The organism is Actinomyces sp. oral taxon 175 str. F0384, assembly GCF_000223355.1.
Taxonomy (GTDB): Bacteria; Actinomycetota; Actinomycetes; order Actinomycetales; family Actinomycetaceae; genus Actinomyces; species Actinomyces oris.
Genome location: NZ_AFUR01000001.1, coordinates 230687 through 288357, shown reverse-complemented (window position 1 = coordinate 288357; position 57671 = coordinate 230687). Strand labels below are relative to the sequence as shown.

41 protein-coding genes and 3 CRISPR repeat arrays (2 of these 44 running past the window's edge) are annotated in these 57671 nt (G+C 65.0%); of the genes, 16 read left to right on the top strand and 25 right to left on the bottom strand.

Annotated features, from left to right (window positions below):
* Together HMPREF9058_RS01100 and HMPREF9058_RS13700 are read left to right on the top strand one after the other, a co-directional pair.
* Window positions 1–185, top strand: the end of a protein-coding gene (locus tag HMPREF9058_RS01100; RefSeq protein WP_254654022.1) for a sensor histidine kinase. 1012 nt of this gene lie to the left of the window's left edge; 185 of the gene's 1197 nt are visible here — the last part of the coding sequence; the start codon falls outside the window, past its left edge; it ends in the stop codon at window positions 183–185.
* A gap of 730 nt (window positions 186–915) precedes the next feature.
* On the top strand, window positions 916–1647 hold the full coding sequence (locus HMPREF9058_RS13700; protein WP_254654021.1) for a sensor histidine kinase: 732 nt from the start codon (window positions 916–918) through the stop codon (window positions 1645–1647).
* 358 nt (window positions 1648–2005) lie between these two features.
* On the opposite strand, the gene HMPREF9058_RS01090 is transcribed toward HMPREF9058_RS13700, so the two are convergent.
* From HMPREF9058_RS01090 to cas6, 6 genes are all read right to left on the bottom strand, one after another.
* Window positions 2006–2329, bottom strand: coding sequence for a multidrug efflux SMR transporter (locus HMPREF9058_RS01090; RefSeq protein WP_009406282.1), 324 nt, complete (start codon window positions 2327–2329; stop codon window positions 2006–2008).
* Window positions 2326–2679: a multidrug efflux SMR transporter gene (locus tag HMPREF9058_RS01085; RefSeq protein ID WP_009406435.1), complete on the bottom strand. Its 354-nt coding sequence runs from the start codon at window positions 2677–2679 to the stop codon at window positions 2326–2328. The genes HMPREF9058_RS01090 and HMPREF9058_RS01085 overlap by 4 nt, the downstream gene beginning before the upstream one ends.
* A 116-nt stretch (window positions 2680–2795) precedes the next feature.
* Window positions 2796–3206 (bottom strand): YvaD family protein, encoded by a 411-nt coding sequence (locus HMPREF9058_RS01080; protein WP_009405567.1) that lies wholly within the window; start codon window positions 3204–3206, stop codon window positions 2796–2798.
* A 59-nt stretch (window positions 3207–3265) separates the two neighbouring features.
* Window positions 3266–3838 carry a GTP cyclohydrolase I FolE gene (gene folE, locus HMPREF9058_RS01075; RefSeq protein ID WP_009747619.1) on the bottom strand — a complete coding sequence of 191 codons (573 nt, stop codon included), beginning with the start codon at window positions 3836–3838 and terminating at the stop codon, window positions 3266–3268.
* Window positions 3839–3890: 52 nt separating this feature from the next.
* Window positions 3891–5957: an ATP-dependent zinc metalloprotease FtsH gene (ftsH, locus tag HMPREF9058_RS01070; protein ID WP_009406200.1), complete on the bottom strand. Its 2067-nt coding sequence runs from the start codon at window positions 5955–5957 to the stop codon at window positions 3891–3893.
* Window positions 5958–6153: 196 nt separating this feature from the next.
* Window positions 6154–6963: a CRISPR system precrRNA processing endoribonuclease RAMP protein Cas6 gene (gene cas6 / locus HMPREF9058_RS13940; protein WP_009406000.1), complete on the bottom strand. Its 810-nt coding sequence runs from the start codon at window positions 6961–6963 to the stop codon at window positions 6154–6156.
* Between the two features lie 408 nt (window positions 6964–7371).
* Window positions 7372–7844: direct repeats of the CRISPR family, unit length 37 nt; unit sequence GTCAGAAAGCACCCAGCACCAGAAGGTGCATTAAGAC.
* A gap of 1809 nt (window positions 7845–9653) precedes the next feature.
* Here cas6 and HMPREF9058_RS01060 point away from each other — a divergent pair.
* From HMPREF9058_RS01060 to cas2, 3 genes are read left to right on the top strand one after another with little or no spacing between them, the layout of a single operon-like run.
* On the top strand, window positions 9654–10067 hold the full coding sequence (locus HMPREF9058_RS01060) for an RNA-directed DNA polymerase (protein ID WP_009747450.1): 414 nt from the start codon (window positions 9654–9656) through the stop codon (window positions 10065–10067).
* A gap of 9 nt (window positions 10068–10076) precedes the next feature.
* Window positions 10077–11558, top strand: a complete 1482-nt coding sequence (gene cas1 / locus HMPREF9058_RS01055) for a CRISPR-associated endonuclease Cas1 (protein ID WP_302621219.1) — start codon at window positions 10077–10079, stop codon at window positions 11556–11558.
* On the top strand, window positions 11549–11836 hold the full coding sequence (gene cas2 / locus HMPREF9058_RS01050; RefSeq protein WP_009747600.1) for a CRISPR-associated endonuclease Cas2: 288 nt from the start codon (window positions 11549–11551) through the stop codon (window positions 11834–11836). Before cas1 ends, cas2 begins: the two co-directional genes overlap by 10 nt.
* Before the next feature lie 75 nt (window positions 11837–11911).
* Here cas2 and HMPREF9058_RS13300 read toward each other — a convergent pair whose 3' ends face one another.
* From HMPREF9058_RS13300 to HMPREF9058_RS01030, 5 genes are read right to left on the bottom strand one after another with little or no spacing between them, the layout of a single operon-like run.
* The gene (locus HMPREF9058_RS13300) at window positions 11912–14200 is read right to left on the bottom strand and encodes a CRISPR-associated protein (RefSeq protein ID WP_009405717.1); all 2289 of its coding nucleotides are present in this window, start codon (window positions 14198–14200) and stop codon (window positions 11912–11914) included.
* 1 nt (window position 14201) lies between these two features.
* Window positions 14202–14771 carry a hypothetical protein gene (locus HMPREF9058_RS01045; protein WP_009747226.1) on the bottom strand — a complete coding sequence of 190 codons (570 nt, stop codon included), beginning with the start codon at window positions 14769–14771 and terminating at the stop codon, window positions 14202–14204.
* The gene (locus HMPREF9058_RS01040; RefSeq protein WP_009405788.1) at window positions 14764–16497 is read right to left on the bottom strand and encodes an RAMP superfamily CRISPR-associated protein; all 1734 of its coding nucleotides are present in this window, start codon (window positions 16495–16497) and stop codon (window positions 14764–14766) included. Before HMPREF9058_RS01040 ends, HMPREF9058_RS01045 begins: the two co-directional genes overlap by 8 nt.
* Window positions 16494–18416 (bottom strand): RAMP superfamily CRISPR-associated protein, encoded by a 1923-nt coding sequence (locus HMPREF9058_RS01035; RefSeq protein ID WP_009406291.1) that lies wholly within the window; start codon window positions 18414–18416, stop codon window positions 16494–16496. The genes HMPREF9058_RS01040 and HMPREF9058_RS01035 overlap by 4 nt, the downstream gene beginning before the upstream one ends.
* Window positions 18413–20512 carry a hypothetical protein gene (locus tag HMPREF9058_RS01030; RefSeq protein ID WP_254654020.1) on the bottom strand — a complete coding sequence of 700 codons (2100 nt, stop codon included), beginning with the start codon at window positions 20510–20512 and terminating at the stop codon, window positions 18413–18415. Before HMPREF9058_RS01030 ends, HMPREF9058_RS01035 begins: the two co-directional genes overlap by 4 nt.
* A 360-nt stretch (window positions 20513–20872) precedes the next feature.
* Here HMPREF9058_RS01030 and HMPREF9058_RS01025 point away from each other — a divergent pair, with 360 nt between their 5' ends.
* The gene (locus HMPREF9058_RS01025) at window positions 20873–23323 is read left to right on the top strand and encodes a hypothetical protein (RefSeq protein WP_009406007.1); all 2451 of its coding nucleotides are present in this window, start codon (window positions 20873–20875) and stop codon (window positions 23321–23323) included.
* A 451-nt stretch (window positions 23324–23774) separates the two neighbouring features.
* A complete protein-coding gene (locus HMPREF9058_RS01020; protein WP_009405566.1) occupies window positions 23775–25364 on the top strand; it encodes a hypothetical protein in 1590 nt (529 codons plus the stop codon).
* Between the two features lie 260 nt (window positions 25365–25624).
* Window positions 25625–26094: direct repeats of the CRISPR family, unit length 37 nt; unit sequence GTCAGAAAGCACCCAGCACCAGAAGGTGCATTAAGAC.
* Between the two features lie 331 nt (window positions 26095–26425).
* A CRISPR array of direct repeats spans window positions 26426–27410; the repeat unit is 37 nt; unit sequence GTCAGAAAGCACCCAGCACCAGAAGGTGCATTAAGAC.
* Window positions 27411–28181: 771 nt separating this feature from the next.
* On the opposite strand, the gene HMPREF9058_RS01015 is transcribed toward HMPREF9058_RS01020, so the two are convergent.
* From HMPREF9058_RS01015 to dacB, 4 genes are all read right to left on the bottom strand, one after another.
* Window positions 28182–29504 (bottom strand): hypothetical protein, encoded by a 1323-nt coding sequence (locus HMPREF9058_RS01015; RefSeq protein WP_009406113.1) that lies wholly within the window; start codon window positions 29502–29504, stop codon window positions 28182–28184.
* Window positions 29505–29725: 221 nt separating this feature from the next.
* Window positions 29726–30280 carry a hypoxanthine phosphoribosyltransferase gene (gene hpt, locus HMPREF9058_RS01010; RefSeq protein WP_009405595.1) on the bottom strand — a complete coding sequence of 185 codons (555 nt, stop codon included), beginning with the start codon at window positions 30278–30280 and terminating at the stop codon, window positions 29726–29728.
* A gap of 113 nt (window positions 30281–30393) precedes the next feature.
* Window positions 30394–31644, bottom strand: coding sequence for a zinc-dependent metalloprotease (locus HMPREF9058_RS01005; protein WP_009406066.1), 1251 nt, complete (start codon window positions 31642–31644; stop codon window positions 30394–30396).
* Between the two features lie 81 nt (window positions 31645–31725).
* The gene (gene dacB, locus HMPREF9058_RS01000) at window positions 31726–33123 is read right to left on the bottom strand and encodes a D-alanyl-D-alanine carboxypeptidase/D-alanyl-D-alanine-endopeptidase (protein WP_009405423.1); all 1398 of its coding nucleotides are present in this window, start codon (window positions 33121–33123) and stop codon (window positions 31726–31728) included.
* Between the two features lie 235 nt (window positions 33124–33358).
* On the opposite strand from dacB, the gene HMPREF9058_RS00995 reads away from it, so the two are divergent.
* Window positions 33359–33859: an inorganic diphosphatase gene (locus HMPREF9058_RS00995; protein ID WP_003789087.1), complete on the top strand. Its 501-nt coding sequence runs from the start codon at window positions 33359–33361 to the stop codon at window positions 33857–33859.
* Between the two features lie 66 nt (window positions 33860–33925).
* Here the strand turns inward: HMPREF9058_RS00995 and HMPREF9058_RS00990 are convergent, their stop codons facing one another.
* Window positions 33926–35320, bottom strand: coding sequence for an NlpC/P60 family protein (locus HMPREF9058_RS00990; RefSeq protein ID WP_009406233.1), 1395 nt, complete (start codon window positions 35318–35320; stop codon window positions 33926–33928).
* Window positions 35321–36145: 825 nt separating this feature from the next.
* Here HMPREF9058_RS00990 and HMPREF9058_RS00985 point away from each other — a divergent pair.
* The 8 genes from HMPREF9058_RS00985 to HMPREF9058_RS00965 all read left to right on the top strand — a co-directional run bounded on the left by HMPREF9058_RS00985 (window position 36146) and on the right by HMPREF9058_RS00965 (window position 46345).
* Complete coding sequence (locus tag HMPREF9058_RS00985; protein ID WP_009747612.1) at window positions 36146–37567, top strand: O-acetylhomoserine aminocarboxypropyltransferase/cysteine synthase family protein; 1422 nt, start codon at window positions 36146–36148, stop codon at window positions 37565–37567.
* Window positions 37568–37578: 11 nt separating this feature from the next.
* Window positions 37579–38802 carry a homoserine O-acetyltransferase gene (locus HMPREF9058_RS00980; protein WP_009406090.1) on the top strand — a complete coding sequence of 408 codons (1224 nt, stop codon included), beginning with the start codon at window positions 37579–37581 and terminating at the stop codon, window positions 38800–38802.
* A 144-nt stretch (window positions 38803–38946) separates the two neighbouring features.
* Window positions 38947–39231, top strand: a complete 285-nt coding sequence (locus HMPREF9058_RS12890; protein WP_009747397.1) for a hypothetical protein — start codon at window positions 38947–38949, stop codon at window positions 39229–39231.
* Between the two features lie 55 nt (window positions 39232–39286).
* Window positions 39287–41491, top strand: coding sequence for a DUF6571 family protein (locus HMPREF9058_RS13295; protein ID WP_009405871.1), 2205 nt, complete (start codon window positions 39287–39289; stop codon window positions 41489–41491).
* The gene (locus tag HMPREF9058_RS12885) at window positions 41492–42214 is read left to right on the top strand and encodes a hypothetical protein (RefSeq protein WP_254654019.1); all 723 of its coding nucleotides are present in this window, start codon (window positions 41492–41494) and stop codon (window positions 42212–42214) included.
* Window positions 42215–42562: 348 nt separating this feature from the next.
* Window positions 42563–45310: a sialidase family protein gene (locus HMPREF9058_RS00975; protein WP_009405803.1), complete on the top strand. Its 2748-nt coding sequence runs from the start codon at window positions 42563–42565 to the stop codon at window positions 45308–45310.
* 455 nt (window positions 45311–45765) lie between these two features.
* Entirely contained in the window at window positions 45766–46047 is a 282-nt protein-coding gene (locus tag HMPREF9058_RS00970) for a type II toxin-antitoxin system RelE/ParE family toxin (protein WP_009406259.1), read from the top strand.
* Window positions 46022–46345, top strand: coding sequence for a HigA family addiction module antitoxin (locus HMPREF9058_RS00965; RefSeq protein WP_009406314.1), 324 nt, complete (start codon window positions 46022–46024; stop codon window positions 46343–46345). The genes HMPREF9058_RS00970 and HMPREF9058_RS00965 overlap by 26 nt, the downstream gene beginning before the upstream one ends.
* Before the next feature lie 282 nt (window positions 46346–46627).
* Here the strand turns inward: HMPREF9058_RS00965 and HMPREF9058_RS00960 are convergent, their stop codons facing one another.
* The 9 genes from HMPREF9058_RS00960 to ychF form a co-directional block, all read right to left on the bottom strand.
* Window positions 46628–46861 (bottom strand): type II toxin-antitoxin system Phd/YefM family antitoxin, encoded by a 234-nt coding sequence (locus HMPREF9058_RS00960; RefSeq protein WP_009405635.1) that lies wholly within the window; start codon window positions 46859–46861, stop codon window positions 46628–46630.
* A 264-nt stretch (window positions 46862–47125) separates the two neighbouring features.
* Window positions 47126–48730, bottom strand: coding sequence for a Na+/H+ antiporter (locus HMPREF9058_RS00955; RefSeq protein WP_009747423.1), 1605 nt, complete (start codon window positions 48728–48730; stop codon window positions 47126–47128).
* Between the two features lie 146 nt (window positions 48731–48876).
* Entirely contained in the window at window positions 48877–49050 is a 174-nt protein-coding gene (locus HMPREF9058_RS13290; protein ID WP_254654018.1) for a hypothetical protein, read from the bottom strand.
* Complete coding sequence (locus tag HMPREF9058_RS00950; RefSeq protein WP_010614411.1) at window positions 49047–49307, bottom strand: helix-turn-helix domain-containing protein; 261 nt, start codon at window positions 49305–49307, stop codon at window positions 49047–49049. Before HMPREF9058_RS00950 ends, HMPREF9058_RS13290 begins: the two co-directional genes overlap by 4 nt.
* Before the next feature lie 905 nt (window positions 49308–50212).
* Window positions 50213–53398 carry a type I restriction endonuclease subunit R gene (locus HMPREF9058_RS00945; protein WP_009747647.1) on the bottom strand — a complete coding sequence of 1062 codons (3186 nt, stop codon included), beginning with the start codon at window positions 53396–53398 and terminating at the stop codon, window positions 50213–50215.
* Complete coding sequence (locus HMPREF9058_RS00940; protein WP_139018911.1) at window positions 53395–54690, bottom strand: restriction endonuclease subunit S; 1296 nt, start codon at window positions 54688–54690, stop codon at window positions 53395–53397. Before HMPREF9058_RS00940 ends, HMPREF9058_RS00945 begins: the two co-directional genes overlap by 4 nt.
* Window positions 54687–56237 (bottom strand): class I SAM-dependent DNA methyltransferase, encoded by a 1551-nt coding sequence (locus HMPREF9058_RS00935; protein WP_009405768.1) that lies wholly within the window; start codon window positions 56235–56237, stop codon window positions 54687–54689. The genes HMPREF9058_RS00940 and HMPREF9058_RS00935 overlap by 4 nt, the downstream gene beginning before the upstream one ends.
* Window positions 56234–57055 (bottom strand): hypothetical protein, encoded by an 822-nt coding sequence (locus tag HMPREF9058_RS12875; protein ID WP_009747294.1) that lies wholly within the window; start codon window positions 57053–57055, stop codon window positions 56234–56236. The genes HMPREF9058_RS00935 and HMPREF9058_RS12875 overlap by 4 nt, the downstream gene beginning before the upstream one ends.
* 20 nt (window positions 57056–57075) lie before the next feature.
* Window positions 57076–57671 carry the 3' portion of a redox-regulated ATPase YchF gene (gene ychF, locus HMPREF9058_RS00930; RefSeq protein WP_009405440.1) on the bottom strand. Its footprint extends 508 nt past the window's final position, so only the last 596 of its 1104 coding nucleotides appear in the window; its start codon lies beyond the right edge, outside the window — the gene reads right to left on this strand; it ends in the stop codon at window positions 57076–57078.

The window sequence follows — 57671 nt, the reverse complement described above, 5'->3', positions numbered from 1 at the left end:
GCGGCGTCTGGGCGGGCGCCGGCGCGCCGGGCAGTGGCGTACCGGGCTATGACGCCTTCTCCTCGGGCCTGGGCCTGGAGGGGGCACGGCGCCGCGTGGAGGCCCTGGGCGGCAGCCTGAGCGTGAGCCAGGGCGAGGGCCGCTGGACCACGGTCTTCAGTGTCCCCTTCCAGGCGGTCTCCTGACAGTCCCGCCGCCGTGGGCTGACACAAGACCCTTCCTGCGCTACAGCCCGGACACACGACCCACCCGGCGCCGCGGGCCGGGCATAAGGCCCTCAACAGCTCCGTAGCCCGGATATGTCGTATCAGGTTGCGTGACCGGCGCTCGCATCCTGCCACCTGAGATGGCGCCGATTAAGCCCCGCACGACACAGCCAGTCGTCGGCACCGTCAACACCATCGACAGCTGGCCTCCGTCATCCAGTCGTCCTCCGCCTCAGAATCCATCTCCCGATATCCCGGCAACAAGAGAGTGGCCAACATGCCTTTCCCCGCCTTCGACACTCAGGCATCCTTCACGTGGCACCCCACGCGACGCACTCACCTGCTCCACGCAGGAGTTGCCGTCTTCCTCCTCGCCATCTCACCGGTGTCCGCAAACGTTCCCCTCACTGCCCCCGCGCTCCTGGTCACTGCCCTGAGCCTGGCCTGCCTGCCCCTGGCATCCCGGCTTCCCGCCGCGGGAGCAGCCGCAAGCCTGGCCATCGCCTGGTTCACCGCCAGTTCCCCGTACGATTTAGGAACTGTAGCCTTGCTACTGCCCTGGGGGCTTTGCATCATGCTTCTGGGCCGGGGGCTCCGACGCGACATGATCTACGTCCTCGCCTTCGCAACGGCACTGATCCACTTCTCACACGCATCCGCATGGTCTCAAGGGCTACTCCAAACGCTCATCATCGGTGTTCCTTGTGCTGTGATCGGTGAGGTTGTCCGCCATCACCGCCTCCAGGCCAACGTCGCCGAGCAGGAGCGCCGGCGCAAGCTCGACCAGCAACGGCGTCTGGTCGTCTCCGAGCTCCACGACACCGTTGTACGCGACCTCAGCCACGCCGTCATGATCGCCGAGCAAGCCCGCCTGGCCGACCCTCACAACACCCGCCTCAACCAAGAGCTCGGAGCCATCATCACCCCCGTGCGCACCGCCGTCGAACAGCTACGACGCAGCCTCAAAGCCATGAGTGCCGCCGAAGGAGACGACTCCCTCCTTCTGCTGGCCGCCTCACCCCCACCACCCCTGACTGACACCATCCGCACCGCCCGGGAAGCCCTCACACACCGAGACGCCCACCTCACCACCCAGGGCACCGACCTGCTCGACAACCCCTGCATCGGCCCGGGCGTCCGCCAACAGCTCGTACGCATCATCGCCGAGCTCATCAACAACGCCGCCAAGTACACACCCCCGTCCAGCACCGCCACCCTCACCATCGAGGCCGACGACAACACCCTCGAGTGCATGTGCACCAACCCCATCGACCCCGGCCAGGCCACCAGCACCGCCACCTCATCCCAGCTCGGCCTCATCCAAGCCCAACAACGCATCGAGTCCCTCGGCGGCTCCCTCCACATCAGCCGCACCACCAACCGCTGGACCGCCATCTTCACCATCCCCCTCCAACCCATATCCCCAATGCCCACCGACTGAGGCACTGGCGGGGACACTCCGCGCGGCCGGGTGCAAACCACTCCAGCCGGGGACAGTTCACGCGTTCGGGGACAGCCATCCTGTCCCCGAACGCGTGGACTGCACCCGTCGATGTCGAATGTCCCCGGCCGAGAGAGCCTTCTGCCCACGCCACGTCCCTCACGAGGGCCGCTCGGCCGGTCCGCGCGGGACGGGAACGAGCCGATCGTGTCCACATCGGATACAAAGGCTCGGAACGGACCCACGCTGACGAAAGAAAAACGCATGATTCCGCGGTTCACATGGACGTCCAAGGAGCGCTGGCGGTCCTTTGTCACCGATTTGGACATTCTGGCCCGCGATCGCCTCCGGTAAGTTGTCAGTGCGCGCTGCCGAGCTCGACGAGGAGTACCCCGGCCATGATGAGCGCGATGCCGGCCACCATGGTGCGGGTCAGCGGCTCACCGAAGAGGAACCGTGAGGCAATTGCCGTCACGGCCACTCCCCCGGCCGACCAGATCCCGTAGGCAACACCAAGTGCCAGGCCCTCCTTGAGGGCCAGGGTCAACAGGGCGAAGGCCCCCAGGTAGCCGGCCATGACGAGGCCGTACCATCGCAGTCCTCTACCGTCGGAGGCGAGCTTGAGCGAGAGTGTGCCGGTGGTCTCGGAGGCGATGGCTGCCACCAGGTAGAGACCGCTCATGACGCCTCGCCGTCCTTGTCCTGCTTGCCTGCGCGCTGCGCCCCGACCTCCACGAGGAGCACCCCGGCCATGATGAGCGCGATGCCGAGGGCGACGAGCACCGTGATCGGCTCGCCGAAGACGAGCATGGACAGCACGGCGGTCAGCGCCACGCCCAGGGCGCCCCAGAGCCCGTAGGCGACGCCGAGCGGCATGCCGGCTTTGAGCGTCAGCGACAGGAGGATGAAGGCCAGCGCGTACCCGATCCCAACCATGACGTAGAAGCCCGGCTGGTTCAGGGCCTGGCGCAGGGCGAGGGTCGCCGACACCTCGGAGATGATGGCGCCTCCGAGAGCCGGCCAGGCGCACACGCCGTGGCCCGTCGCCCCCGGACGCTCCTCCCGCGCACTGAGCACCGTCCGGCCGGTGGGAGCGCCCGGGCGGCACACGCTCCCCCACGTCGATGGGCAGAGCACGTCCCTGACCGTCACGCCCGGTTCTCCGCGGTCTCGAGCCGCCGGCAGACCATGGAGCCGAAGGCGAGCACCGGGACGATCATGAGCAGAGCGTTGGGCCCCCACCACAACGGGTCGAAGTCGCGGTAGAAGGACCAGAAGGAGATCGCCATGAACCCGGCGCAGAAGGTGAGTATGAGCCCGACCGTCAGCACCAGGTCCCCGATCCTGCTGCCCACGCGCGTCAGGTGGGCGCCGAGGAAGACGGTCAGTGCGGCGGCCACGTCGAGCGGCAAGAAGGACCAGTTCCAGGCCTGGATGACCTGGTTGGAGTAGTCCTTGAAACGCAGGTGCTCGGGAATGAGATTGAGGAAGACGGCCGCCCAGTAGAGCAGCAGCCCGGCATCGACCGCCACCAGCAGCCTCTTGTACGTGGGACTCATCGCCCCACTATTTCACCGGCCGTCTCCGGTGTCGAGATCTCGTGGCCGTCAGCCGGCACTCAGGACCGCTGACCCAGGACCAGACTCATGGCCTCGGAGCGGGTGGCGGCGTTGCGCATGATGCCGCGCACCGCGGAGGTGACCGTGTTGGAGCCGGGCTTGCGCACGCCCCTCATCGACATGCACAGGTGCTCGGCCTCAACGACCACCAGCACCCCCCGGCACTGGAGGCGCTCGACGAGGGCGTCGGCGATCTGCCGGGTGAGCCGCTCCTGGACCTGGGGGCGCCGGGCGTAGCCGTCCACGAGGCGCGCCACCTTGGACAGGCCGGTGACGCGCCCGTCCTCGCTGGGGATGTAGCCCACGTGCGCCGACCCGTGGAAGGGCAGCAGGTGGTGCTCGCACACCGAGTACATGGGGATGTCGCGTACGAGGACCATCTCCTCGTGCCCGACGTCGAAGACCCGCTCGACGTGCTCGGCCGGGTCCTGGTCGAGGCCGGCGAACATCTCCGCGTAGGCGCGCGCCATGCGCTCGGGGGTGTCACGCAGCCCGTCGCGCTCGGGGTCCTCCCCGATGGCGACGAGCAGGTCGTGCACCGCCCGCCGCACGCCCTCGGCGTCATAGCTCATGGTCAGCCTCTGTCTCTCTGTGCCTGCCGGGCCCGCCGGGGCCCGGGCCGGCTCAATGGTTGTAGCCCCAGAAGTCGTCGCTGTTGTGGGAGTCGTCGGACTCACCGCCAGGGGCGGAGGCGGCCTCGACGACGGGCAGCGACTCGTCGCTGCGCCACAGGGGCCGCTCGGGCTGCTTGATGACGCCCTCGAAGATCCTCTCCAGGTCCTTCTCCAGGAGCGTCTCGCGGGTGAGGAGCTCCTCGGCCAGCTGGTCGAGCACGGCGCGGTTGCGGGTGAGGATCTCCCAGGCCTCCCGGTGGGCGGTGTCCAGCAGGTTGCGGACCTCGGTGTCGACGGTGGCGGCGACCTGCTCGGAGAAGTCGCGGCTGGTGGCGTTGAGCCCCAGGACCGTCTCGCTCTCGGTGGTGCCGAGCTTGACGGCGCCCACCGCGCTGGTCATGCCGTAGTCGGTGACCATCTTGCGGGCCGTGGCGGTGGCCTTCTCGATGTCGTTGGAGGCGCCGGTGGTGGGGTCGCGGAAGATGATCTCCTCGGCGGCCCGCCCGCCCATGGCGTAGACGAGCTGGTCGAGCAGCTCGTTGCGGGTGGTGGAGTACTTGTCGTCCTGGGGCATGACCTGCGTGTAGCCCAGGGCGCGCCCGCGCGGCAGGATCGTCACCTTGGTGACCGGGTCGGAGTAGGCGCCGGCGGCGGCGCACAGGGCGTGACCGGCCTCGTGGTAGGCGGTGACGCGCTTCTCGTGGTCACGCATGACGCGGGTGCGCTTCTGCGGGCCGGCGATGACGCGGTCGATGGCCTCGTCCAGGGCCCGGTTGTCGATGAGGTGGGCGTTGGAGCGGGCGGTGAGCAGGGCGGCCTCGTTGAGGACGTTGGCCAGGTCCGCGCCCGTGAAGCCGGGGGTCCGCTTGGCCACGAGCTCGAGGTCGACGTCGTCGTTGAGGGGCTTGCCCTGGGCGTGGACCTTGAGGATGGCGGCGCGCCCGGCCATGTCGGGGGCCTCGACGCTGACCTGCCGGTCGAAGCGGCCCGGGCGCAGGAGGGCCGGGTCCAGGACGTCGGGGCGGTTGGTGGCGGCGATGAGGATGACGTTGGTGTTGGCGTCGAAGCCGTCCATCTCGACGAGGAGCTGGTTGAGGGTCTGCTCGCGCTCGTCGTGCCCGCCACCGGTTCCGGAGCCGCGGTGGCGGCCGACGGCGTCGATCTCGTCGACGAAAATGATGGCGGGGGCGTTCTCCTTGGCTTGGTCGAACAGGTCGCGCACGCGCGAGGCGCCCACGCCGACGAACATCTCGACGAACTCGGAGGCGGCCATGGAGAAGAAGGGCACACCGGCCTCGCCGGCGACGGCCTTGGCCAGGAGGGTCTTACCGGTTCCGGGCGGGCCGTAGAGGAGGACGCCCTTGGGGATCTTGGCGCCGACGGCGCGGAACTTCTCAGGCTCGGAGAGGAACTCGCGGATCTCCTCGAGCTCCTCGACGGCCTCGTCCTCGCCGGCGACGTCGGCGAAGGTGACGTCGGGCATCTCCTTGGAACCGACTTTCGCCTTGGAGCGGCCGAAGCCCATGGCGCCGCCGCGCCCGCCGCCCATGCGGCTCAGCATCCACCACATGAAGCCGCCCAGCAGCAGGGCCGGCACGAGCAGCTGGATGAGGGAGGACCACCAGCTGGTGGTGGGCACCACGGAGTTGAAGCCCTCCTTGGGGGCGGCGGCCTGCACGAGGCGGTCGACCTGCTCGGCCTGGGCGTCGGTGTAGGAGAACTCGACCTTCTTGCCCACCGGGCGCGACTCGATGCCCTTCTTCTTGGGCTGGACGTAGGTGGTGGTGAGGTCCAGCTCGACGCGCTGATTGCCGTCGACGACGGTGATCGACTTGATCGTGTCCGGCTTGTCCCGCAGGAGCGTCAGGCCGTCGGAGGTGTCGATGGTGCGGTAGCCGAACATCGAGGAGAAGACGGCCCAGCCGAGGATGACAACCAGGAGGAAGGGCACCAACCACAGGAACGGGTTGCCCAGGGTGTCGCGGAGCTTGCGGTCGCGCTTGCTGCGGTCGTTCTTACCGGCCTTGCCCGGCTTCCCCGAGTCCTTGCGGCCGGGCTCGCGCCCAGAATCTTTCATCGTGCGGTAGGTCCCTTCAACATACTGATTCCTCAGACGTTAGCGGATAGCACGGCAAAGGTCCCATTGCGCTTGCTCACGTTCGCGCCGGGCGTGGCCGGGAAGATCCGGCCGAGTGGGCCGATTGGAGGCTGCCTGGCCGCGAGGACGCACCATAGGGCCCGAGGACTGCGGCCCAGGGGTGAGTCCGCGGCCCTTATGGTGTGTCCGCGACGACGTCGATGACGCCCATCCCGTAGGCGCTGTGGGAGCCGACGCTCGTGTAGCGGGCCAGGGCCATGAGCTGGGAGAAGACGGCGGTGATGGGGCCGGCGGCGGGGGCGCTGATGCGCAGGGTGCCGACGCTGGCGGGGATACGGCGGCTGGAGAGGCGTCCGCGGCGGTCGGCACGCGGCATGCCCAGGCCGATGACGGTGCGGCGGGTGCGGTCCTGGGTGATGAGGACGGAGGTGAGGCGCTCGCGCTCAGGGAGCTCGGGGGCCAGGGGGCGGCACCAGTGGCGCCAGCGCGCGTGGAGGCTGGTGGCCAGGGAGGCGGCGGTGACCTCGGGGACGTGGTGGCCGCGGGAGGTGAAGACGGTGGGGGTGAGCAGGCGGATGTCCCAGGCGGTGGACGCGGTCTGGGCGGCGAGGTCCTCCCAGTCGGCCTGTTCGAGGACCTGGGCCTCGACGGCGGCGAGCATAGTGGTGGCCTGGCCGCCGTCGCCGATGGGCAGGACGCCACCCCAGGCGAGCCAGGCGTCGAGCGTGTCCAGGAGGCGGTCGTCGAGGAATCGCAGCTCGACGCCGAGGCCGTCCGGGGTCTGAGTCATGTCGCCCAGGCAGTAGGGCTTGGGGCCGGGCTGATCGTGGGGTGGGCGGTGGGCGAGGGCGGGCAGGCGGGCGGCGCGCTCGGGGCTGACTCCTTCGGGGAGATCGAGGACTCTGCCCCAGGCGGCGTGAAGGCGGCGGGGTGTGGCCTCGACCGGGCCGGGCGCATCGAAGCGGACGAATACGGTGGCGGGCACTCGACGGGGCTCCTTTGCGGCGTGATGAGTGGCGGACATGGCCGTCTACCCCTTACTTCTGGCGACACTACCGGAGGGGAGGCGGCCTGTATGGGGAGTTCGAGAGGTCGACGTTCTTCAGCATCGAGGGCCAGGAGGAGGCGGAGAGGGCGAGAGCCGGCGGCGCGCCGGACGGGCCACGGAAGCACAATGTGTCGACAGTCACGGCTAGGAACGTCGACCTTCTGGCTTGACGTCGTTGGAAGTTGGTGGCTGGAATGGCCTGAGGGGGTGTCGGTGGCGCTTGGCGTCAGGACGCCGAAAGGTGGTTAAATGGGGGCAGTGCTGGCCGGTCCCGCGGGGTGCTTGCGGAGCCGGTGGCGCTCCAGCCCCGGAAGTGGCGCAACGACGCCCCTCCCAGAGGCAGGGGTCAGAAAGCACCCAGCACCACAAGGTGCATTAAGACCCGTTTGGTCGGCCGCAGGCACAGACATAACCTGGTCAGAAAGCACCCAGCACCACAAGGTGCATTAAGACCGGCATCTCCAGGACGCCTATACGCAACATGGTGGGTCAGAAAGCACCCAGCACCAGAAGGTGCATTAAGACACTTTCGTACAGCACTAGACCACAGAGCAAGAATCTCGTCAGAAAGCACCCAGCACCAGAAGGTGCATTAGGACTCGTCGGCGAGTTGGTTGCAGGGCATCACGAAGCGTCAGAAAGCACCCAGCATCAGAAGGTGCATTAAGACCGAGCCAAGGCAGCTCGTGAGTGCCAAATGCTGTCCCCGTCAGAAAGCACCCAGCACCAGAAGGTGCATTAAGACTTCACACTCTCCAGCCAATGCTCCACACTGCCGGAGGCCAGAAGGCACCCAGCACCAGGAGGCCTATTGACGGGACTTACAGTCCACCCTCATCTCGTTTACGAGCTGAGCGGCCAGACGGCTCGGCGGAGGAAGCGCTCCCGATGTCGCACGGGCTCGACTCCTCCACCACCACACCAGGATGTGCCCGCAGTCACAGGCGGGAACGTCGATCTTTTGGCTTGACGTCGTCGGAAGCTGGTGGCTGAAGGTGCCTGAGGTGGCGTCGGTGGCGCTTGGCGTCAGGACGCCGAAAAGTGGTTAAATAGGGGCGCTGCCGTCCGGCCCCGCGGGGTGTCTGCGGAGCCGGTGGCGCTCCAGCCCCCGGAAGTGGCGCAACGACACCCCTCCCAGAGGCAGGGGGCAGAAGGCACCCAGCACCAGAAGGTGCATTAAGACAGAGGCCGCTCTCAGCCCCGTCAATGGCCTCGTAGGCAGAAGGCCCCCAGCACCAGAAGGCGCATTAAGACCAGCTGGCACGTTGTCGCCGCTCCGTTGTTGTGATATCAGAAAGTACCCAGCACCAGAAGGTGCATTAAGACTTCATGTCCTCGATGCAGAAAGAGAACATCTCGAGCGTCAGAAAGCACCCAGCACCACAAGGTGCATTAAGACGCTAGCCCATGTCGCTTCGATAACATGGGATCTCCTGTCAGAAAGCACCCAGCACCAGAAGGTGCATTAAGACATGAGATCAAGTTCTGCAATGCCTTCGTCTATTACTAGGCAGACAGCCCCAGCACCAGAAGGTGCATTAAGACGTTGACATATATACCTCTCCTGGTGAGTACACAACCGCCAGAAAGCACCCAGCACCACAAGGTGCATTAAGACGTCCTTCATGGACATCCTCCACCAGGCGTGTCCTTCGAGTCAGAAAGCACCCAGCACCACAAGGTGCATTAAGACCTATCACCTTCACAGTGCCCGTCCTCAAGGGACAGGTCAGAAAGCACCCAGCACCAGAAGGTGCATTAAGACCCACGTTCTGCTGCTGCTTGCAAAAAAGAAGCAGCAAGTCAGAAAGCACCCAGCACCACAACGTGCATTAAGACCACTCGCTGCAGTCGATGAACATCGCTCTCCTCCTCTGTCAGAAAGCACCCACCACCACAAGGTGAATTAAGACACCTCCCCCACCTCCTCGGCGAGCGCATAGAACCTGGCCAGAAAGCACTCAGCATCCGAAGGTGCATTAAGACGTGCCGACGATCAGCGGGCTGATCTTGACAGTTCCCTGTCAGAAAGCACTCAGCACCACAAGGCGCATTAAGACGTTTCGGCGGCCGAGCAGCCGGCCAGGGTGAGGGCCGACCAGAAAGCACCCAGCACCAGAAGGTGCATTAAGACGGCTTGGGGTAGTGTCTTGCTTTCTTGAAGGCCATGAGTCAGAAAGCACCCAGCACCAGAAGGTGCATTAAGACGGGACCCAGCCCGGGGCCATGGACAGCCCAGCGCAGGTCAGAAAGCACTCAGCACCAGAAGGTGCATTAAGACACTTCTAGAGCACTTGTAGACCAAGTGCCTTCTCTCGCCAGAAAGCACTCAGCACCACAAGGTGCATTAAAATTTGCACATGGCTATATGTCCGGGCCACCACAGATCACCAACCTCCATACTTCACCACCACATATTTCGATATCCTGTCCTCAGAGCCTCTTCACGTTCCCGCCCTTGAAAGGCCGCAATGATGCGTCCAGACCCGCCATTACCACCACCATCGTCAACGACACCGCCACCCCCATCCCGCCCGCACCGTCGTCGTCGCCGTTCCGATTGCGCGAAACCGGGCCAGTACCTCGGGGAGGACATTCACCCGCTCCAGCACGCAGCCGGGTTTACGTTGTCCGAGTCGGGCACCGGCACCCCGTTCGAGCGCATCAGCTCCCGCGAGGGCCTGGAGGACGGCTGGCGCATGGTCCTCGCCAAGGACGCCTCCGACGGCATTCTGCAAAAGAAGACCAAGGAGTTCGCCGAGCATCTCGATGAGTTCCTCACCGAGCTCTCCGAGTTCCTGCGATCAGGAACCTACGAGCCCGACCCGCTCCTGAGCTTCGGCATCCCTAAGGGCACCTCTGGGGAGGTCCGCATCCTGCACATCCCCTCGATCCGGGACCGGGTCGTCGAGCGCGCGGTCGTCAACACGATCACCCACAGGGCCGATCTCGCCATGTCCCCATGCTCCTTCGCCTACCGGACGGGTGTCGGCACCGACGACGCCGTCGACCACCTCGCCAGGCTGCGGGACGCAGGCTAATGCTACGTCCTGCGCACCGACATCGAGGACTACTTCTCCAACCTCAACATCGAGGACGCCCTGGCCGCCCTCTCCCCCATTGCCTGCTGCCCGCGCACCATCGACCTCATCCGGCTCATTGCCCGGCCTCGGCGCGCCAGGGGCGAGCGGCGTACCCGCAACCGAGGCATCGCCCAGGGCTCCTGCCTGTCCCCGCTCCTGGCCAACCTGGCCCTGACCGACGTCGACCGGGCCATGGGCGACGCGGGCTACGGCTATGCCCGCTTCGCCGATGACATCGTCATCGGCAGCCCCCATGAACCCGACCTGCTGGAGGCCCTCGAGCTCCTCGACTCCCTTCTGACGCCCAGAGGACTCCGACTCAACCAGAAGAAAACCGCCATGACCAGCTTCGATGAGGGCTTCTGCTACCTGGGGACGGACTTCTCCCGCAGCTTCCCGCCCGTCGACCCCCGCCACGACATCAAGGGCCGCCCCGACCCGGACCAGGTGGTCTACGTCGGCCGCGACAGCGCCCGCGTCCACGTCAGCCAGAACCGTCTCATCGTCGACGGCGCCGACGGCCTGCCGCAGGTCTCCATCCCCCGCCGGGCCGTCAGCCGGATAGTCCTCACCGGCGCCGTCGGGCTCTCATCCGGAGCCCGGTCCTGGGCGCTGTACAACGACATCGACGTCATCTTCCTCTCCCGCCACAGTGGCTACCTGGGCCAGCTCGCCGGCCCCCGCTCGACGGCCAGCGTCCGCCGGCTCCTGACCCAGGCGTCCTTCGCCACCGACGACGATGCCCGCCTCCCACTGGCGCGCGCCATCGTGCGGGCCAAGATGCGCCACCAGGTCTCCGTGCTGCACCGCACCGGCCGGCGCAGCCGGGGAAGCGGCGTCGAGACGCCTTGCACCACCATTCGGCAGCTGGCCGACGACGCCAAGCAGGCCGCGGACGTCGACGAGCTCATGGGGCTGGAGGGCGCCGCCTCAACGGCATACTTCGGCTGCCTGTCCGGGCTGGTCCCACCGGACGTCGCCTTCGACGGCCGCAGCCGCCGTCCGCCCAAGGACCTGGCCAACGCCGCCCTCTCCTACGCCTACGCGATCCTGCTGGCCGAGTGCACGGGAGCCCTGCTGGCTGTCGGGCTCGAGCCCTCGCTCGGGGTGCTGCACGCCTCCACCGACAAGCGCCCCAGCCTCTCCCTGGACCTCATGGAGGAGTTCCGGCCGCTCCTGGTGGACCGCACCGTCCTGTCCCTGCTGCGCTCGAAGCGACTCCGCCCGGAGCACGCCACCACCTCTCCCGACGGCGAGGGCGTGTGGCTGAACAGCAAGAACAAGAAGACGCTCGTCGACGGGTACGAGGCGACGCTCCAGCGGCAGGTCAAGGGCGCCATGCCCGGCTTCTCGGGCACCTGGCGCCGCCACATCCACCATGGTGCCCAGCTCCTCGGGAGGGCCATCACCGAACCCGGCTACGAGTGGACCGGCGCGTCATGGCGATGATCGTCATCCTCGCCTACGACATCGCCTCCGATACGCGGCGGGCCCGCCTGGCGGCCGCGCTGGAGGGCTGGGGCTACCGGCTCCAGGAATCCGTCTTCCAGCTGCGGCTGGAGCCCGCCGAGCTCGACGAGGTGCGCCGGCAAGTCACCGAGATCATCAACCAGGCCGACGACGTCATCCACCTCTACCCGCTGTGCGACTCCTGCCTGGCGCGCAGCGAGGTCCACGGGACCGCGCCCGCGCTCGACGACGCCGGGCTGTACCGAGGGGTGTGGTGAGCCGGCGGCACGCCGAGTACGCGCAGCTCACCAACGCACCCCGCCCGGCGACAACGCCCGTATCTTGTGCGACGATCAGTGCCGCCGGCCGTGGTGATGAGTGTTGCCGTGATGGCCGCCTTGGCGCCCTCCACGATGCTGCCGTCCCCCGTTGCGGTTGTTCTTTTTGTCATTTCTATCCGGGTCTTGAATGGTCAAAGGCACTCCCGCATCTTCCCCAAACAGCTCTCTTGGCGAAATCCCCCTCCCTCGCTTTGGCTCACTAGTCCGAGCATCAGTCAAGTTATTCGCCCTGTTTTCATCTAGAGTCATGTAACGAACTTCACGCCTACCCGCATAACCGTAGGCGGAACGTTGCATAGCACGAACCCAAGGTTCCTTCATCAGGAGGTCTTCCTTCGGGAGCGAGAAGTCAACCGGAGAAGTATCCTGACGATCAAGTCCGTCACAACTCTCTAGTAACACATAATCATTCGCCAGATCTGCACCAGATCTAGCCTTCAGGGAGTGTCCCACAATGCGAACCTCAACAACGCCCAGACCGTAAGGTTTGCCGAGGCCCATGCGCAAGTATCCAACTTTACTGCTACTGGAATCTCGCTCTTCCTCAGGAACGAGGTTCTCAGGGGTAAGCACCCACAGCAATGCGGCGAGCTCATCTCGGGAAAGATTCTGGTAGCGAAGAGTGCACTTGAAATCACTTCCCGCCTTAATCCAGGACTTCACCGCCAGCCGAACCGCATCGTTACTAGACTCCCCGTCTTTCGCACCCAGTTCCTCTTGATTACCTTTAGGAAATTCGTTCTTACCCAACTGGTTCCGATGAACCGGATAGCAGGCAGAACCCAAGTACTGCCCTTCTCTAAAGTAATCACCGCGCCTCAGAGGGCCACCGGAGGAGGTAAGCGGAGTCTTCCCCGAACTGTCCGTAAGGAAACGACGAGCTGACGATACCTTAGGAGAAAGCAGAGGAGGAAGATCTCTCCTGTCCCTGCTGACGACGGCATTGGACGAATCTACCGCACTTATACTGATGCGCCCACGCGACGCAACATCCCCTCCGACGGCGCCCAACTCAGGGCTGGGAACAACATATCCAAACACCCTGTCTGCCGCAGATGCACGATCCTTGCTGCCAACAGGAAGCACACCTTGTTGCGCTGCCAGTTCAGTGGGCGAGCATTCATATGCGCGCCTACCCACCATCGTAGGCAGTATGGCTTTCACCTCAACATTGCGAGCAACCTCTCCGTTCGTGCTTTCCAGTTCTTTTCGATCGAGGACCGCAAACACTAGGTCGTTCTCTGACAGTTCACCAACTTTGTCGCGATCAACGCAGGATGCGGCACGATTCAGTAGATGGCGACCCTTTTCCTGCCCGCCCATCTCGATATACGAACGAATCACATTCACATACTTTTCGATGACATCGGAGGGTAACTCCAGTGCGGTACCCCGGACTATCAAATCATCTTTAGTTCTCTGTGCCTTGAAGAAGAATCGCTCATACTTTTTGTCTTGATACAGGTCTCTAGCATATTTTCCGGGAGGGGCGGTCCTGCACGGGAAACCATACACCTCTATTTTATTGGCAGACCCTACACCTTTTGGCGGTTCAAAGAAACGCTCAAATTGCTTTCGCCTCTCATTCCAGAGGTGAGTCACCAGGGTAACCGGCCCCGATTTACCCCTCCATTTCGTCACAATGGCGCGAGTCCACTGGCCATGCGGAGTCCTCCTTCTGAACTCCGATAAGACCTGATCTTCATCGGGGTACTTTCCTCCATTTCTCGGCTTAATCTCAAAATGCTCTTCAAGATAGACTCTTCCAACTCCCTCCCGCGCCGAATCTCTCAGCAAGGCACTCTCGTTCTTGGTTCCAGTTCCATTCAGAATTTCGACCGCCCACCCCTGGATCTCATCATCATAATATACGACGCCCGGGAAGAGGCCGTTGGCCTGTGCGAGATCGACGCGGTACGTAAGGGGCTCATCATGTCCGGCAAACACCCTGAAGCGGGAGCAGGTTAGCGTCTCAAATGCGCGAGATATCATCCCTTTGATCATTGTTGGCGGAACTATCACTTTTCCGTTTACGTCAACAGGAAGAGAGACGCATGGCCTACCTTGCTTATTGACCTCACGGCTCGATGAGGGCTCAGCACTCTGTTCACCAAACACAAGAGGTGTCTTAACGGTGATTTTCAGATCAACTGATCCTGTCCATCTCTCAGCGGCAAGATGATCATGGGCAGGCGCGACATCATCCTCGAAGAGGTCGGAGGAGTAACCTTTTTTCTGAGCTTGTTCTCTCGGCACCGGAATCCGGTTGACAGCGGAGTGGAACGGTTGGAACGCGGTCATATCAGCCCCACCTTCCGGTCATGAGCTCGTCGGAGAATACGGTGTTTCCGTACGTCTCCTCCACGGTGAAGACCTCGATGCTGTCCATGACGTCGCCTTTCTCTCCGTGCTGGAGGTAGCTGTTGTCCCGAACCCAGCAGTCGCTGCCGCCCGGGAGACCCTCGCGGGACGCGCCGACCACGATCTCTGCGGCCCCACTGCCGTTGAGCCACCGCAGCTCATGGGCCAGGACGCCATCCTCGCCGGCGACACTGCCGCCGTCGTCGGTCTTCTTGCCCATCACCCGCCACAGGCGCAGCTCGAAGACCGTGTCCAGGTCGATCTCCTGCTCCCGGGAACCGGTCTGGCCATCCTTCTCGATCAGGGTGGTGAGGCCGGAAGCCCCCGCCCTTCTCACCGAGTAGGCGCCGCTGGTCGTGTAGGCCACGCCGTTCATCTCGCCTCCCAGGTCCTCGGCGCGTTCAAGAACCCGTTGAAGCCCAGCGCCCCCGGGCTGCTCCGCTCCCGCGCCGGGCATGTCCTTCCAGACCGCCTCTCGCAACGGCTCCGGCTCCCACGTCTTCTCAGGCATCCCGCTCCTCCTTATCCTCAAGCGGCCTCTCGCTGCTGCTCACCAGGTAGGAGGACCATCCCTCCCAGCCGGCTCCGGCTCTCGGATTCCTCTCGATCCCGGAGCTCACGTCTCTGAGCCCCTTCAGAATCAGCCGAGGAAGCGACTCGCCAGCACCGTCCTCCGCCTTGAGTGCCCAGTCCTCGATCCCCAGGCCCTTACCGCCGGTCACGGCCATGGCCTTGACCTCGACCTGCCCCATGCCCCGGGTGCCGCGGCTCCCCAGCGGGAGCGTCCCGGCGGCCAGCTCGGCGAGCACCAGCCCCAGGAGGCAGAAGGCGGCGCGGCTGCGGTCCTCGCCCCGGCTGCCCTCCTGCCCATCCGGTTCCTCCAGGCCCGCCTTCGCGTTGGTCAGAAGCCGGTCGAGGTCGAGCTCCAGGACGACGCTGTTCCAGGTGGAGTCATAGACCTCCTCGCTGTAGAGCAACCCATCCGCGACGCCGCCGGTCCACCGGTCGCCGGCATTGTGCGTGACCTTGCGGCTTGGACCATCCTCGGCTGTGAGCGTGTCGAGGACCGTCAGCGCACCGCGGTGCGTCGTCGACCCGAACAGGTCCCGCACCAGGCTCGGATCCTGCGCCAGCTGCTCGTGGACGCCGGCGCCCGACCAGTCGGCCCCCGTGCTCGGGTCCTTCTTCGCCAGCAGGATGGTGCGGGCGATCCGCGTCGCCCGGGTCCGCAGCGCGCCGCGGACGGAGCTTCCGGGCAGCACGATCGGGTCGGTCTCCTCCGGGCCGGCGCGCAGGGGACGCGCCGGCTTCGTCTCCTCAGAGTCCGCGCCCTCCAGCGATCCGTCTGCGGCCCCGGCGTCGGCTCCCTCCCCGGGACCGTCTTTCTGGGGCTCGGCCACGAGGATCCCGGTGGGGCTATCCCAGGTGATCTCGATCCGCATCCGACCGCCGCCCCCGCAGTCCACGGGGGCGACGTCGACCGAGCGCCCGCCGGCCCCGGAGAGCCACTCCTCCAGTCCTGCCCGGCTGCCCGGTTCGGCCTTGGTGAGGGTCCAGGCCTTCTCCGAGTCGCTGAGCGCGACTCTCCCCCACCCGGCGTTCTGCCGGCCGCCGAAGGCGACCCTGCCGTCCTTGATGAGCCCGATGATGAGCGCGAAGAGCTTCTCGACCTGCTCCGGCCCGGGCGGGGCGACATCGCCCTGAGGCACCTCGACGCCGTCGGGCAGCCCGGCCTCCGCGGTGATGGTCAGGGCGAGTTCCTTGCCGCGGGGCAGGTACTCGTGCTCGAACAGCGCGGTATCGCCGGCTGAGCCCCAGTACCGGTCGATGGCGTTGCCCATCCGGGTCGGGAGCATGACCTTGTGCTCCTCATCCCCTTCATAGCCCTCGGTGGGCAGCTCGACCGTGTGCACGGTGATCGCCGAGGCCCGCAGCGGCGCCGCTGAACCGGCCCCGCGCGTTCCGTCATCCCCCCAGAGCTGCCGCAGCTCGCGTTCGGTCGGTCCGACGGCGCCGCCGTGCTCCTCAAGGAATCGCTGGCAGGCCGCTCTCAGGGCGCCCTTGACGGAGCGCCCGGTGAGGACCGGCCGGCCGCGACCGTCGCGCGCGAATCGCCGGGCGACGGTGGTCCTATCCTCTGGGTCACGGCTGCGGTCGACCACCTCGTCGACGCCTCCCGAGTGGAGGGGCGCGTCCGTCACCAGGTGGACGGTGAGCTCATAGCGGGTCACTCTCATCGCTGAGCCTCCTCCGATGCCGCAGCACCATCAGCGGTTGGTGCGAGGTCCTCCCCGTGAAGGCTCCTCAGTGTGAACGTCTCCTTCTCCAGCAGGGGATGCCCGACAACGAACCGCCCGAAGCCCTGCGCCCGCAGTTCCCCGATGCCGACGGCCGCCAGGGCGGCCAGCTTCTCCGGGACGGTGGTTCTCACCTTGAGGACCGAGCCGGCCTGGATGGCCATGCGGGTGGCCCGGGGCTGGTGGCTCGCCGCGGACCAGGAGTCCACGCGCCGGTGCCTGACCCCGGCGTTGAAGCGAGTCCCGTCCGCCTCGGCGAGCTCGATGGGGGCACCGGCCCGCTCGAAGGCGGCGAGCAGGTCGGTCAGACTCCCGCCCGGGCCAAGCCGGGCTGAGCGGGCCAGCACGTCGGAGGTGAACCAGATCGTCGTGTCCTCGGCGTCGACCACCTGGGGCGCCGGGCTCGGTGCGAAGGCCGAGAGCGTGCACTCGGTCTCCCCGAAGGTGCCGCTGAGGCGACGCGCCCCGAGGCGGGCCCGGTGCCCGGTGCCGGCGAGGGCCTCCAGCTGCTCACCGATCCGCTGGTACAGGCGGGTCGAGACCGTCACCGTCGCCTGGAGGCTCAGGCCCGCAGGGAGCGCCCGCACCAGGTAGAGCTGACCGTCCCTGGCCGCCCCGGTGGCGGCGTCGTGCGCCGTGGACTGCCGCCCGATGAGCGCCGGGGCGCCCTTCGCGCCGACGGTCGGGAAGACGTATCCGTTGCGCAGCGGCTTGTGGACCTCGTGCTCGGGCTCCTCGGCTCGCATCCGGTTGCAGACGCACGTCTCCTCGTCGCCCTCGCCCTCAGCCGTCTTGAGCTCCTGGCTTGTGGCTCCTTGGCCGACCTTGGGGCTGGAGAACACCAGGGGCATCGCCAGCCCGCGCTCCCCCTGGTAGGAGACGACGCCGTCGGAGACGAGCAGCTCCCCGTTGACGACGGCGTCGCGGACCTCCCGGACGAGGGCCTCCGATGCGCCGGGGGCTTGGGCGACGGTGCGCGTGATAAGCCGGTGCACCCAGGGCAGCAGCACGGTGCCACGCAGGAAGTCCAGGGAGCGGATCTCGTTGGACATGGGGACCTCGTAGGAGACCACCGGGGTTCGCAGGTCGATCGTCAGGGTCGCCTCGTGGAAGGCGCCGGCGGCGGTGGATGCACGGCTCGCCTGAAGGACCGGGGGCGCCGCAGCGGCAGCGTCCGCCGCGGGGACCTGCGGGGCGCCGCGTCCCTTCCACCTGCCCAGCTGTGTGCGGCACCAGTCCTTGACGGCCCGGGTGTCGCCGGGCTCGTGGTCGGCGTGGATGAGGACGTCGCAGACGCCGTCGCCGGCCGCCCGGTTCGAGCCGATTGCGCGCACCAGCAAGCCCGAGAGGGCCAGGAGGAGCTCGGCGGCGTCGCGCTGCTCGTCGCTCCAGGTCAGGGGGCGTCCGTCCCTGTCGACGTCGGACAAGGTGACCTCGCCGCGCAGCCGGCAGGCGCCGGTGCGTTCGAAGATCCTCAGGAAGTCCTCGCGCGCTGTGCCGGTCTTCTCGTCGATGGACAGGGAGACGACCTCGTGGATGAGGTCGGTGGGGTCGTCCGGTGGGTCGATGAGCCTGGCGTCGGAGAAGGTGACGAGTCGCGGCGCCAGGTCGGAGCCGAACAGGGCGGAGGCGAAGGCGCGCCAGGAGCGGCCGGAGCCGTCGTCAAGTGCCTGGGCCGCGAGGAGCGACTGCTCCCGCACGACGCCGGCGAGCACGGTCGCGCGCACGATCGGCAGGCCGCGCTCGTCCTTCTCGACGACGGAGTCCACGCCGCCGGCGACACCGGTTCCGGTGGTGACGCCCCAGTCGGAGTGGAAGGTGACCGACAGGGGGAAGGAGGTCGGGGATGAAGGGCTCATTCGGTGGCCTCCGATGCTGTGTTGGGGGGCTCCGCCAGGCTGGAGAGGGGGAGCTCGAAGAAGGAGGGCGGGAGGAGGTCGGAGAGTTCCAGGAGGTCGAACACGGCGCCCAGGCCGCCCAGCTCGGTGTCGATCCAGGTGCCGACCTCCTTGCGCGCCGCCTCCCATTCGTTCCAGGCACTGACGAGCGACGGCGGAACCCAGGCCTCCTTGTTGTCAGACGCCTCGGAGCCCGGAGTCTCGCGGTCCGCGCCCTCAGCGGTCGGGACGTCCGTCGCGTCGTCGCCACGATGAGCGGCTCGTTCCCGCACCGCGGCGGACAGCAGCCCGCGGATGCGCGCCGCCCGGGTACGTGGGAACGGTTCGAGGTCGGTCTCGTTCCGGCTCTCGTCGGTGCTGCCGAGGGGCACGCCTTTGAACCGGGCGACGCGCTGGCAGGTCGCTTCCCAGGGCTCGTGGCGAAGGTCGTTCGGCGAGGAGTCGGCGGATGTGCTGTGCTCGCCGTCGCCGGAGTCGGCGGTTCTGGAGCCGGCGTTGCAGGTACACGGGGTCGATGGCGTGTCGTCGTTGAGCAGGCGGAAGGGACGGGTGGTGAAGCGCTCGTAGCCGCGTATGGCCTCATCGGGGTCGAGTACCGTGGTGTCGAACAGGACGTGGTAGTCGAGTGTTGAGCACGGCGGGCACGCCGTCTTGCCGACTTTCTTGGCGCGATCGACCAGTTTCTCGGCCAGCTCGTAGGCGATGTGGAAGGGGAAGTTGCGTTTGACGATGGCGACGCCGGCAGCGGCGGTCATGGGGCCGGTGTCCTGCCCCTCGGGCGGGGTGAGGTAGCGCAGGATCGGGTCGTTGCCGGTGGCCTCCTCGTAGTAGCGGAGGTAGGCGGCGGCGAAGGGGAGAGCGTAGTCGCCGCTGGTGATGACGGTGACGTCGTCGCCACCGAGAATCACCGGGACGACCGGGATGACAGTGTGCCCCCGCCCGGCCCGGTCGTCATCATGTTCGGACAGCTCGTCGATTCGCGTCCATGCTGCGGCGAAGGCGTGCTCGACTGCGTTTTGCAGGCGCTCGTTAACCGCCCGAAGGAAGCGCCGCAACGCGTCGGGGTCGTCGCGGTCGCAGCCGACCTCGGCTTTGAACACGCCTGGGGCGACACGGTCCATCGAGGACTCGAGATCCTTCATGATGCCGCCGACGCCGTTGCCGTCGATGTGGATGACGGCGACCTTGGACAGGAAGGTGTAGTCGCCGGAGTCGGTGTCCGGGCTGGCGGTGCTGCTGGCATCCGGGTTGGACTGGATGGCGTGCTCAAGCGGACGGAGCTCCTCTGCTCCCCGCGAGATACTCTCCTCAGGCTCAGGCCTGCCCTCATCACCCACCGGCTCGATGCCCTCAACGAAAACTTGATGGAGCTTCTTGGCCAGCATCGTCGGGTCTCGGGTGAGCAGTGCTTGTTTGTCTGAGAGGTCGGAACTGCGCTTGACCCCCGTGTCCAGGAGATCAAGCCGTGCCCGGTACGCCTGGTAGCGCCGGACACGCGAGGCCAGCGACAGCGCATCCTGGCGATCGTCCTTGGCCTCGTCCCGGGTGGCCAGCGGCGGGGAGGCGGGCAGGGAGGAGTCCTTGGCGCGGGCGAGGAAGGGCAGCTGGGAGAAGCGCGCCTCAGCGGGCGGGCGTTGGAGGGCGTAGCGGGCTGCTTCCGCGTGGATCTCCTTGAGTGCGCTCTCGGTGACGTAGGCGGTGTCAGACTCTTGCGGGTTCGACGGCGCTGGCAGAGGGATGAAGACGCCGGAGACGTCCATGCCCGGCGCCTCAGCGAGGGCCTTGCGCGTCACGGCGCCGATGACGTCCTTGGCCTGTTGGGCCGAATCCACCAGGAACATGACTTTGCCGGAGGACGTGGAGACCCACTGGGACTCGTGCGGTTCCCGGCCGTAGGGCAGTCCGCGAGCCGCGCACCAAGCTGCGGCCGCGCCCGTAGCGAGAAGCTCCTGCGCAGTCCATTGCTCAAGCTTGGTCAGCAGGGAGGACGCTCCGACGCTGTCCCGCAGCCGCGGCGAGGAGAAGATGAAGCGCTGATTCCCGTTGGTTTCAAGCATGACAAGGTGCATCGTCAACTCCGTTCGGACGGTGGCGCGGCTCTGCGTCCCGGAACAGTATTACCAGACACCCGGTTGGCATGGCGAGCGTTCGAGCAGAACAATGACGCCCTTGACAAAGAGAGTCATACAGGTCTACATTTAACAGTTTTCCTCGCCATCTCGGCAATGCGACCCAAACTCTATACCCGTAGAAACTCTGCGGACCCACCGCCGGTGTGGCACTGTTACGAGACGGGCACCCACCCCGCTACCAGCCCGCCGAGTAAGCAGTCAGGCTGCAGCAGAGCATGCTGATGCGAGCCTCATTGCCAGCACCTCAAGGGTGCGCCCGCACCATTCAAAGGAGAAGAGTCAATCATGCTGCTTGTTCACATCGCAGGCCATGCCGATATCGGCGCACCATCTCCCTTTGAAGACCCAGACAAGATTGGCCCATTAAGAGCAGAAGAACTCCAAAACTGCATGACGCCCCATGAGGCCGCACGGCGTCTCTTCGACCTCTCTTTCACTCGGACTCCGAGTCACGAAAACACGGACGCCGCGCATTCACCCCACTCGGGAAGCGCCTTGCGAAAAGAGCTCAAAGCAGTCTCTCAGCTCTCGGCGGCTACGGGCACCGACGAAACCACCGAGGTACTCGTCATCGGGGTGGAAGGCGGAGACACGCCGACCGACGGGCTCGCACGCACGCTCGTCCATGCGTTGAGAATCGCATCCTTCGATGCGGCCGATCTCGCTGGGACAAGCGAGATCATCATCCACGACGCCTGCATCCTGCCGAGTCTGGCGGTGAGCCGCGAGAGCATCGAGCTGTTGGAGCGGAGGATCGGCGCGCACGACGGGCACGTCCTGCTAGCCGTGGCGGGAGGGGCTACCGCAGTTCTCGCCGAGGCGGCCGGAGTTGCCGCAGCCACTCATCAGGATGAGTGGTCACTCGTGCTCGTCGACCGCGTCGAGGAAGGATCGGGCGGTCAGGATCTCCCCCTGATCCCGATGTCGGTCGACGCCGATCCGTTGCGGGGCTGGCTCATGGGCCTCGGGCTGCCGACGGTTCTGGATGATATCTACGAACGATCCGATCGCATCGACGCGGAGGTGAGGAAGGCCGCCGACGCGGTTCGTCGGGTCATGGGCGAGCTGGATTCGGAGCCATCGGTCGAGGACTTCGCTCAGGTTCTTCAAGCAGATGTCGCCCGCGGCGACCTTGCCGCCGCGATGACGCTACGATCCTGGGTGGTTGCAAATTATAAACATCTTCGAGACAAACACCAGTATCGCAACGGCTCCCAGAAACTCAAGGACTCCAACCTTAAAGGCGAGCTGGGAAAGATTATCGGAAAACTCAAACGAAAGGAAAACGATCACCCCCTGGAGGAGCCGGAATCCTGGCTGGCAGCTCAAGGCGATCTGAACGACTTGGGAAAGTATGCAACGCACAACCTTAAGTCACCATTGAGGAGCCTCACCTCCAACAACCTCCAGAAGAGGATAGAGCAGGCGGTCGGGGAGCCTCCGGAATGGTTGTCAGTGCCGTCCGGTGACGTATGCCTGCTGACCGCACAGGGAAGAGTAGCCCACGACACCCCCCTCACCTCCGGCGCGGACACATCTGACAGAAAAAGGCGAAAGCCTGTTATCGCCTCCCTTCTCACATCGGAACCGAGTGATTCCGTACGGCAAGCATGTGCCGTTCACGGGCCCCTGACGCTGAGCGCCTTCATTGCGTGCTCCAGCTCGAGTCTCAGCGAGGGGGAACGAGTGCTGAAGGAGGTAAAGCGCGGAGGGTACCCGACCTCATACTCACCTTGGACTCTGGACGAGGCCTCCAGCAAAGTCCACAACTACGGAGAGTCGGTCACTCAACCCGGAGTCTCTTCGGAGACCATATCTTCAACGATGGAGGAGCTGAGCAGGGCCGCGGAGCACTGGCTTGAGGAACGCACAGCCCAGCCTCGCGCCGTTGCCGTGACAGTCCTGGGAGAGAAGGCGGCCGCCATCAGTTTGCTCCATGCGGCTCAGGCCTTCGGAGCGAAGCACGGAGTTCCCGTATTCCTCTTGTCAATGGTCAACAGCAAGGACGCCGGGTCAGGCGAGTCGAAGGAATCCGTTCAGTTTCACCAGCTGGGCCTTGACCGCGACGTTCGCCAGGCACTCCTGGAAGCAACCACATACTGCCTCAACCGTTTCGACCTGCTATCCGCCAGCCGGCTACTCTCCTTGGGCGACCCAGCGATGCAGGTACTTTCCAACGAAGCCACCACGCTAGCGGACCGACTCATTGAGGCGGTGAACACAAACGATCTTGACGGCGCCTCCAGCACCGTCTTGGGCGCCATGAACGCAGTGGCGGACTTGGTGGACACAGTTCCTTCGGACGCGCAGGCGCGGCTCATCACCATCGTGGGTGAGTTGCTGAGGACGCCTGACGAAAGGCATCGGGGCCCCCAGTTCAAGGCCCCTGTTGCACTCGCCTGCGCATCTCCAGGGTTCGATCAGGGAAGCGATTACAGGAAGAAGTTGAAGCAGTTCGAGTCCGAGCCCCCAGAAAGCCTTCTTCGCCTGCTTATTCGGGTACGCAACAAGATTCCCATCAATCATGGCAGGAACACTCTTGAGGTTGCGACTGAACTCTCTCTTCAAAACTTTTCGGACGGAAACCGGTACACCTACCCAGTTCTTCTACGGCGGGCGATTGCCGCAGTGGGGAGTAAGCACGGGGCAAGGGCTGGGGACTGGGGCCATCGTTTTCATTCACTTCGAAACCAGGTGGAGGAGCTGGGGAAGACCGGCTACGGGGAGAAGCCGTGACCGGCACCGACCCACAGTGCTCCTGCGATCATCCGCAGCGCCTCGTCAATCTCACGCCGCATGACGTCGTCCTCGACCTCGGTGCGGGGAAACAACTGCGCATCCCCGCATCCGGGATGGTGCCGCGTCTTGTCCTGTCCGAGGGTCGGTTGGAGACGCTTCACGTCGTCGATCCCTCACGCCCCAAGGATTCACCGACGGCAGCTCATGCCGTGCCCCTCGTTGTGGGCGCGGTGCTTCACGGCGTCGATCCTCCTCTGCCCGCTCCCCGGCCGGGCACGGTGTACATCACGAGCCGTACACTTGCCGAGCACTTCGCTGAGCGGGCTGATCTTGTCTGGCCCGACGACCTCGTCCGCGACGCGCAGGGGCGTGTCATCGCGGCACGTCGGCTCGCCTCCTACCGAGGAGGCTCTTCACAACCCTTAGAGTCGAGTCGGAGGCAGGCCCGATGAGTCAGATTGATGAGCGCACGCCGACGGACCTCATAGAGATCGATGCCGAGGATGACAACACCTTGCGCCTCATCGTCGTCGTACCGTGGGAGCTGCCCGGACAGTGGGAGCAGTGGCAACCTCTCTTCGCCCCGGGCCCGGTACCGATCACGGGAGGAGTGGGCCGGACCGTTTTCGACGGGGCATCTCGCCGGTTGCGCGAGCCGGTGAGAAAACGGATGCTCTCCGCTGAGCACCGCGGTCACTACGTCTACGAGGAGCTCTCGCCCGTATTCGTCAGCGAGAAGAACCGGACCAGCCACGGCACCGCGCCTTTCCGGGCCTTCGCGTGGGACGTTCTCAGAGTCGAGACCGTGAGCACCCCCTCCGGCTCCTCCGCAGGCTCCTGCGACAGCCTCCCAGCCCGGGAGACGGTAACGAAGGCGCTTATCGCCGTGCACCTGGTTCTGCGTGACCCGTCGAGCCCTCAGGCGTTCTCCTGGGTCCGTAACCTCACTCAGGAACCGAAGGGGAGGAAGGAACTCGTCTACGAGGTGAGTCGAGTCCTCTCTCTCCTGTCCGGACACGGCCTGGACGAGGTCGGCCACGGCTTCGGCGCCACTGACGTGAACGGTCATGAGGATGTCGACCCCTACACGATCACCTACGTACCGTACGACGTCGTCGCCTCGGAGCGGGGAGAGGGCTTCGAGCTGGACGACTCTGACGTGCGCACTGAGCAGGAGAGGGCCGCGGACAGGCAGTTCCGGGGGCTCAGGCAGTCCGTCACCGATCCCGGATCGGGCATGACGAGGGAACGCATCATCGTCAGTTCGTGGCGGTGGGGGCATCTTCCTCGACGCACCGACGAGACCTTCCAGGATGGGCTCTTCGAGCAGCGTGCTCAGCAGCTCCACCGGCTGTCGCAGACTTGGGTGGCCTACGCAGGGTCCCATGGGTGCTCCTTCTGTCAGGTTCAGCAGGGAGGGTTCTTCCCGTTGGCCCAGGTTGAGGGGCGTTTCATTGAGGCGATTCTGCTCATGCTGCTTCAGCGTTACCGGGCGTCCTCGCTCATGGCTCGTCTGGCAGACGTTCAGCCGCGTGCCGCGGATGAGGTGGATCGTGTCATCGAGCTCGACTCGGAGGCGGTCGGGTTCGTCGTCTCCGAGCAGTGGACCATGATGACCGACGCCGACAGGCAGCTCGACGCCTTCCTGACCTACCTGCTGGACACCTACCGGATTCCTCTACTGGTTGAGGAAGCCAGGGATCAGGCGCACAGGCTCCGCGAGAACGTGCTGATGCGTATCGGCCGCGCCGACCAGAAGGCCGAGGAGGAGCGCGCCCGCTCCACACGGGTCATGGAGATCGCCTTGGCGGTTCTGACCTTCATCGGCCTGCCGCTGAGCGTGTTCCTAGAGATCTGGTCCAACTGGGAGGCCGCCAAGGGTATCGCGGTCCGCCACCAGCATATCGGTGGCTGGGACGCAGGATGGGGCTGGATTCTTGGCTTCGGCCTTTTCGGGTCACTCCTCATCGGCGGTGGGATCTGGCTGCTCGTTGACAAGGTCGGCGGCCGGGTGGCTCGGCGTGGGAAACGCTCCTGACGCCAAGTCCAGGGCCCGGCTCCATCTCCACCACAGTAGGTTGTGGCCGCAGTCACAGGTCGGAAGGTCGACCTTTTGGCTTGACGTCGCCGGAAGTTGGTGGCTGGAGGCGCCCGAGGGGGCGTCGGTGGCGCTTGGCGTCAGGACGCCGAAAAGTGGTTAAATAGGGGCGGTGCTAGCCGATTCCGCGGAGTGCTTGCGGAGCCGGTGGCGCTCCAGCCCCTGGAAACGGCGCAACGACGCCACTCCGAGAGGCAGGGGTCAGAAAGCACCCAGCACCAGAAGGTGCATTAAGACATGAACTCCTGAGTGTCACTCATTGTTCTCTCCTTGTCAGAAAGCACCCAGCACCAGAAGGTGCATTAAGACCTGAAGGTGCTGGCAGACACTCGCGTGGGAACACCGTCAGAAAGCACCCAGCACCAGAAGGTGCATTAAGACCATTGTGGTCGCCTCCGGCTCGGCGTTTGTGGGAGGTCAGAAAGCACCCAGCACCAGAAGGTGCATTAAGACTTGATTTCTTTGGGTGCGGGGGCTCCATGTCCCCACGTCAGAAAGCACCCAGCACCAGAAGGTGCATTAAGACGGTTGCCAGGCTTCCCTCGCCAACACTGAGATAGTGTCAGAAAGCACCCAGCATCAGAAGGTGCATTAAGACCTTAGCCAGTAGCTGTGTTGCTACTTGACTCTTCCGTCAGAAAGCACCCAGCACCAGAAAGCCTATTGACGGAACTTACAGTCCATCTTCATCTCCTTAACGAGCTGGACGGACAGGCGGCTCGACGTGGGAAACGCTCCTGACGTCGAGTCCAGAGCCCGGCTCCATCTCCACCGCAGTAGGTTGTGTCCACAGCCACAGTCCGGAACGTCGACCTTTTGGCTTGACGTCGTCGGAAGTTGGTGGCTGGAGGCGCCTGAGGGGGTGTCGGTGGCGCTTGGCGTCAGGACGCCGAAAGGTGGTTAAATAGGGGCTGTGCTGGCCGGTCCCGCGGGGTGCTTGCGGAGCCGGTGGCGCTCCAGCCCTTGGAAGTGGCGCAACGACGCCACTCCCAGAAGCAGGGGTCAGAAAGCACCCAGCACCAGACGGTGCATTAAGACATTTGCTCCTGGGTATACACATGGAGTCTATGGAACCGTCAGAAAGCACCCAGCACCAGACGGTGCATTAAGACGTTCTCTGTGTACGTCATCCACCTGAATGACTCGACGAGTCAGAAAGCACCCAGCACCAGAAGGTACATTAAGACAATCAGGCGTGGTGATTGGCGGGCTGTGTGGTGGGTCAGAAAGCACCCAGCACCAGAAGGTGCATTAAGACTCTCCGGTCCGGCTCGCGCCCCAGCATCCTGGTCAGTCAGAAAGCACCCAGCACCAGAAGGTGCATTAAGACTCTCTGCTAGGCTGCCAAACCCATACCCTGTATAGATGTCAGAAAGCACCCAGCACCAGAAGGTGCATTAAGACGCATTGCGCCCACCTCCTTCATTGAAGATCGTGAGGTGTCAGAAAGCACCCAGCACCAGAAGGTGCATTAGGGCAGGGTTGATGCGAGCGGCCTCGACGTAGCTCTCGGTCAGAAAGCACCTAGCACCAGAAGGTGCATTAAGACGCGAACAGTGCGACGGTCCCGATGTCCTCCGACAGGTCAGAAAGCACCCCGCACCGCAAGGTGCATTAGGACTTGTTGGGCCGAATAGTAAAGATCAGCGACGCTGTAGCGTCAGAAAGCACCCAGCACCAGAAGGTGCATTAAGACTTCAGTTCTCAGCCTCATCACAACCAAAGAAGTGTTTGTCAGAAAGCCCCCAGCACCAGAAGGTGCATTAAGACGCTCTTTGAGACGAGCCTCTGAGCTAAAAAGCTGTCAGAAAGCACCCAGCACCAGAAGGTGCATTAAGACTACTCGATAACGTCGTTGGTCTGCATGGCCATCCCTCATCAGAAAGCACCTCACAACAGAAGGTGCATTAAGACGTCTCTAGCAGATAGTGGTATTGGTTAAAGAAAACGTCAGAAAGCACCCAGAAGGTACATCAAGACATTTTCTGCCGGCTACTTTGTGCGCCCCAGTCGAAGAATACTGAAGCCCGTCTGCCCAACGACAGAGGCAGAACGTGTCGACAGCTACATTCAGGAAGGTCGTTTTTTGGCTTGACGTCGTTGGAAGTTGGTGGCTGAAGGTGTCTGAGGGGGTGTCGGTGGCGCTTGGCGTCAGGACGCCGAAAGGTGGTTAAATAGGGGCGGTGCTGGCCGGTCCCGCGGGGTGCTTGCGGAGCCGGTGGCGCTCCAGCCCCTGGGAGTGGCGCAACGACGCCGTTCCCAGAGGCAGGGGTCAGAAAGCACCCAGCACCAGAAGGTGCATTAAGACTTACTTTCTTCCAAATACTCTGGGTGGAAACGTACCGTCAGAAAGCACCCAGCACCAGAAGCGCCTATTTACGGGGCTTGCCGTGCAGTGGCTGCCAACAGCGCCGAAAAACGGCCGGTCCGACCGCCAGTCCCTTGAACAGGCCCTCCGAGCCGACCCGAACCACCCCGCCACCACGGGCGCCGTCCTCCTCGACGGCAACCAAGGCCTCCACCCCAGGTGGATTCATGCCAGGTGAGCTCCCAGGACTCCAGCGAACGTCACGCAGCCGAAACACCTCTACCGCAGGAACCGACCAAGCAGACGCAAACAAAAGCGAGCGGCCCCGAGAAACTCGGAAGCCGCCCACTCACGCCCACTCGTCACCCGCCCACGAGCGGGCAGACAGTCATGCGACCAGGCCGCCGGGCCGGCAGCCCAGCCAAGCCGCCCCACGCACCGCCCCCGCTTCAGGCGCGGCGCAGGCGCAGGACGATGAGGCCGGCAGACAGCAGGATCGCGGCCACGGACAGCACGCCGATCGCCACACCCGTCACCGGCAGCCACCGCTCCCGAACGCTCTGGGCCGAAGGCCGCTCAGCGGCGCTCGTGCGCCCCTTCGAGTCCTGGCTGCTACCAGCACCCACCACGACCTCGTTGTGGTCGCTGCTCCCGGCCCCGCTCGAGGACTGCGAGCCGGCGCTCGCGCCGTCCGGCACGGAGCCGCCATTGGAGGACGGGGCCCCCGCGGCCGGGCCCTGCTGAGGCTTCGCCTGGGACGAGGCCGACGCCGAGGCCTCCGGGGCCGGCGTCGCAGCGCCACTCCCGGCACCCGCACTGCCGCCGCCGGCGCCGGCGCGCTGCTGATCCGCCGGGGCGGGCGCGCCACCAGCGGGGGCGGACCACTGCGGGCGCGCCACGAGAGCCACCTCGGCCATAGTCTGCGCGTCCAGGGTCTGCGCCTGGGCCGTCCCCATCGAGGCCCGCACCACCTGGTTGTTACCGACGTAGATGCCGACGTCGTAGACGTTCCCGAACACCGTGGACTGGGCGGGAGCCGAGCCGGACTCGCCCTGCCCCCCGGGCAAGGGGTTGGAGAAGAAGACAATGTCCCCGGGGCTGATCGAGCCGTCCGTGTTCAGCCACAGGCGCCCCTGGGAGTGGAACCAGCCGGCCAGGTCGTCCGGCTTCCAGCCCCCGGAGAGGTCCTGCCCGACCTCGGCCCGGTAGCCGACCTGAGTGTTCTGGTCCGCCGCATACGTGGTGTGCGAGTAGTCCCAGCCGGAGAGGACCATGCCCACCAGCGCTGAGGAGGTGATCGCGTACGGGGCGGAGCCGCCGGCGTGCACGTTCGCGCCCGACAGCGGCGTGGGCCGCGACGCATCCGACACCAGGGACCCGCCGGCGTTGACGAAGGACTGGGTCCGGGCCACGACGTCGTTGGCGGCGGTACCGTCCGCGCCAACGGCCGGGCCGGCCGGGAGCCCCTGCGGCACGGCCCACTGACCATCGGCCAGCATGACCGAGACGGCACCCAGCGCGCCCTCGGGACTCGTGCTCTGCACGTCGTAGGTCAGGCCACCGCCGTCACCGGGCGCCTCGTCACCGAGGGTGGTCAGGGTGCCGGAAGCCCCGCTGGCCTGCGCCATCTCAGCGACCGTATTAAATGTGCCGCCGGAGGTCGGCTCGGCCGCCACCGGAGCCATCACGGGGAAGCTCAGCGAGGACGACAGCACCACCGCGCCGGCGAGGCCGACCAGCCTCGGGGCGCGTCGACGCACAGTCTTCTTCACTGTTACCAACAGTCCTTCCACGTCACCCGCCGGGAGAGAGCATCCACCAGCGACCTACACTTGTTATCTTAACGTAACGTACGCGACTCCGACCACCTTGAAAAGGGGGAAGATCGCAGTTCCGGGACCCCTTGACCACCGTCCGACGACGGCGCCCAGGCGCCACATCCCGTTATTTTTCCGCCTGGCCCCCAGGTTGCGTCAAGGTTGACCTGGGTCAGTCAGCCCCCGTAGACCTCAGGGCGCAGCGTACCGATGAACGGCAGGTTGCGGTACCGCTCGGCGTAGTCCAGCCCGTAGCCGACGACGAACTCCGTAGGAATATCGAAGCCGACGTACTTGACGTCCACCTCGACCTTGGCGGCGTCGGGCTTGCGCAGCAGCGTGGCGATCTCCACTGAGGCCGCACCGCGCGAGGACAGGTTGCCCACCAGCCAGGACAGGGTCAGCCCGGAGTCGATGACGTCCTCAACGATGAGGATGTGACGGTCAGTGACGTCGGTGTCCAGGTCCTTGAGGATGCGCACGACGCCGGAGGACTTGGTGCCCGAGCCGTAGGAGGACACCGCCATCCAGTCCATCGGGGCGCTCATGTGCAGCCGGCGAGACAGGTCCGCCATGACGTAGACGGCCCCCTTGAGCACACCGACGAGCAGAGGGTCACGGCCCACGTAGTCCGCGTCGATCTGCGCGGCCATCTCATCGAGGCGCTGCCCGATCTGCTCCTCGGTGATGAGAACCTGCTGAAGGTCCGATCCCATGTCCGTGGCGTCCATACGCCCTGCCTTCCTCATGTGTCGTCATGGCTGCGCGGGCCCACCGGGGCCGGGGAGGCCACCGGTCCGCGCCGACGCCATAAGCCTGCCACAACGGGCCCCGGCCTGACACGTCAGCTGACGCGACGTACCCACACGTCGGGGCGGGCGAGCTCAGCCGGCGTGGGCAGCAGCTCGGGATCGGCCCACACCGCGTTGAGCCCCTCGTGCCCGATGCGGGTCACGACGCTGCGCACGAAGGCGGCGCCGTCGGCGTACTGGGCCTCCTTGGCCTCCAGCCCCATGAGCCGGTGCAGCAGGAGCGAGCCCAGTCCGGGACCGGGGCCGATGCCGCCGTCGGCCGCGCGGCTGCGCGAGAGCACGGCCCGCAGCCGGTGGACCGAGGGCATCCGGTTGGGGTGCACGTCATCGAGGACCACCTCGGCGTGTCCCTCCAGGAAGGTCAGCGCGGCCGCCAGGGAGGCGACCTCGGCGCGATCCGTGACGTTCATCAGACCTTCGAGCACCCGCCCGCGGCCGGCGCGCGCCGCAGGGCGCACCGCCCGGCCTCGCCGCGGCCGACTCCTCCGCTCCTGCCGGCTCCCGCCGCCGGCGCTTCGGGCACCGTCGGCACCGCCGTATGCGGCCTCGACGACGGCGCCGATCACCATGCGCATGGAGTCCGACAGGTAGGGGCCGAGCCAGGGCGCGGCGGCCAGCTGGACGGCGTGGGTCATCTCGTGCAGGCAGACCCAGGCGGGCAGGTCGAGCATGTCCAGGTCCATCTGGCGGCGCACCGCCAGCACGTTGGGGGCCACGAGCAGGAGGTGCGGCGACGCCGCCCCATCCCAGCCTGCGCCTGTTATCACGTCACAGGCCGGTGGGGCCGCGGGCACCACGACGTCGTTCCTCTCGCCGTCGCCCTCACCGTCCCCCTCGCCGGAGGGGCGAGCCGAGCCGGAGGCACCGCCCCCGTGACCGCCGGTCCCGCTCGGAGCAGCGGGCACCACCTGTCCCAGGAGCCGGGTGGCCAGCAGGCTCATCGCCCCGGCAACCTCGGCGGCCCCGACGAGCTGGATCGCCTCTGAGGCCGGCGGGGCGGGCACCTGCTCCATGAGGCCGCGCAGTGCCCGACTCGAGGCGCGCACGAGCCCTGCCCGGTCGACGACGCTCACGCGGGTGGTCTCGGCGACCTGCTGGGCCGCCCGGTTCAGGCCGGTGATCCTGGCGACCCAGGCCGGTGCCTCTTGGGCGGAGCGGCGCAGGACCGCCACCGAGCTGGCGCGCGCCGAGCGCGAGGCGCTGGGGCCCGCCGGGATGAGCGCGGTCAGGCGCTCCACCGTCCGCCAGTCGACGAGTCCCGCCGCTGTGCCCTGGGTCGTCACCGTGACACCTTTCTCGCCGAGTTCACCGGACTGTCTGAGCCCATACCCTTCGCCGCTGCGCTGAACACGCCGCCGCACCCCTTACGAGCATCCGCACGAGGCCAGGGGCGCCACGAAGTGGTTGTCGATCGCGGCTGCGGCTGCGGGTGCCCCACCGCCGTTGGTGGGGAAGCCGTTGGTCATGACCGCGAAGGCCAGCTGGCGCCCGTCGGCGGTGGTGACGACCCCAGCCAGGGAGGCGGTCTGCTCCAGCGAGCCGGTCTTGGCGCGCACCGTCCCGGCCGCGGCGGTGTCGTGCAGACGCTTGCCCAGGGTGCCGTCCAGGGCGGCGACGGGCAGGTCGGCGATGAGGGTGCGTCCGGCCGAGCCGCCCTCGCCTCCGGCGGCCTTGGTCATGATCTGGGTCAGGAGCCTGGCGGGGACCTTGTTGCCCTTGGCCAGCCCGGAGGAGTCCAGGAGCGTCACCCCGGAGGTGTCGAAGCCGTCCTTGCTCAGCTGGGCGAGCACGGCCTTGGAGGCCCCGGCGAAGTCGGTGGTCTCCTTGGCATGCGCGGCCACGAGCCGCCCCTCGACCTCGGTCATCGTGTTGTCAGAGGTCTTAAGCGACACGGCGAGGATGTCGGACAGCGGGGCGGAGGAGACCGAGGCCACCTCCCGGGCGCTGCCGGAGGCTGCGGCACGCGTCGGCTCGCCGTCGACCGTGATGCCGGCCTCACTCAGGTGCTTGGCGAAGGCCTGGGCGGCCTCCATGGCCGGGTCCTCCGGATAGCCCTGGTTCTGGGTGGCCGAGACATCCACCATGATCGGCTGGATCTTGGCCACGTACTGCTCGTTGCCGGCCTCCCACTTCTCGTTCCACTGAGGGCCGGTGAACAGGGTGTCGTCCAGTCTCAGGGAGACCGACGTCACCCCCTGGGACTTGAGCTTCTCGGCGGTGGCGCGGGCGAGGTCGCCCAGGCCCGCGTGACCGGCCGTGGCGCTCGGGTTGCCCTCGTTCTCGGCCAGCAGCACGTCGCCGCCGCCCACGAGGGTGAGGGTCTGTCCCTCCAGGACGGCCTTGGTCTGGAGGGTGTGGCCCGGGCCCATGGAGGACAGGGCGGCCCAGGCGGTGAGCACCTTGTTGGTGGAGGCCGGCGTCACCCCGGAGGCGGCCGAGCGGTCCAGCAGCTCCTCGCCGGTGGCGATGTCGACGACGGAGGCCGTCACGTTCCCTCCGGTCAGGGCGGCGTCGGAGACCACTCCCTGGATGTAGCCGTTCAGGGCGGTCTTGGAGGGCATGGGAGCCCCCTGGTCCAGGCCGGAGGGGGCGGCGGTCTTGGCGCTGGGGGCGGCCGGCGTCGGGAAGGGCCGGGGGGCGACGTCGGCATAGGCGACCGTCACCGGGCCGGGCAGCAGGTCGAGAGCATCGCCCAGGCTGTAGTAGCCGCTGAAAACCAGCAGGCTCGCCGCCGTCAGGGCAGCGGTCTGGACCTTGCGCATACGTCCTCCGGACTGGGTTGTGGACAGGCTGGGATGGCCTGTATATCAAGTAGGTGGGGCGCCCAGGAGGTTACTGCCACCCGTGCACCGACGTGCAGAGTACGCGTTTACCGACCTCAGGCGCTGTCGTGCGCCACACTAGTGCCATCAATACCCGCCCCGCCGGATCGACGCCGACCACCAGGCGCCGCTCCAGCGCCCAACGAGCTGAAGACACGAGCGAAGGAGGCTCCCCGTGGAGTTCGACGTCACGATTGAGATCCCCAAGGGCAACCGCAACAAGTACGAGATCGATCACGAGACCGGTCGAATCCGCCTGGACCGCATGCTCTTCACCTCGACGCGCTACCCCGACGACTACGGCTACATCGACGGGACCCTCGGCGAGGACGGCGACCCCCTGGACGCGCTGGTCCTGCTGGAGGAGCCGACCTTCCCCGGCTGCGTCATCCGCTGCCGTGCGCTGGGCATGTTCCGCATGCGCGACGAGAAGGGCGGCGACGACAAGGTCCTGTGCGTGCCCAGCGCCGACCAGCGCGCCTCCTGGCGTACCGACATCGAGGACGTCTCGGAGTTCCACCGCCTGGAGATTCAGCACTTCTTCGAGGTCTACAAGGACCTCGAGCCCGGCAAGTCCGTCGAGGGCGCCCACTGGGTGGGCCGCGAGGAGGCCGAGGAGGAGATCCGTCAGTCCTTCCGGCGCGAGGCCGACCGCGTCGCCCGCGAGGGCCACTGACACGCACCAACCGCACGGGGCGGGGCGGGGCGTCATATGCGCTCCGCCCCGCCCCGCTTAAGAGGTTTAGAGGCGCACCGCGTAGGGCATGATGCCGGAGTAGCGCATGGAGGTGACGCGCACGGTCATGCCGAAGGTCGGCGCCTCGATCATCGTGTCGTCGCCCAGGTAGATGGCGACGTGGTAGATGCCGGACTGGCTGCCGTCGGAGGACCAGAAGACCAGGTCCCCGGGCTGGGCGGCGTCGAGCGGAACCAGGGAGCCCTCCCCGTACTGCACGCGTGAGGAGTGCGTGAGCTCCACGCCGGCGGCCGCGTAGGAGACCATCGTCAGCCCGGAGCAGTCCAGGCCCGCGGCCGACTCCCCGGCCCACACGTAGGGGGTGCCGAGGTAGCCCATGGCCGCGTTGATGGCAGTGGAGGCGGCGCTCCCGGAACGCGACGGCGCGGGCGCAGGCTCCGGGGCCGGTGCGGGTGCAGGTGCAGGTGCGGTCTCCTCTTCGGCTGCCTCGGGCTCCGGCTGGGAGGTGGTGGCGGCTTCCTGGGCCGAGGGCTGCTGGCCCGGGCTGGGCCGGCTCGCCTGCTCCTGGGGAGCGGGGGCCGACTCCTGAGGCTGGGCGGCGGCCTGCTCGGCCTGCTTCTGGGCGAGGTCGGCGGCGGCCTTCTCCGAGGCCGCCTTGGCTGCGGCCTGGGCGGCGGCCTCCTCGCGGGCCTTGCGCTCGGCCTCGACCTGGTTCTGGTACTTCGTCTCGAGCTCGACGGTGGTGTTGCGCTGCGCGGCCAGCTGAGTGATGAGGCTCTGGCGGTTGGTGCGGGTGGTGGTGACGGCGCTCTGGGCCTCGTTGGCGGCGGTCTCGGCGTCGGTCTTGGCGGTCTCGGCGGAGGTCTTGGCGGCCTCCTTGGCCTTGACCTTCTGGTCGGCGATGGTCTGCATACTCGTGGCCACCGCCTCGAGGGCCTCGACGTTCTGGACCTTGGCGTTGTTCTTCTCCCCGGCTCGGGTCAGGGCGACGTCGGCGTCGGCCAGGTCCGCCAGCGACTCGCTGGTCAGGTACGGGGTGAGCGGGTCGAGCGGGTTGCCGCTCTCCTGGTAGGTCTGCACGACGATCGAGCCGAGGTCGGAGCGGGCCGACGTAGTGCTGGAGGCGGCGGAGTCGGCGTTGGCCTGGGCGGTCTGGGCGTCCTTGGTGGCCTTGTTGAGCTCGTCGACGGCGGCCAGGTAGTCCTCATTGGCGGCCTGGGCCTTGATCTGTGCCTCCTCCAGGTTGCTGCTCTCCTGGGCGAGCCGGGCCTCCAGGGAGGCGATGGAGGTGGAGGTCGAGCGCTCGGAGGCCTTGGAGCGATCGATATCGCTCTGGTCCACGGGGTCGGCCAGCACCGACGGCGCCAGGGTGCATGCCAGGGCCACGACTGCGGTGGCGACGACACCGTGTCCGTGCCGTCTTGAGGGGATCGGGCTCACAGGGGTTCTCCGTCGTGATGGGGCTGAACGTGAGGATGACGCCTCACCCGGGGACCGACGTCGGCCCGCCGTCGGGATCCGTTCCGCGGAATCAGGGGGCGCGGAGCGGATCAGGGGACCAAGACGGCAGGCAGCGTCAGCCCGGATGCGACAAAGCCACACTAGTCGCTTTGGTCCCACCTGAAAACAGATTTCACACTATTCACAATCGTAACTTACGCCCCTGTAGTTAGGGGGTTGTGCCTGCATTGGCGGGGCTCCCAGCCGTCGTCATATTTCTGTGATCGATATGGCATCCAGCACAAACGACCGTTTGTGCAGGTCGTCGCGGGTTTAAACGGCCGGATCGTCGCTTAGGCAAGGCGGTCGACCGCGCCGGCACCACCCCGCGTCAAGGGGGCGCCGCGAGGGCACCGCACCGACGCCGCACCCGCACCGAGCTCTCACCGCGGCCGCGTGGCGGACGCCCGTTTGGACCACCCGCGGAGGAAACCGCTAAAGTCGGAGCATGTTCCGTCGTCCTGAGGCCCTTCGGCCGGACACCCCCACCACGGGGCGAATGCGCAGCTGACGCGCACGCCGCCGTCGGCCCACGTGCGCGTCCCCGCCCTCACCCGCACCATCACAGAAGTTGCAGCAACGGTGACGGCGGACGACTCAGCAGCACGACGCCTCGCCCCCTCCTGCAGCCGGACCGGCTCCGACGCCGGCCCCAGCGGGCCCCGGGCAGCCGCCCACCAGCGCGCCGCAACCGCCGGCGCGAGGCAGGCACCGCTCGTGACGCTGACATCGCCGCCGGTCACCGGGAATCACCAAGGAGCCCTCATGACCGACCAGCACCCCACCGCCCCCGAGGCCACCCCCCAGAGCGCGGAGCCGATCCCCTCCCCCACCAGCCCGGCGGGCTGGCGCTTCGAGACCAAGCAGGTCCAGGCCGGGCACGACCCCCTGGCCGAGCCCGCCCACGCCCGGGCCATCCCGATCTACCAGACCTCCTCCTACGTCTTCGAGTCGGCCGAGCAGGCGGCCGCCCGCTTCGCCCTGAGTGACCTCGGCCCGATCTACACGCGCCTGAACAACCCCACCAACGACATCGTCGAGCAGCGGATCGCGGCCCTGGAGGGCGGCGTCGGGGCGCTGCTGACGTCGTCGGGACAGGCGGCCACGACCCTGGCCCTCGTGACGCTGGGCGGGGCCGGGAACAACATCGTGGCCTCGCCCTCCCTGTACGGCGGCACCACGAACCTACTCACCCACACCCTGCCGCGCCTGGGCATCGAGACCCGCTTCGTGGACGACCCGGGCGACCCGGCGGCCTGGGCGACGCTGGCCGATGAGCGCACCGTCGCCTTCTTCGGGGAGACGATCCCCAACCCGCGCGGCGACATCCTCGACATCGAGGCGATCTCGGCGGCCGCGCACGAGCTGGGCATCCCGCTGGTCGTGGACAACACGGTGGCCTCACCCTTCCTGACCCGCCCCTTCGAGTGGGGCGCTGACATCGTGGTGGCCTCGGCGACGAAGTTCCTGGGCGGGCACGGCTCCTCCGTGGCGGGCGTGATCGTGGACTCCGGCAGCTTCGACTTCGCGGCCCAGCCCGAGCGTTTCCCGGGCTTCAACACGCCCGACGAGTCCTACCACGGCCTGGTCTACGCCCGGGACCTGGGGGTGGGCAGCCCGCTGGGTGCGAACCTGGCCTTCATCCTCAAGGCGCGCGCAGAGGGGCAGCGCGACCTCGGCTTCGCGCTGGCGCCGCACTCGGCCTTCCTCATCGCCCAGGGCATTGAGACGCTCTCGCTGCGCATGGAGCGGCACGTGGACAACGCTCTGGCGGTGGCCACCTGGCTGGAGGGGCGCGACGACGTCGCCTCGGTGCGCTACTCGGGGCTGGCCTCCAGCCCCTACTACGAGCGGCACCGCAAGTACTGTCCGCGCGGGGCGGGCTCGATCCTCGCCTTCGACCTGGCCGGTGGGCGCGAGGCGGGGGCGGCCTTCATTGACGCCCTGAGCCTGTTCTCCAACCTGGCCAACATCGGGGACGTGCGCTCGCTGGCGATCCACCCGGCCACCACGACGCACTCCCAGCTCGACGACGCCGGCCTGGCCGCGGCCGGGATCAGCGCCGGGACCGTGCGCCTGAGCGTGGGGATCGAGCACATCGACGACATCCTGGCCGACCTCGAGCGCGGTCTGGCGGCGGCCCGGGCCGTCGGGGCGGGCGAGCCGAGCGCGGCGGCCGGGGCCTGAGGCGGTCTGTCATGAGTGCGACCACGTCCTCCTCCTACCCCGTCTCCAGCGGCAGCACCGAGACCGAGCCGGCCGCCTACGGCGTGGGGACGGCCTCCTCCAAGCTGGTGGACCGCAAGGCCGGCTCCCCCACGGGCGCCTGGCGGCCAGGCGACGAGCCGGGGCACCGCCGGTTCCTGGAGATCGGGGACCTGCCCCTGGAGTCCGGGGAGGTCCTGCCCAACACGGTCCTGGCCTTCGAGACCTGGGGGGAGCTGAGCCCGCAGCGCGACAACGCGGTCCTCGTGCTGCATGCGCTCACCGGCGACTCCCACGTCACCGGTGAGGCGGGGCCCGGGCACCCGACGCCGGGCTGGTGGTCGGACCTGGTGGGGCCGGGGCGGGCCATCGACACCGAGCGCTACTTCGTGGTGGCCGCCAACATCCTGGGCGGCTGCCAGGGCTCGACGGGGCCGTCGTCGACGGCGCCGGACGGGCGCCCCTGGGGGTCGCGCTTCCCGTGGCTGACCACGCGCGACGCCGTCGAGGCCGAGGCGCGCCTGGCCGACGCCCTGGGGATCGAGGTCTTCCACCTGGTCATCGGGGCCTCACTGGGCGGGCACCGGGCGATCGAGTGGGGGGTCACCCACCCGCAGCGGGTGCGCAACCTGGCGCTAGTGGCCACCGGCGCCTCGACGACCGCCGACCAGCTGGCCTGGTGCCACCTGCAGGAGCTGGCGATCGTGGCCGACCCCTTCTTCTTCGACGGCGACTACTACTCCCACTCGGTGGGACCGGTGCGAGGGCTGGGGCTGGCGCGGGCGCTGGCGCACACGACCTACCGCAGCGCCGCCGAGCTCGACGAGCGCTTCGGGCGGCGCCACCAGGGAGAGGAGGACCCGGCGGTGGGCGGGCGTTACCAGGTGGAGTCCTACCTGGACTACCACGCCGGCAAGCTGCTGGCGCGCTTCGACGCCAACACCTACCTCATCGTCACCCACTCGATGATGGTGCACGACGTCGGTACCGGGCGCGGCGGCATCGAGGCGGCGCTGGCCAGGGTGCAGGCGCGCACGCTCGTGGTGGACGTGGACTCCGACCGACTCTTCCTGCCCGCCCAGGCCGAGGAGCTGGCCGGCGGCATCCCCGGCGCGAGGCGCGAGACCATCACCTCCCTGCACGGGCACGACGGCTTCCTCATCGAGGCCGAGCAGATGGACGCGATCCTGCGCGACTTCCTGGCCGGGGCACCCTGAGAGCCCAGAAGGACCGGCCACCCAGCGGGCCTCCGAAGCGCCCGATGGCGAGGACTTGACCTTGAAGCCGCTTGAACGTTCTCGCCGCCGCGCATATAGTGGACGACATCTAATCAACCGGTCACTAGTTTGATGGAGACATGTATGTCTGATAACGCCAAGAAGCGCGAGAATCTTCAGAAGCTTGCCGACTTTGTAGGTACCAAGACCAGGTCCCTGGGTTTCGAAGACGGACCAAACGGCGAAGCAGCCAACCCTGGGAGCACGTACGCCCAGGGCATCAATGCAGGGGACACATGGACATCCACTCTCGCAGATCAGGAGGCAGCCTCGGTCAAGGAGCCTCTGAACAAACTAGCAGGCGACTTTGCCGATCTTTACGGCTTACTCAATCAAGAAATAAACTCTGACGCCCTAAAAGACGACTAATTCGACCAACACCTTAGTACTTCAATCACAACCAGCACCGAAGAAAGATTCGCAAATGGGCACCATCAAGCTTAATCCCGACAAGCTGAAAAAGAAGATCAAGGGGCTTCGTGACAAGTCCGACGAGGCGGGACGTGCCCGAGCGAGCATCGACACGGAGAGTGAGAGGCTGGGAGACCCTTCACCCTCAAAAGCTGTTGATACGTTCTGCAATAACTCTGCCACCCATATCAATGATGTTCGCGCTTGCGCTAATCGAATCGAGAGCGACATGAACCGCATCATCGAACTCAATCAAAATGGCATAGCCACCATGAACGGCGGAACGATAACCGTGGAGAACGTTCCCGACACGGTGCTTAAAGGAGGAAAGAACGAGTTCGACGCCTGGAGCCAAGGCGCCCTGGACGGAAAAGACGCGCAGACTCTCGCCAACGGAGGAACACCAAAAAGCGGTCGCACACCCAGTGAAGTTCAAGCCTCAATGGAGGCGAACAAAGATAAGTCTTCCTACGCGACAGCCTTCATCGACGGAGTTGGACCGGAGAATATCACAAAACTCCCAATTACATTCGCCTCAGAACAACAGAAAGAAGAGAGCGGATTCAATACACAACTTGCTTCAACTCTCGGAAATATACTAGCAGCCGCAACAAGTTCATGGAGCAGCGAAAAGAATAAGGAAGTGTCGGATAAGATACTTCAAACCGTTGATTGCGAGAATAGCGAGAAGGATCCAACCACCTATCGCGCCGAACAAATAAATGAGGCGAAGCAACTAGTTGCACTAAACTACATACTCGGAAGCCACGATAATGACGGCAACTACGTCAACGACCTACGCTTCGGCACCGACTTTCTCGTCAGAATGGCGGAAGGGTTAGAAAAAATTGATCCCGGAAAAATCGAGACTCTACGTCTCAACGCTAAGTTTTCCAATGAGGACAAAGCATTTTACGCAATGTACGAGAAGGGGCTCTCCTTCAACCCAATGAGCGGAGTCCTAGACGCAATGGGAGGCAATGCGGATGCCGCATTGAAATACCTGGCACCTTCCGGGAAAAATGGCCAGGTTGACACAAGTCGAGTAGATAAATTGACCAAGTACGACTGGAGCTGGGATCCGACCGGATTCGGGGGGCTCACTTCAGCTATCGCCGCAGCATCCAGCAAACGATCATCAACTGCAACCAACCCGTCTGGCGGTCCCTCCGAAAGCGAAAGAGCTCGCCAACTAGCCGGTGTTGCCGTTCACGAAATTGCAGCAAATGTACCCCAAGCCAATCCACACGACTGGGCGTGGGATCGCGCAAAATATCCGAAGGGAACCACCAGCTACGACAATGCGGCAAAGGTTCACATCGCACAGTTACTGGCGAACTGTGCACCTGAACTAACTGAAGCATGGGACAACGGTTCGGCTGTCAATCCATCAACTGGGGAGAAACTCCCAAGGACCACCGAAGATGACTTCAATAAATTAACTTATCGTGTTGCAGATAACGAGAATGCAACTGCAACAATTGCTGCCGGCATTGCCAAGCATGCAACCGAAAGATCGGCAGAACTGATAGCGGAGAATGCCGGAAACAAGGAAGCGCAACTCCAACACATTAACCAAGCATACTCCCAGGGGTCGAGCGCACTTAACCACCTTACTGCCATCGCTGACGTAAGAGCAGACGATAATACCAAGGCTAGCGAGAATGATGCCAGCGTTAAGACGGCTGCTTCCTCTGCTGCTTTAACAGCATTTACGGCAGTGGCTACGGGCGGACTTAGCGCTCCGTTCCAAATAGGAGCATCCGTCGCCACAACAACCCTGACATCTCCCATCATCACCGACAAGGTGTTCGGTGCCGATAAGGTTAAGTCAACCATGAACACTAATCCCGATGAGCAAATGTGGGCCTACGCTGTACGCGATGCAGCAAACGCAGAACTACTCAACGAGAATGACTTCTCTGCGCCAGGTTCCGAAAATTACTCTTGGATCGTCGAGAATAGCGACGGAAAACACCGAATTGATTTATCAAAAGCATCACAAGAGGACCTGAAAGATGTGAAATCTTGGACCGACACCGTTCATGAAAAATTAAAGTCTGAGAAACCTGACGCGAATTCATCTAGCGGGAAAACTGTAGTTCCGGGAGATCCTGCATTTGAGACATTAGCCAAGAATTTTAATGGAAAATCTTCCGATGGCCACAAAGACGGTCACAACGACGCGGCAAGTCGAGAAAAGCCAGGGGTGAGTTAAATGAAGGAAAGCTCCACGACACTACGAACACTGTGCTACATTTTGACGACATTTCTCCTTTTGAGTAGTTGCTCCACAATTAAGTCCATCAAAAATGCGAGAGTCTCCGCCTCAAGCACGGCCGCCGTTGCTGCTAATATTCCAGTATGCGAAGTCACGACCACAGGGGCCGTCGAGCGGAGGCTGGGCCAGCAGGTAGAAATGTTCTTCTACGAGCACAACAATGACTCCTCCTTGGGATCCTCCTACGGATGTTATATATATAGCTTCGTTGGACAGAAAGGCGAAGCAGAAGGATTCCAGGTTAAATACCAACAGAAGACAGCGCTCGATGAAGTGGATGTTCCGGCACTGTACGACGCTCACACCTACGCAGAAGCGGCAGCCTTGGAGCGTGCAACCCGATTCACCCTGAACGGCATCCCAGGTGAAGGAGTGACAATCCCTTTGGAAACCGGTAACTGGGCGGCAGTATGGAGATACCCGGACACCACTATCCTCACTGTCCTCATTAAACGAAAATCGGATGTCGAGAAGATAGCCAGCGGCGGTTCCATCGCTAAGTCCATCACTGAACTCTTCGCCCCACATGTCCCCCAGGTGGCTGCGGGCCCCACGCAGAAGCTGACCTTCTACCCACCAAACGAAGATACCGCTCGAGTGCTAGGAATTCACGACGGCGGCGCCACACCCCTGAAACCATGGCCGTCACCATCACCGTGACAGCATCCCCAACTGAGGCCGAGCAGATGGACGCGATCCTGCGCGACTTCCTGGCCGGCGCATAGACTTCGACAAACCGACAAAAACTTCAGAAACGACGCGGCTCCGGGTCGTTTCTGAAGTTTTTGTCGAAGTGTGTGGCGTGCGCCGCGCCGTCAGAGGCCGAGCGGCCGCGGCGACAGGGGTCGAGCGGTCGGGCCATCAGGGACCGAGCGGTCGGCATCCGGCGACTCGCCCGACTTTGCAGAATCGAGATGTTCCGTTACCTTATCGTGAGACGTCTGACATCTACCGTCTACGTCTCCTGTTGAAGGCAAGGCCGCCTCGGCACCCTAGAACGGAACACCTATGACATCGCACAGTCCTTTTTCCCGGAGGCGCCTGCCGGCCCTCCTGGGCTCCCTGCCACTGGCCGCCACCGGCCTGATCGCCGCCGCACCCCCGGCGCACGCCGTTCCCACCTCTGACGGCCTGGCCGACGTCACCATCACGCAGGTGAACGCACCCGCGGACGGCCTCTACTCCGTCGGCGACGTCATGACCTTCAACATCACCCTCACCAACACCAGCGGCGAGGCCCACTCCTACGCCCCGGCCTCGACGAACCTGTCCGGGAACGTCTCCAAGTGCCGGTGGCGCAACGTCCCGGCCGGGACGACTAAGACCGACTGCACCGGCCTGGCCACGCATACGGTGACCGCCGAGGACCTCAAGGCCGGCGGCTTCACCCCGCAGATCGCCTACGAGGTCAAGGCCGTGGAGTACGCCGGGAAGGCCCTGAGCACCCCGGAGACGATCAAGGGCGCGACGAGCCCGGTCAAGGCCAACTCGCTGCGGGTCGAGTCGATCACGCCGTCGTCGAGCCAGGAGAACTACAAGCTGGGCGACACCGTCACCTACACGGTGCGCGTGCGCTCGGTGTCGGACAAGACGATCAACGTCGCCGCCACCGAGTCCTCCTTCGACGACCTGGGCCGCCAGTGCCACTGGGGCGGCCTCAAGCCGGGCAAGGGCGCCGTCTACAACTGCAAGCCGCTCACCCACACGATCACGCAGGCCGACATCGACGCCGGCCGCTGGACGCCGTCGATCGCCCTGACGGCCACCGGCACCGACGGCGCCGCCCTCCAGACGCTCACCGCCACCGGCAACCCGATCAACGTCGTCGGCGACCACCCGCAGGCCACGCCCGCACCGGCGCCCGACGCGAGCACGGAGCTGCCGGCCTCAATGAGCCAGGCTCAGCACGTGGCCCCCAACACGGCCACCGACAACTACCGCATCCCGGCGATCACCACCGCCCCCAACGGGGACCTGCTCATCTCCTACGACGAGCGCCCGAAGGACAACGGCAACGGCAACGGCGGCAGCGACGCCCCCAACCCGAACCACATCGTCCAGCGCCGCTCCACCGACGGCGGCAAGACCTGGTCGGCGCCCACCTACATCCACCAGGGCACGGAGACCGGCAAGAAGGTCGGCTACTCCGACCCGAGCTACGTCGTCGACCACCAGACGGGCACGATCTTCAACTTCCACGTCAAGTCCTACGACCAGGGCTGGGGCGGCTCGCAGGCCGGCACCGACCCGGACAACCGGGGCATCATCCAGGCCGAGGTGTCGACCTCCACGGACAACGGCTGGACCTGGACGCACCGCACGATCACCGCGGACATCACGAAGGACAACCCGTGGACCGCGCGCTTCGCGGCCTCAGGCCAGGGCATCCAGATTCAGCACGGCCCTCACGCCGGGCGCCTGGTGCAGCAGTACACGATCAGGACCGCCGGCGGCGCGGTGCAAGCCGTCTCGGTCTACTCCGACGACCACGGGAAGACCTGGCAGGCCGGCACGCCGATCGGGACCGGCATGGATGAGAACAAGGTCGTCGAGCTCTCCGACGGCTCCCTCATGCTCAACTCGCGCGCCTCGGACGGCTCCGGCTTCCGCAAGGTGGCCCACTCCACCGACGGCGGGCAGACCTGGAGCGAGCCGGTGTCCGACCAGAACCTGCCCGACTCGGTGGACAACGCCCAGATCATTCGGGCCTTCCCCAACGCCGCGCCGGACGACCCGCGCGCCAAGGTGCTGCTGCTGAGCCACTCGCCGAACCCGAAGCCGTGGTCGCGCGACCGCGGCACCATCTCGATGTCCTGCGACGACGGCGCCTCCTGGACGACCAGCAAGATCTTCCACGAGCCCTTCGTCGGATACACGACGATCGCGGTGCAGTCCGATGGCAGCATCGGCCTGCTCAGCGAGGATGCCCATGACGGCGCGAACTACGGCGGCATCTGGTACCGCAACTTCACGATGAACTGGCTCGGCGAGCAGTGCGGCCAGAAGCCGGCCGAGCCGAGCCCGGCACCGTCGCCGACGGCAGCGCCCTCGGCGGCACCGACGGAGAAGCCGGCCCCGTCGGCCGCGCCGAGCGCCGAGCCCACTCAGGCCCCGGCACCGTCCTCCGCGCCTGAGCCGAGTGCTGCCCCTGAGCCGAGCAGCGCCCCGGCTCCGGAGCCCACGACCGCCCCGAGCACTGAGCCCACGCAGGCTCCCGCACCGAGCTCCGCGCCTGAGCCGAGCACTGCACCGACCGCTGCGCCCGCACCGGAGACGTCCTCTGCTCCGGCCGCTGAGCCGACGCAGGCCCCGACGGTGGCGCCTTCTGCTGAGTCCACGCAGGCGCCGGGTGCGCAGCCGAGCGCCGCGCCGTCGGAGAAGCCGGGAGCACAGCCGAGCTCGGCCCCCAAGCCGGGTGCGACGAGTCAAGCGCCGTCGGTGGCGAACCCGAAGGCAACCGCCGCGGCGACGCAGTCGGGGAAGCCGTCGTCGAGCGCGAGCCCGGCGCCGAGCCGGAGCGCGACGGCAACGTCGAAGCCGGGCATGGAGCCCGATGAGATTGATCGGCCGTCTGACGGCGCCATGGCGCAGCCGACCGGTGGTGCCAGCGCGCCGAGCGCTGCGCCGACGCAGGCGGCGAAGGCCGGCAGCAGGCTGTCTCGCACGGGGACCAACGCGCTGCTGGTCTTGGGCCTTGCGGGTGTCGCGGTTGTCGGTGGGTACCTGCTGCTGCGGGCTCGTCGCTCGAAGAACTGAACACGCGACGAGCCGACCAGCCGGCTCTGAGCACTGACTGAGGGGTGGGACGCCGACGCGTCCCACCCCTCAGTGCTGTTCCGCGCGGCGACGCTGACCGCCTCAGCAGCGCGGCCCGACCTTCCTCAGGCGCAGAACGCCCAGCGATGTCCAAATCGGACACAAAGGCCTAGAACGGGACAGAACCGGCGAGAAGAAACCGCACGATTCCAACGTTCTGTTTCCCGGGTTGGCAACGCCGGGCCTCCTTTGTATCCGATTTGGACACCGAACCACCTGCGCAACACCAAGAGGATCAACCTGTGAGCCCACGGATGAGCCATCGGCCGCCACCGCAGACAATCGATGGCATCAAGGCCCGCCAGACGCACTCACACGCCCGGATCAACATCGCCACCCTGCTATCCCCTCTTAACTACTAGCGTTATTAACGGCCTCCGTTATACCCTGTCGTTGTGATCAGGTCCTTCGCGGACAAGGCGACCCAGCGAATGTGGCGCGAGGAGTACATTCGTGCCCTCGACAGGTCGCTCCAGCGCGCCGTGCTACGCAAGCTGGAGCTTCTGCACGCAGCAGCCGATGTCGAAGACCTGCGCATCCCACCGGGCAACCGGCTCGAGCGGCTGACTGGCGATCGACGTGGCCAGTACAGCATTCGGGTCAACGCCCAGTGGCGACTCTGCTTCACCTGGCATGAAGGAGGTGCGGATGATGTCGAGCTCGTCGACTACCACTGATGCTGACCGGATCGACCCGATTCACCCGGGCGAGGTCCTCATGGAGGACTTCATCGAGGGGTTCGGGATCACCCAGAACAAGCTCGCCACGGCCATCGGCGTGCCCCCGCGCCGCATCAACGAGATCGTGCACGGCAAGCGCGGCATCACTGCGGACACCGCGGTACGCCTGGCCAAGTACTTCGGCACCTCTGCCGAACTCTGGATGAACCTGCAGAGCCACTTCGAGCTCAGGCTCGAGCGCCAGGCCCTGCGCGAGCAACTCGACCACATCGTGCCGCTGCAGCCGGTGGCGTAGACAACGCAGACGGCATACATGACCGACGCTCGCCTCCGGAGAAGTGAGCCGGTAAGAATCGAGCCCAGGTGGACCCGGAGTTGCTGAAGGGCCCCAGCGGCCCTCCGTCCTCACCAACGAGGCGTCCGACAGTGTCCAAATCGGACACAAAGGCCCAGAACGGGACAGAACTGGCGAGAAGAAACCGCATGATTCCAACGTTCTGTTTCACGGTCTGGCAACACCGGGGCTCCTTTGTATCCAATTTGGACACCGACACCCTCCTGCGCCCCTGCAATGCGGTCAGGTTCGAGCGCGAGAGCCCGTGAGAGCCCGTTCGTATGCGTAGAGCAGACGACGGGCATTCTTGGTCGACCGGAAGAGGTAGGCGGTCTCCTGCCAGCTCGCGTACTCGTCAGCAGGCATGAGAACCGCTCGACCGTTGCTCGAGACGATCTCGACGGCATGGTGACTGGTGGCGATGCGGTCAATGAGCGCTGGCAGCATCCGACTCGCTTCGTCGGCACTGACGCTCACCGTCGCTCCCCTGGCTTCACACGGCATTGGAGTATCGTATCGGTCCCTTCGCCTCGGATGGTGGCAAGGTGGCAAGAGTTGCCGAAGCCGCCAGCAAGAGAGTCCAACAACTTCACCGTGCATGCGTGACCGACGTTCACCTCCGGTGAGGTGCGCCGGTGCGGTTCGGGCGGGGGTGACAGGACCGCAGATACTCGCCGAACACGCTTCGACGAGGCGAACGCTACGGAGGCGATCGATATCACCGACCGGCGGGTCGCCGGTTTACTCGACGTCGATGGGGCCGTTGATGTGGAGGGTCTCGACGTCAAGGCGTCGGTTGACTCGCGAGGCGGTGGAGTCGTCGATGCGGCCAGAGAAGCGCAGGCCGTGTACGCGCTCGCGCAGGTGCTCGATGACGGCGAGCCGCAGGGCGCTTTCCGGGCCGCAGTACACATCCGCCTCGCTCTCTGTGGCCGAGTTGAGCACGGACTGGTGACGACGTGCATAGTCGGCGCGCACCGCCTCGATGGCTGCGTCGTCGTCGACGCCCGCGCGTTCGGCGATGGCATCGAGCTGACTGATGGCGTCGGCGAGGATCTCGGCGAGGGCCTCGGTCTCCTGCGACTCGACGGACTCGGCGGTCTGCGTGCCGGCCGAGGGCCTGGCGTTGGCCCAGCGGACCACGTAGGGCAGGGCGAGGCCCTGGATGAGGAGGGACAGGAGGGTCGCGCCGGCGACGACGAGGATGATGAGGTTGCGCTCGGCGTAGGCGGCGCCGTCGAAGGAGACGGGGATGGACAACGCCATCGCAAGTGAGATCGCGCCGCGGAAGCCGGCGACCGTGGAGACGACGCGGCCGCGGAAATTGGTGCGGCGCAGGCGCTGCTCGGGGCGGCGGTCGAGGGCGCGGATGGAGTAGATGATGAGGTGCTGGCCTGCGAATCTTCCCGCGACCATGGCGATGTAGATGATGGGGATGAGGATGAGGCCGCGCACGAGGTCGGCGTGAGGGAGCTCGGCGACGATGCCGGGGAGTGCCACTCCCACCATGACGAAGAGGATGGTGTTGAGGATGTGGGTGAGGATCGTCCAGAAGGGGATGCCGAGGACTCGCGAGCCCAGGGACATGTGCGGCGCGGCGAAGCGGGAGATGACGATTCCGCAGGTGACGACGGCGAGCACGCCCGAGCCGCCGATCTCCTCAGCGAGGAAGAAGGTAACGAAAGGGGTTGCCAGGGCGGTGATCGTCGCCAGCATGGGGTCGTCGGTGATGGTGCGGACCCGGATGCCGATCTTCGTGACTGCCGCGCCGACGAGGACTCCTGCACCGATTCCTCCCCCGAAGGATAGAAGGAGCTGATGTGCGACGAGGCCGGCGGTGACGCCGGAGGAGTCCTGCGCGGCTTGGAGGGCGATGGCGAAGATGACCAGGGCGGTGCCGTCGTTGAGGAGTGACTCGGCCTGAAGAATGGTGCGGCCGTTGGGGTTGATGCCTCGTCCCAGGCTGGAGACGGCGGTGGCGTCGGTGGGGCCGAGGCAGGCGCCGATGAGGAGGGCGGCTCCCACGCTCAGCCCCGTGAGGACGCCGATGAGGGTGATGAGGGCGGCTGTGATGGCGACGAGGACCGTGGCGCTGAGGATGATGCCGCGCAGGCTTCGCCGCATGCGGTTGAGGGAGACTGACAGCGATTCCCAGTACAGGAGGATCGGCAGGAAGATCGTGAGCACCACGGCGCTGGGCAGGGACATCTCCTCCCCCACCGGGAGCAGGGCGATGCCCACACCGGAGGCGATGAGAAGTACCGGGGCGATGAGGCGGAATCTGTTGGCGATCGCGTAGGCGACAACCGAGGCGCCGATGAGGGCGACGATCATCTCGATGGTCATGAGGCTGCCGGGTTCCCTTCCTGGGATGAGTGTGGCGGGCGGACTGCGGTCGGCCCGGGAGAGGGGCGCAGTCAAGTCCGGCTTGGGGCCAGGTCTGTGTCAGGCCCAGGCCAGGCTAGGCCGGGCGCAGCCTACAGACGCTTCCTTCAGCGCCCCTGGGGATACTCGATTCGCGTGCGTGACCGATGCTCACGCTCGGCGAGGTAGGTGGGGTCGTAGAGAAAGGTTGTGGAGACCTGGCCGCGCGATCGGGTGACGTGCGCTTGGCCGACCAGCCGGTGGGAGCCATTGGCATCGGAGACAATCTCGATAGTGATCATCGGGCGCGCTTTCTGGTGAGGCGGCCGGCGCGGAGGCGGCCGATGTCGCTGGCCAGGGGATCGGCCGCGTCGACAAGCTGGTCGAGGATGCCCAGAGCGCGCAGCACCTGGGTGACGCTGTTGAAGCTGACGTTGGGGTTGCCCGATTCGATCTTGCGCAGGGTGTCACGGGTGATACCAGCCCGCTCGGAGACCTGCTGTGCGGTCAGGCCGAGCACCATGCGCCACCCGCGCACATGCTCTCCGAACTCCGTCACCTGACGGTGGATCCTGTAGCCCGACATGTTCCCCCCGTTCGCTATGGCGACTATCGTGGCCAGAACCGACAGTTGTGGCGATGTTGCTCGTCGTATGGTTCAGCGAACGTGGGGTGGACAACGGTTGCGGCAACTGATGATCGTTCCCCAGTCGCTTGGACCGCTCGCCGGCGGGCTGTCCACCTCGTGGTTCAGGGACAGGGCGTGATGACCTTGTCCGACGACGGTCCGCCGTTGTTTCTGGACTGCTCGCGGCAGCCGACTTTCGTTGACCCACAGGCGGCGATCTGCCAGCCGACGAACCTGCAGCCTCGGCTCATGAGCGGCTTCGAGGCGCCCCTCTCATTGGCCGCAACTCGGGCGAGTCCTTTCAGCAGGCCTTCCACGGCCCGAGCTCCGTGACGGTCCAGCCCAGAGAAGTCCAGCCGGTGTTGGTATCGTGCTGAGCGAGACGTAACGACAGCGGGCGCGGCTACCAGCAACTATGCGGTCATAGTCGGGCCTCGCCTTGGTTCGGTCGATGGAGTTCCTCTACTGGGCCGCCTTGATCTCAACGAGCACCCAGCACCGGACCGGGCCGTAGTTCTCACAATCCTCACACTGGCGGTCGATAGCGAGCCCGTCCGTCTCGCGATCCTGGCTGATGCGTAGGTAACCGCAGCCCTACGCAGTGATGGAAATGGCATGGGGCACACGATAGACGCTCAGACGTTGGCACTGCCCGAAACAACACACGTCGCGCCACCCACAAATAGGCGTCACGTTGTTCTACTGGACAGCCTCACCGAAGCCCTCGATGCCAGCACCGAATTTTCGCGTATAGCCCGTACATCGCGATAGATCATGCCGGCTAGATCTAGCGACCCGTCCACGACGATAGGAGTCTTCGGCCAGACAACATCAGTTCAGGCAGTGTAAGCACTCTCTCCGTTGTCACCGTATGCCGTAAGCACGTGCTCCAACACCAGCTCAACCTTCTCGTTGAAGATTTCGGTAGTATACGGATCATCGGGAAGATTCTGGTCGAGTACTCGGCGGATAGTACTATCAACGTCGTTAAGTACGTCGATCTTACGGCGCCAGTCCTGGATAAGTTTCTCGTGCAGGTGCTCCAGCAACTTCCTAGCGCTAACCTTCACCCGCTCGCGCTCCTCGTCGGTGAGCTCCGGCTCGGGCTGGGTCAGCAGGTCGAAGATCGCGAGCTCTTCCTCGTTGAGGCCTTCGCGGACGCTGCGCTCCTCCTCGGCCGACAGAGTCTGCGATAGGTTGATGAGACGTTTGAGGTACTCGTCGATGTTCACACTGCCTGCATTATAAGCCGCGATGAGTTTCTCGATTCGCTCTACCAACTCGTACCGGGTCGGATTACGCATGACGGATGAGATCACCTGTTGCCGCAGTAGCTGGGCGAGGCGGTTGGTCTCAGCACGCTTTCGCTTGCCGAACTTGGCCGCCAATCCATCGAAATCAATCTGGCCGAGATCGATGAGCAGGTCAGGAGTGTCGCCTTCTGCCACGGCGCAAATAAGGTACTCCTCGGCCCCTAGGGAGCGATCGAGCAGGGCGTCCACCTCGTCGCTGAGGCCTCCGAGGTTCGGCGACGGCGGACGGGTTACCTCGGCGATCCGTTCAGAGAGAACTCGCACGGCAGCGACGGTACTTTGCTGCTTCACCGCCGCCGGATTCGGAAGCAGTGCCTTGAATAGCTTTCGTACCTGCCGCGCCTGCTGCTGAAACTCGGTGCGCGTCTCCTCGTCCACCAGCAGTGCTTCAACGGCGAGGTCGCGCTGAACGATGTGCTCGAAACCCCTGGCGTCCCGCATGGCCGCGAGGTCAACCCCGACACTCGAGCAGAAACCGGACAGTTTGCTGACGGCTGCGTCGAGTTCTCCGGCCAGGGCATCGATGATCTCGATCGGCGCGTCGCCGCCATCCCCCGCTCCATACACAGCGAGGGCCTTCTCTAGGTTCCGGAAGACGCCGACGTAGTCGACGATCAGACCGTTCTCCTTATCGGGAAAGACGCGATTCGCACGGGCAAGCGTCTGCATGAGCGTGTGGTTGCGCATGGGTCGGTCGAGGTAGACCGTTGAGACACTGGGCGCGTCGAACCCGGTAATCCACATCGCGCAGACGAACACAATGCGAAGCGGGTCCTTCGAGTCTTTGAACCTCTCCGCGAGGTCCTCACGGTTCATCCGTTCGCGGTGCGGCCGGATGTCGAGGCCGCGGTCGTCGAGCGTCTTCAATTCGTTCTGACTGGGTGAGACCACCACAGCCATATCCGTCGACTCCATGAGGTCGATCCGGGACGCCAACCACGCCCGCTCCAGTTCAGGCAGCGCGTCATGCTGCGCCTTAAGCTCGGTTAGATGCTCCACCCACGCCGTCTGGACGAGGTCGTACATCCGCACGGCCGCCGCCTTTTCCAGTCCGACGTACATCGCCTTCCCGGCGAATCCGCGGCCGACGAAGTGCTGCACCAGGTCCTTCGCGATGGCCTTGAGTCGCTCGGGGCGGGTCAACAGCGCGTATTGGGTGGCGAACTGGCGCGCCAGCTGTCCCTCGGCCTCGTCGTCGATCTCGGCCTCTTCGAGCAGCTCGTTGAGCTCCTCGGAGAAGTTCTCGTTGACCAGCTGCAGCTCGGGAATGCGATTCTCGTAGTACAGCGGCACGGTCGCGCCGTCGGCGATAGCGTCGCGGAAGTTATAGATGCTGACGTAGTCGCCGAACTGCTCCCGAGTGGCCTGCTCCTCCCCCGCGATGAGCGGGGTACCGGTGAATCCCATCATGGATGCGTTCGGCAGGGCGGTGCGCATGTTGAGCGCGAGAGTGTCGTACTGGCTGCGGTGCGCCTCGTCGGTGATAACGATGATGTCCGAGCGATCCGACAGCACCGGAATCTGTTGCTCACCCTTGGCCTTCGACACCTGGAACTTGTGGATCAGCGTGAAAACGTACCGGTGGTCGGCGGCGAGCAGCTCGCGCAGGTGCGCCACGGACTCGGCGTGTACGCGCGCCTCAGGCGAGATCGCACCAGCGTCAGCGAATTCGCCGTGCAGCTGCGTGTCGAGCTCGGTACGGTCGGTGACCATAACGAAGGTCCACTTGCCTGGCAGCTGACGCAGCACCTTCTGCGTGAACCACAGCATCGACAACGATTTGCCCGATCCTTGGGTATGCCAGAAGACCCCCAGACGCTTCTCGTGGTCGGCGCGCGCCCGTTGCAGGTTGTCGATCGCGGCGTTGACGCCGAGGTACTGATGCGATCGCGCGACCACCTTGATGAGCCCGCCCGGCCGTTCTAAGTAGGCAACAAAGTTCTCCAGTAGGTCGAGCAGCACCCGCGGGTCACACGTACCACGCAACGCTGTGGCCAGCGCTACCTCGCTCTGGTTGGACTTCGCGCGGGTGCCCTTGGCGTCGAGCACCAACCAGTCGTTGAAGAAGTTGTACGGCGAGTACGTTGATCCAACCTTAGCCTCCGCACCGTTGGACAGCAGCACGAACAGGTTCGGCACGAACAGCTGCGGAATTGTGTCACGGTAGTCGGTGATGTTCTCCTCGTACGCGGCTTTCACCGCCTCGTTCGGCTTCTTGAACTCCATGAGCACGAGCGGAATACCGTTGACGAAGAGCACGAGATCGAGCCTGCGGCTGTGCAGGTTGCCCTTGACCCACACCTGTTCTGCAGCCAGCAGGTCATTCACCGTGGGCCGGGCGAGGTCGATGAAGCGAAGCGTTTCGATCTGTTTCTCCCCGAGTTTGTCCACCCACTCGGCATGGTAACCGTCGCAGACAAGGTCTCGGACCTCCTGGTTGGCACGCACCGGGTCCATTGCCGAGCGGTCCTTGGTGAGTGTCTCGATCGCTTCCTCGATCGCAGAGAGCGGCACGTACGCTGGGTTGAGGTCACGCATTGCCGACCGCAGCCGGTAGGTGAGCACAACGTCTCGGTGTGAGTCACGTCCGAGTGTTCCCGCCCGACCCAACTCCTCAGCGTACGCATCGACAGTGGACCACCCCAGCTGCACCAACAGGTCTACACTGGGTTTCTCCACGTACCAGTACTCCGGACCGGTAGGTGTCATCCGACTACCTCCTTTGCAACCACCGCGTCCAGGTCTAGCCCGGACACATCGATCTGACCCGTCACGAGTTTGGGGAGCAGGAGGTCGCGGGCCGCCGACAACGCTGAGATCTGCCCCGCAAGTATGTTGCCCGTCTTATGCATCGGGTCGATCAACTCTGCAAACGCCTGGGCGACCGGGCGACTCGGCTGGGCGAGACTCAATTGCTCGACGTCGGAACGCCGAAGTTCGGTCTGTCCTGTTGCTCCAGTCCCCAACCGTTCAAGCGTGGGCTGCTCTGACATCAACGACATACCATACCAACAGACATATGCTTCGTCAGTGGCGCGACAGATCGTTACGTGAGAATCGACGGTGACACCTTCCCGAGGCCCCCGGTAGACGCCGACACGGCCAAGGGTACCCACACCGGTAGAGTTGATAAGAACGTCACCCGGACGAACTTGCTTCGCTCCCGCAACGCCCCGACCATGCCGCCGCGCGAGATCGAGCGTCACCCGCCCATCTCGAATACACCTTTGGTTGATGACTCGCCACTCGCCGTCCTCCGAGTACTTCGGTGCGATCCCGCGTGCCAGAACGGAGGATATGTCACCCAGCTGGCAAACCTGCCAACCCTCTGGAACTGGGCCGAGCGGTGAGTCGACGATGGGGACGTCCTGGTGGCCCGGGAAGCGGAGCTTCACGAACCACTCGCGGTAGATGGCCCGCGCCATCTCCTCCAGCACCTCGATCCGCCTCCAGTTCTTCTCGATCAGGTCATCCATCGAGGTCAGAACTTCGGCTACGCGGCGCTGGATGCCGACCGGCGGGAGCGAAACGTCGAAGTGTTCCAAGAAAGGCTTCCACTTGAAGTTCGTTATGCCCGTCGACTGAACCTGGAAGCTTTCAAGCCTGCCGTCACGATATCCCAGCTGGAGGTCTCGGAAAACGTACGCAGGTACAGCCAACTCAGGATCTATCCGAACAAGCTTGCAAAAGCTCGCGCACATGACTGGATGATCGAAGCGAGCAAGCAACTCATCCGTCACGTACAAGGCGCGCCCCACCGGCTGCCCCTTACTACCCCCGGACACCTCGAAAACGATGTCCCCTGCCTGGAGGCTGCGGGAAGCAAGGTTGGACGACTTGTGAAAACGAAGCGGCACCGATCTCAAATCGCCAACAGCCACCCTGGGTATGTCGGTGCCGCGAATGACGTAAGCGGGTGTATCCGAGGTTGGATTCGGAGTCTCGGTACCCCACCCGCCCCCAATGTGGTGGGAAACGATGCCACCAAACCTGACGGTCATGATCCAAGAACCCCGTTGATCGCCGCGTCGACCTGGATACGGAGGGCGTCGGCCTCATCGCTGAGTTGAGTGAACTCCTCATGTAGGCGTCGTAGGTCGCCCAAGAAGTCGACGTCTTCTTCGTCGACGGCGGCGGTGCCGGTGTAGCGGCCAGGGTTGAGGCTCCAGCCCTGTTCCTCAATCTCGGCGCGGGTGGCGATTTTGCACAGGCCGCCGACGTCGACGTACTGGCCGCCAGGGAAGTTCTGCTCAAGGAGTTTGTTACCGCCGTCAACAGTCTGGACTTCTTCGCCGCGATAGAGCCTCACGATGTTGGAAATGAACTCGATATGTTCCGCGGTGAAGTCGCGGTGGGCGCGGTCGATCTGGTGGAAGATGTGCCGGGCGTCGATGAAGAGCACTGTGTCCTCCCGTTCAGTGCCCAGCTTTCCTTTGTCAAGGAACCACAGCGTCACCGGCAGGGTGACCGTGTAGAAAAAATTCGGCCCGACAGCCACCATCACATCGACGGTGCCGGACTCAATGAGCTGCTGACGGATCTCCTTCTCAGAGTATCCGGCGTCGCCCGCGGAGTTGGCCATGACAAATCCGGCGCGCCCCTTGGTCGAGAGAGCGGCGTAGAACTGCTGGATCCAGATGAAGTTGCCATTGTCAGCCTTGGGCACACCGAAAGGGAAGCGCTTGTCGCCTGCGAGCTGGTCCTTCTTGATCTTGTCGACGTTGAACGGCGGGTTGGCCATGACGAAATCGAATGAGCCGACGGCCTTGTGTGGGTCCTCGTAGTAGCTGTTGGCCTGGCGAATGTCACCAGACAGGCCGTGCAGGGCGAGATTCATCTTCGCCAAAGGCACGGTGTCCTCGGTCTTCTCGGTGCCGAAGATCGACAACTTGTAATTGGCTGTCTCGTGGTGGCGCTCGACGAACTTCGCACACTGGACGAACATTCCGCCCGACCCACAGGCCGGGTCGAACACGCGCCCCTGGAAGGGCTGCAGGATCTCGACGATCAGACGCACGATCGAGTACGGGGTGAAGTACTCGCCACCACCCTTTCCTTCCTGGGCAGCGAAGTTGGAGAGAAAATCCTCGTAGATGAACCCGAACGCGTCGCCTTCAAGCTGGGTGGGTAGTGGGGCAAACAGGCGAAGGAGTTCGATAAGGGTCGAGCGTTCAAGCTTCTGATACCCGCGTGGCAGGACGTCCTCCAGCTCTGGGTTTGTCTCTTCGATACCCTTGATCGCGTCGTCAGTCGCCTTGCCAATGTCCTCCCCCTCTGGCAGGTTCACTATGTAGGACAGGCGAGACTCATAGGGCACATAGAGCACGGACTTCGCCTTGTAATCCGCGACGGTGGCCGGGTTGCGCCTCGTGGCGCCAGCCTCGACTGCAGCACGCACCGTATCGAACCTGTTCTCCGCGTACGCCAAGAACACGAGGCCCAGCACTGGATCTCGGTACTGCATAGGTGTGAGCTTGGAGTTAGCGCGAAGCTCATCTGCCGCGGACCATAGTGTCGCGCGGACTTGTGCGAGATCAGAAAATTTCATTCCGCCTCCTCAATGGGAGATACTTCCGGCTCGGGTTTCATTGTCACGAAGACTTCGTCGATAAATTTTGATACTTCATGACCCCCAAGATTAACCATAGGCGCGCTACGCTCTGATGAAGGTTCCAGATATTTCCCAAAGGGGGGAATCCGCACTGGGCGCTTCGGCATCATGCGATACCAGGGCGGCGGCTCATAAAAGGGGGGTGTAAACTTACCCGGATCATCCCAGTAGGACGGCATATAGGCTTCAATATACGGCCATGAAGCAGCATCTACGGCCGCTTGGAGCTGGCGAATCTCTTCGAACTTTTCAGACTCTTCCTGTCTGGATCCGGAACGCGCAAGGAAGAATGAGTCCAGCGCTGCTCCCAGGCGGTCATGACAGGCTAGAAGCGCTAAGAAATTTGTATCGGCATTTGGAGTCAACGCAAGGATTGCCACCTGTGAATTATATGCTCGCAGGCACCGCATGAGCTCCTCTCGAACTTGCGGGTTTTTGAGATTCTGCCACGACATCCCCGCGTGACTAACAGCTTCCCACCCCATTTCAGCAGTCACCCGCACCGCATTACCAGTAACAGCGGTCCGCTTTGAGCGCTCACGCCTTACCGCAAGCCAATCAGTAAACCACGCGGTGAGCACGGCGAAGATCACCATGGAGAACAGCGCCGTAATCATGGCATGACCCAACGCGAATACCTGGAACCGAGCCCAAAAGAGGTCAGCCAGCACAGCTCCTAGCCCTAAGACGCACGCCACCATCGGCGGCCAGAACTCCAGCAGGTTGGCCACCCGCGCCCAAGTAAAGAACCGCACGACCCCTTTCCTGAGACGCTTCAATTCTTGCCACCAAACGTAAGTCCTGTCCTAAACTCGACCACGTCTCCGTCTGCCATGACGTAGTCCTTTCCTTCCATGCGCACTCGGCCGTGAGCGCGGGCTTCGGCAACGCTGCCGTACTGGACCAGGTCATCGTAGCTCACGATCTCGGCCTTGATAAAGCCTCGCTCGAAGTCCGTGTGGATGACGCCCGCCGCCTGGGGCGCCGTCGCGCCCTTGCGGATCGTCCACGCGCGGGACTCCTTCTCCCCCGCCGTCAGATACGTCTGCAGCCCCAGCGTGTCAAACCCAACCCGGGCCAGCTTGTCCAGGCCGGACTCCTCCTGCCCGTTGTCGTGCAGCATCTCCGCCGCCTCCTCGGGCTCCAGCTCCACGAGCTCGGCCTCGAACTGGGCGTCCAGGAAGATCGCCTCCGCCGGCGCCACTAGCTCGCGCAGCTCGGCCTGGCGGGCCTCGTCGTTCATCCCGGCGTCGTCCATGTTGAACACATAGATGAAGGGCTTGGTGGTCATGAGCTGGAAGGTCTTGAGCACCTCCGCGTCAATCCCTGCCGCCTCGGCCCCGGCGGACAGCAGCGTCCCCTCCTCCAGGA

Bases quoted from the DNA above. Each gene is read 5' to 3' on its own strand.
- HMPREF9058_RS01090 (WP_009406282.1), bottom strand. From the start codon at position 2,329: ATGAGCGGTCTCTACCTGGTGGCAGCCATCGCCTCCGAGACCACCGGC.
- HMPREF9058_RS01080 (WP_009405567.1), bottom strand. From the start codon at position 3,206: ATGAGTCCCACGTACAAGAGGCTGCTGGTGGCGGTCGATGCCGGGCTG.
- folE (WP_009747619.1), bottom strand. From the start codon at position 3,838: ATGAGCTATGACGCCGAGGGCGTGCGGCGGGCGGTGCACGACCTGCTC.
- ftsH (WP_009406200.1), bottom strand. From the start codon at position 5,957: ATGAAAGATTCTGGGCGCGAGCCCGGCCGCAAGGACTCGGGGAAGCCG.
- cas2 (WP_009747600.1), top strand. From the start codon at position 11,549: ATGGCGATGATCGTCATCCTCGCCTACGACATCGCCTCCGATACGCGG.
- HMPREF9058_RS13300 (WP_009405717.1), bottom strand. From the start codon at position 14,200: ATGACCGCGTTCCAACCGTTCCACTCCGCTGTCAACCGGATTCCGGTG.
- HMPREF9058_RS01045 (WP_009747226.1), bottom strand. From the start codon at position 14,771: ATGCCTGAGAAGACGTGGGAGCCGGAGCCGTTGCGAGAGGCGGTCTGG.
- HMPREF9058_RS01040 (WP_009405788.1), bottom strand. From the start codon at position 16,497: ATGAGAGTGACCCGCTATGAGCTCACCGTCCACCTGGTGACGGACGCG.
- HMPREF9058_RS01035 (WP_009406291.1), bottom strand. From the start codon at position 18,416: ATGAGCCCTTCATCCCCGACCTCCTTCCCCCTGTCGGTCACCTTCCAC.
- HMPREF9058_RS01030 (WP_254654020.1), bottom strand. From the start codon at position 20,512: ATGCTTGAAACCAACGGGAATCAGCGCTTCATCTTCTCCTCGCCGCGG.
- HMPREF9058_RS01025 (WP_009406007.1), top strand. From the start codon at position 20,873: ATGCTGCTTGTTCACATCGCAGGCCATGCCGATATCGGCGCACCATCT.
- HMPREF9058_RS01020 (WP_009405566.1), top strand. From the start codon at position 23,775: ATGAGTCAGATTGATGAGCGCACGCCGACGGACCTCATAGAGATCGAT.
- hpt (WP_009405595.1), bottom strand. From the start codon at position 30,280: ATGGACGCCACGGACATGGGATCGGACCTTCAGCAGGTTCTCATCACC.
- dacB (WP_009405423.1), bottom strand. From the start codon at position 33,123: ATGCGCAAGGTCCAGACCGCTGCCCTGACGGCGGCGAGCCTGCTGGTT.
- HMPREF9058_RS00985 (WP_009747612.1), top strand. From the start codon at position 36,146: ATGACCGACCAGCACCCCACCGCCCCCGAGGCCACCCCCCAGAGCGCG.
- HMPREF9058_RS00980 (WP_009406090.1), top strand. From the start codon at position 37,579: ATGAGTGCGACCACGTCCTCCTCCTACCCCGTCTCCAGCGGCAGCACC.
- HMPREF9058_RS12890 (WP_009747397.1), top strand. From the start codon at position 38,947: ATGTCTGATAACGCCAAGAAGCGCGAGAATCTTCAGAAGCTTGCCGAC.
- HMPREF9058_RS13295 (WP_009405871.1), top strand. From the start codon at position 39,287: ATGGGCACCATCAAGCTTAATCCCGACAAGCTGAAAAAGAAGATCAAG.
- HMPREF9058_RS12885 (WP_254654019.1), top strand. From the start codon at position 41,492: ATGAAGGAAAGCTCCACGACACTACGAACACTGTGCTACATTTTGACG.
- HMPREF9058_RS00975 (WP_009405803.1), top strand. From the start codon at position 42,563: ATGACATCGCACAGTCCTTTTTCCCGGAGGCGCCTGCCGGCCCTCCTG.
- HMPREF9058_RS00965 (WP_009406314.1), top strand. From the start codon at position 46,022: ATGTCGAGCTCGTCGACTACCACTGATGCTGACCGGATCGACCCGATT.
- HMPREF9058_RS00955 (WP_009747423.1), bottom strand. From the start codon at position 48,730: ATGACCATCGAGATGATCGTCGCCCTCATCGGCGCCTCGGTTGTCGCC.
- HMPREF9058_RS13290 (WP_254654018.1), bottom strand. From the start codon at position 49,050: ATGATCACTATCGAGATTGTCTCCGATGCCAATGGCTCCCACCGGCTG.
- HMPREF9058_RS00945 (WP_009747647.1), bottom strand. From the start codon at position 53,398: ATGACACCTACCGGTCCGGAGTACTGGTACGTGGAGAAACCCAGTGTA.
- HMPREF9058_RS00940 (WP_139018911.1), bottom strand. From the start codon at position 54,690: ATGACCGTCAGGTTTGGTGGCATCGTTTCCCACCACATTGGGGGCGGG.
- HMPREF9058_RS00935 (WP_009405768.1), bottom strand. From the start codon at position 56,237: ATGAAATTTTCTGATCTCGCACAAGTCCGCGCGACACTATGGTCCGCG.